The sequence below is a fragment of the Herbaspirillum camelliae genome (assembly GCF_001929405.1).
Classification (GTDB): Bacteria; Pseudomonadota; Gammaproteobacteria; order Burkholderiales; family Burkholderiaceae_D; genus Herbaspirillum; species Herbaspirillum seropedicae.
The window spans coordinates 5,027,063-5,081,885 of record NZ_KV880769.1 but is presented as its reverse complement, the minus strand read 5'-3'; the positions used below and the strand labels follow the sequence as shown (position 1 = coordinate 5,081,885).

General features: G+C 62.5%; 54 protein-coding genes and 5 tRNA genes (2 of these 59 cut by a window edge). 26 read left to right on the top strand and 33 right to left on the bottom strand.

The window, feature by feature from the left end:
• A protein-coding gene (locus BGK68_RS22715) for a CysB family HTH-type transcriptional regulator (RefSeq protein ID WP_075258928.1) crosses the window boundary here: on the top strand, positions 1-277 show its end. 665 nt of this gene lie to the left of the window's left edge; only the last 277 of its 942 coding nucleotides appear in the window; its start codon lies beyond the left edge, outside the window; its stop codon occupies positions 275-277.
• 84 nt (positions 278-361) lie between these two features.
• Here BGK68_RS22715 and BGK68_RS22710 read toward each other — a convergent pair whose 3' ends face one another.
• A complete protein-coding gene (locus BGK68_RS22710; protein WP_075258927.1) occupies positions 362-2,260 on the bottom strand; it encodes a chemotaxis protein CheA in 1,899 nt (632 codons plus the stop codon).
• Positions 2,260-2,997, bottom strand: a complete 738-nt coding sequence (locus BGK68_RS22705; RefSeq protein ID WP_075258926.1) for a protein phosphatase CheZ — start codon at positions 2,995-2,997, stop codon at positions 2,260-2,262. The genes BGK68_RS22710 and BGK68_RS22705 overlap by 1 nt, the downstream gene beginning before the upstream one ends.
• An 861-nt stretch (positions 2,998-3,858) precedes the next feature.
• Between BGK68_RS22705 and BGK68_RS22700 the strand changes: the two genes are divergently transcribed.
• Positions 3,859-4,470 (top strand): porin family protein, encoded by a 612-nt coding sequence (locus BGK68_RS22700; RefSeq protein ID WP_075258925.1) that lies wholly within the window; start codon positions 3,859-3,861, stop codon positions 4,468-4,470.
• Positions 4,471-4,621: 151 nt separating this feature from the next.
• On the opposite strand, the gene panC is transcribed toward BGK68_RS22700, so the two are convergent.
• The 3 genes from panC to BGK68_RS22685 all read right to left on the bottom strand — a co-directional run bounded on the left by panC (position 4,622) and on the right by BGK68_RS22685 (position 6,653).
• Positions 4,622-5,461, bottom strand: coding sequence for a pantoate--beta-alanine ligase (panC, locus tag BGK68_RS22695; protein WP_075258924.1), 840 nt, complete (start codon positions 5,459-5,461; stop codon positions 4,622-4,624).
• A gap of 82 nt (positions 5,462-5,543) precedes the next feature.
• The gene (locus BGK68_RS22690) at positions 5,544-6,440 is read right to left on the bottom strand and encodes a segregation and condensation protein A (RefSeq protein ID WP_075258923.1); all 897 of its coding nucleotides are present in this window, start codon (positions 6,438-6,440) and stop codon (positions 5,544-5,546) included.
• Between the two features lie 9 nt (positions 6,441-6,449).
• Positions 6,450-6,653, bottom strand: coding sequence for a DUF3460 family protein (locus BGK68_RS22685; protein ID WP_008330239.1), 204 nt, complete (start codon positions 6,651-6,653; stop codon positions 6,450-6,452).
• Between the two features lie 80 nt (positions 6,654-6,733).
• Between BGK68_RS22685 and bamE the strand changes: the two genes are divergently transcribed.
• Positions 6,734-7,261 (top strand): outer membrane protein assembly factor BamE domain-containing protein, encoded by a 528-nt coding sequence (gene bamE / locus BGK68_RS22680; protein WP_075258922.1) that lies wholly within the window; start codon positions 6,734-6,736, stop codon positions 7,259-7,261.
• A 121-nt stretch (positions 7,262-7,382) separates the two neighbouring features.
• Entirely contained in the window at positions 7,383-7,667 is a 285-nt protein-coding gene (locus BGK68_RS22675; RefSeq protein WP_075259957.1) for a hypothetical protein, read from the top strand.
• A 25-nt stretch (positions 7,668-7,692) separates the two neighbouring features.
• Here the strand turns inward: BGK68_RS22675 and BGK68_RS22670 are convergent, their stop codons facing one another.
• The 7 genes from BGK68_RS22670 to metG form a co-directional block, all read right to left on the bottom strand.
• Positions 7,693-8,523, bottom strand: coding sequence for a carbohydrate ABC transporter permease (locus BGK68_RS22670; RefSeq protein ID WP_075258921.1), 831 nt, complete (start codon positions 8,521-8,523; stop codon positions 7,693-7,695).
• On the bottom strand, positions 8,520-9,395 hold the full coding sequence (locus BGK68_RS22665; protein ID WP_075258920.1) for a carbohydrate ABC transporter permease: 876 nt from the start codon (positions 9,393-9,395) through the stop codon (positions 8,520-8,522). The genes BGK68_RS22670 and BGK68_RS22665 overlap by 4 nt, the downstream gene beginning before the upstream one ends.
• Positions 9,396-9,422: 27 nt before the next feature.
• Positions 9,423-10,724, bottom strand: a complete 1,302-nt coding sequence (locus BGK68_RS22660; protein ID WP_075258919.1) for an ABC transporter substrate-binding protein — start codon at positions 10,722-10,724, stop codon at positions 9,423-9,425.
• Between the two features lie 61 nt (positions 10,725-10,785).
• On the bottom strand, positions 10,786-11,835 hold the full coding sequence (locus BGK68_RS22655) for an ABC transporter ATP-binding protein (protein ID WP_075258918.1): 1,050 nt from the start codon (positions 11,833-11,835) through the stop codon (positions 10,786-10,788).
• Positions 11,836-11,859: 24 nt separating this feature from the next.
• Complete coding sequence (locus BGK68_RS22650; RefSeq protein WP_075258917.1) at positions 11,860-12,840, bottom strand: sugar-binding transcriptional regulator; 981 nt, start codon at positions 12,838-12,840, stop codon at positions 11,860-11,862.
• A 222-nt stretch (positions 12,841-13,062) separates the two neighbouring features.
• Positions 13,063-13,542 (bottom strand): GNAT family N-acetyltransferase, encoded by a 480-nt coding sequence (locus BGK68_RS22645; protein ID WP_075258916.1) that lies wholly within the window; start codon positions 13,540-13,542, stop codon positions 13,063-13,065.
• A 41-nt stretch (positions 13,543-13,583) separates the two neighbouring features.
• The gene (gene metG, locus BGK68_RS22640; protein WP_075258915.1) at positions 13,584-15,647 is read right to left on the bottom strand and encodes a methionine--tRNA ligase; all 2,064 of its coding nucleotides are present in this window, start codon (positions 15,645-15,647) and stop codon (positions 13,584-13,586) included.
• A 230-nt stretch (positions 15,648-15,877) separates the two neighbouring features.
• Here metG and apbC point away from each other — a divergent pair, with 230 nt between their 5' ends.
• The 7 genes from apbC (at position 15,878) to BGK68_RS22605 (ending at position 19,381) form a co-directional block, all read left to right on the top strand.
• Positions 15,878-16,966: an iron-sulfur cluster carrier protein ApbC gene (gene apbC, locus BGK68_RS22635; RefSeq protein ID WP_075258914.1), complete on the top strand. Its 1,089-nt coding sequence runs from the start codon at positions 15,878-15,880 to the stop codon at positions 16,964-16,966.
• 134 nt (positions 16,967-17,100) lie between these two features.
• The gene (gene gltX / locus BGK68_RS22630) at positions 17,101-18,501 is read left to right on the top strand and encodes a glutamate--tRNA ligase (protein ID WP_075258913.1); all 1,401 of its coding nucleotides are present in this window, start codon (positions 17,101-17,103) and stop codon (positions 18,499-18,501) included.
• A 73-nt stretch (positions 18,502-18,574) separates the two neighbouring features.
• A tRNA-Ala gene (locus BGK68_RS22625) sits at positions 18,575-18,650 on the top strand.
• An 80-nt stretch (positions 18,651-18,730) separates the two neighbouring features.
• A tRNA-Glu gene (locus tag BGK68_RS22620) sits at positions 18,731-18,806 on the top strand.
• 56 nt (positions 18,807-18,862) lie between these two features.
• Positions 18,863-18,938 (top strand) — tRNA-Glu (locus BGK68_RS22615).
• A 218-nt stretch (positions 18,939-19,156) separates the two neighbouring features.
• Positions 19,157-19,232: transfer RNA gene (locus BGK68_RS22610), tRNA-Ala, on the top strand.
• A 73-nt stretch (positions 19,233-19,305) separates the two neighbouring features.
• Positions 19,306-19,381: transfer RNA gene (locus BGK68_RS22605), tRNA-Glu, on the top strand.
• A gap of 314 nt (positions 19,382-19,695) precedes the next feature.
• On the opposite strand, the gene arsH is transcribed toward BGK68_RS22605, so the two are convergent.
• The 5 genes from arsH to BGK68_RS22580 form a co-directional block, all read right to left on the bottom strand.
• Positions 19,696-20,433: an arsenical resistance protein ArsH gene (gene arsH / locus BGK68_RS22600; RefSeq protein WP_143433218.1), complete on the bottom strand. Its 738-nt coding sequence runs from the start codon at positions 20,431-20,433 to the stop codon at positions 19,696-19,698.
• Positions 20,399-20,827: an arsenate reductase (glutaredoxin) gene (gene arsC / locus BGK68_RS22595; RefSeq protein ID WP_083657956.1), complete on the bottom strand. Its 429-nt coding sequence runs from the start codon at positions 20,825-20,827 to the stop codon at positions 20,399-20,401. Before arsC ends, arsH begins: the two co-directional genes overlap by 35 nt.
• A 47-nt stretch (positions 20,828-20,874) precedes the next feature.
• Positions 20,875-22,158, bottom strand: coding sequence for an arsenic transporter (locus BGK68_RS22590; RefSeq protein WP_075258910.1), 1,284 nt, complete (start codon positions 22,156-22,158; stop codon positions 20,875-20,877).
• A 64-nt stretch (positions 22,159-22,222) separates the two neighbouring features.
• Positions 22,223-22,732: an arsenate reductase ArsC gene (locus BGK68_RS22585; RefSeq protein ID WP_075258909.1), complete on the bottom strand. Its 510-nt coding sequence runs from the start codon at positions 22,730-22,732 to the stop codon at positions 22,223-22,225.
• A 42-nt stretch (positions 22,733-22,774) separates the two neighbouring features.
• Entirely contained in the window at positions 22,775-23,110 is a 336-nt protein-coding gene (locus BGK68_RS22580; protein WP_075258908.1) for an ArsR/SmtB family transcription factor, read from the bottom strand.
• A gap of 334 nt (positions 23,111-23,444) precedes the next feature.
• Between BGK68_RS22580 and BGK68_RS22575 the strand changes: the two genes are divergently transcribed.
• Positions 23,445-24,254 (top strand): enoyl-CoA hydratase-related protein, encoded by an 810-nt coding sequence (locus tag BGK68_RS22575; RefSeq protein ID WP_075258907.1) that lies wholly within the window; start codon positions 23,445-23,447, stop codon positions 24,252-24,254.
• On the top strand, positions 24,251-25,510 hold the full coding sequence (locus BGK68_RS22570; RefSeq protein WP_233149387.1) for an FAD-dependent oxidoreductase: 1,260 nt from the start codon (positions 24,251-24,253) through the stop codon (positions 25,508-25,510). Before BGK68_RS22575 ends, BGK68_RS22570 begins: the two co-directional genes overlap by 4 nt.
• A gap of 28 nt (positions 25,511-25,538) precedes the next feature.
• Here the strand turns inward: BGK68_RS22570 and BGK68_RS22565 are convergent, their stop codons facing one another.
• From BGK68_RS22565 to BGK68_RS22545, 5 genes are all read right to left on the bottom strand, one after another.
• The gene (locus BGK68_RS22565) at positions 25,539-25,940 is read right to left on the bottom strand and encodes a hypothetical protein (protein ID WP_075258905.1); all 402 of its coding nucleotides are present in this window, start codon (positions 25,938-25,940) and stop codon (positions 25,539-25,541) included.
• A complete protein-coding gene (locus BGK68_RS22560) occupies positions 25,940-26,527 on the bottom strand; it encodes an RNA polymerase sigma factor (RefSeq protein WP_013235029.1) in 588 nt (195 codons plus the stop codon). The genes BGK68_RS22565 and BGK68_RS22560 overlap by 1 nt, the downstream gene beginning before the upstream one ends.
• A gap of 115 nt (positions 26,528-26,642) precedes the next feature.
• Positions 26,643-28,286, bottom strand: coding sequence for a methyl-accepting chemotaxis protein (locus tag BGK68_RS22555; RefSeq protein WP_233149386.1), 1,644 nt, complete (start codon positions 28,284-28,286; stop codon positions 26,643-26,645).
• A 516-nt stretch (positions 28,287-28,802) separates the two neighbouring features.
• On the bottom strand, positions 28,803-29,384 hold the full coding sequence (locus tag BGK68_RS22550; RefSeq protein ID WP_041310961.1) for a DJ-1/PfpI family protein: 582 nt from the start codon (positions 29,382-29,384) through the stop codon (positions 28,803-28,805).
• Between the two features lie 91 nt (positions 29,385-29,475).
• Entirely contained in the window at positions 29,476-30,393 is a 918-nt protein-coding gene (locus BGK68_RS22545; RefSeq protein WP_075258904.1) for a LysR family transcriptional regulator, read from the bottom strand.
• A gap of 208 nt (positions 30,394-30,601) precedes the next feature.
• Between BGK68_RS22545 and BGK68_RS22540 the strand changes: the two genes are divergently transcribed.
• From BGK68_RS22540 to mmsB, 3 genes are all read left to right on the top strand, one after another.
• On the top strand, positions 30,602-31,834 hold the full coding sequence (locus BGK68_RS22540; protein WP_075258903.1) for an ABC transporter substrate-binding protein: 1,233 nt from the start codon (positions 30,602-30,604) through the stop codon (positions 31,832-31,834).
• A gap of 75 nt (positions 31,835-31,909) precedes the next feature.
• On the top strand, positions 31,910-33,418 hold the full coding sequence (locus tag BGK68_RS22535; protein WP_075258902.1) for a CoA-acylating methylmalonate-semialdehyde dehydrogenase: 1,509 nt from the start codon (positions 31,910-31,912) through the stop codon (positions 33,416-33,418).
• Between the two features lie 10 nt (positions 33,419-33,428).
• Positions 33,429-34,322: a 3-hydroxyisobutyrate dehydrogenase gene (mmsB, locus tag BGK68_RS22530; protein ID WP_075258901.1), complete on the top strand. Its 894-nt coding sequence runs from the start codon at positions 33,429-33,431 to the stop codon at positions 34,320-34,322.
• A 77-nt stretch (positions 34,323-34,399) separates the two neighbouring features.
• On the opposite strand, the gene denD is transcribed toward mmsB, so the two are convergent.
• On the bottom strand, positions 34,400-35,374 hold the full coding sequence (denD, locus tag BGK68_RS22525) for a D-erythronate dehydrogenase (protein WP_075258900.1): 975 nt from the start codon (positions 35,372-35,374) through the stop codon (positions 34,400-34,402).
• A 137-nt stretch (positions 35,375-35,511) separates the two neighbouring features.
• Here denD and BGK68_RS22520 point away from each other — a divergent pair, with 137 nt between their 5' ends.
• Complete coding sequence (locus BGK68_RS22520; protein WP_083657872.1) at positions 35,512-36,348, top strand: FadR/GntR family transcriptional regulator; 837 nt, start codon at positions 35,512-35,514, stop codon at positions 36,346-36,348.
• A gap of 265 nt (positions 36,349-36,613) precedes the next feature.
• On the opposite strand, the gene BGK68_RS22515 is transcribed toward BGK68_RS22520, so the two are convergent.
• Entirely contained in the window at positions 36,614-37,189 is a 576-nt protein-coding gene (locus tag BGK68_RS22515) for an elongation factor P (protein WP_017451702.1), read from the bottom strand.
• Positions 37,190-37,326: 137 nt separating this feature from the next.
• Positions 37,327-38,496 (bottom strand): elongation factor P maturation arginine rhamnosyltransferase EarP, encoded by a 1,170-nt coding sequence (earP, locus tag BGK68_RS22510; protein ID WP_075258899.1) that lies wholly within the window; start codon positions 38,494-38,496, stop codon positions 37,327-37,329.
• A gap of 133 nt (positions 38,497-38,629) precedes the next feature.
• Between earP and BGK68_RS22505 the strand changes: the two genes are divergently transcribed.
• Together BGK68_RS22505 and BGK68_RS22500 are read left to right on the top strand one after the other, a co-directional pair.
• Positions 38,630-39,115, top strand: a complete 486-nt coding sequence (locus BGK68_RS22505) for a MarR family winged helix-turn-helix transcriptional regulator (RefSeq protein ID WP_075258898.1) — start codon at positions 38,630-38,632, stop codon at positions 39,113-39,115.
• A 191-nt stretch (positions 39,116-39,306) separates the two neighbouring features.
• Positions 39,307-39,741, top strand: a complete 435-nt coding sequence (locus tag BGK68_RS22500) for an organic hydroperoxide resistance protein (RefSeq protein ID WP_075258897.1) — start codon at positions 39,307-39,309, stop codon at positions 39,739-39,741.
• 106 nt (positions 39,742-39,847) lie between these two features.
• On the opposite strand, the gene BGK68_RS22495 is transcribed toward BGK68_RS22500, so the two are convergent.
• The 6 genes from BGK68_RS22495 to BGK68_RS22470 form a co-directional block, all read right to left on the bottom strand.
• Positions 39,848-40,360, bottom strand: coding sequence for a DUF2867 domain-containing protein (locus tag BGK68_RS22495; RefSeq protein WP_075258896.1), 513 nt, complete (start codon positions 40,358-40,360; stop codon positions 39,848-39,850).
• A gap of 64 nt (positions 40,361-40,424) precedes the next feature.
• Positions 40,425-40,595, bottom strand: coding sequence for a cytochrome bd-I oxidase subunit CydX (gene cydX, locus BGK68_RS22490; protein WP_041310957.1), 171 nt, complete (start codon positions 40,593-40,595; stop codon positions 40,425-40,427).
• A 36-nt stretch (positions 40,596-40,631) separates the two neighbouring features.
• Positions 40,632-41,771, bottom strand: a complete 1,140-nt coding sequence (gene cydB / locus BGK68_RS22485) for a cytochrome d ubiquinol oxidase subunit II (protein ID WP_075258895.1) — start codon at positions 41,769-41,771, stop codon at positions 40,632-40,634.
• 27 nt (positions 41,772-41,798) lie between these two features.
• Positions 41,799-43,424: a cytochrome ubiquinol oxidase subunit I gene (locus tag BGK68_RS22480; protein ID WP_075258894.1), complete on the bottom strand. Its 1,626-nt coding sequence runs from the start codon at positions 43,422-43,424 to the stop codon at positions 41,799-41,801.
• A gap of 6 nt (positions 43,425-43,430) precedes the next feature.
• The gene (gene cydP, locus BGK68_RS22475) at positions 43,431-43,685 is read right to left on the bottom strand and encodes a cytochrome oxidase putative small subunit CydP (protein ID WP_075258893.1); all 255 of its coding nucleotides are present in this window, start codon (positions 43,683-43,685) and stop codon (positions 43,431-43,433) included.
• Positions 43,686-43,688: 3 nt separating this feature from the next.
• Complete coding sequence (locus BGK68_RS22470; protein WP_075258892.1) at positions 43,689-44,258, bottom strand: GbsR/MarR family transcriptional regulator; 570 nt, start codon at positions 44,256-44,258, stop codon at positions 43,689-43,691.
• Positions 44,259-44,696: 438 nt separating this feature from the next.
• Here BGK68_RS22470 and BGK68_RS22465 point away from each other — a divergent pair, with 438 nt between their 5' ends.
• A complete protein-coding gene (locus BGK68_RS22465; protein ID WP_075258891.1) occupies positions 44,697-45,833 on the top strand; it encodes an AI-2E family transporter in 1,137 nt (378 codons plus the stop codon).
• Here the strand turns inward: BGK68_RS22465 and BGK68_RS22460 are convergent.
• A complete protein-coding gene (locus tag BGK68_RS22460; RefSeq protein ID WP_075258890.1) occupies positions 45,781-47,220 on the bottom strand; it encodes a heavy metal sensor histidine kinase in 1,440 nt (479 codons plus the stop codon). The genes BGK68_RS22465 and BGK68_RS22460 overlap by 53 nt on opposite strands.
• Positions 47,217-47,888, bottom strand: a complete 672-nt coding sequence (locus tag BGK68_RS22455) for a heavy metal response regulator transcription factor (protein ID WP_075258889.1) — start codon at positions 47,886-47,888, stop codon at positions 47,217-47,219. The genes BGK68_RS22460 and BGK68_RS22455 overlap by 4 nt, the downstream gene beginning before the upstream one ends.
• A gap of 197 nt (positions 47,889-48,085) precedes the next feature.
• Here BGK68_RS22455 and msrP point away from each other — a divergent pair, with 197 nt between their 5' ends.
• The 6 genes from msrP to BGK68_RS22425 all read left to right on the top strand — a co-directional run.
• Entirely contained in the window at positions 48,086-49,054 is a 969-nt protein-coding gene (gene msrP, locus BGK68_RS22450; RefSeq protein ID WP_075259954.1) for a protein-methionine-sulfoxide reductase catalytic subunit MsrP, read from the top strand.
• Positions 49,055-49,066: 12 nt separating this feature from the next.
• A complete protein-coding gene (locus BGK68_RS22445; protein WP_075258888.1) occupies positions 49,067-49,705 on the top strand; it encodes a protein-methionine-sulfoxide reductase heme-binding subunit MsrQ in 639 nt (212 codons plus the stop codon).
• 40 nt (positions 49,706-49,745) lie between these two features.
• On the top strand, positions 49,746-50,435 hold the full coding sequence (gene msrA / locus BGK68_RS22440; protein WP_075258887.1) for a peptide-methionine (S)-S-oxide reductase MsrA: 690 nt from the start codon (positions 49,746-49,748) through the stop codon (positions 50,433-50,435).
• 69 nt (positions 50,436-50,504) lie between these two features.
• Positions 50,505-52,217: a tetratricopeptide repeat protein gene (locus tag BGK68_RS22435; protein ID WP_075258886.1), complete on the top strand. Its 1,713-nt coding sequence runs from the start codon at positions 50,505-50,507 to the stop codon at positions 52,215-52,217.
• A 324-nt stretch (positions 52,218-52,541) separates the two neighbouring features.
• Positions 52,542-53,876: a TolC family protein gene (locus BGK68_RS22430; protein ID WP_198937242.1), complete on the top strand. Its 1,335-nt coding sequence runs from the start codon at positions 52,542-52,544 to the stop codon at positions 53,874-53,876.
• Positions 53,877-54,817: 941 nt separating this feature from the next.
• On the top strand, positions 54,818-54,823 hold the beginning of the coding sequence (locus BGK68_RS22425; protein ID WP_233149385.1) for an ABC transporter transmembrane domain-containing protein. Its footprint extends 1,344 nt past the window's final position; 6 of the gene's 1,350 nt are visible here — the first part of the coding sequence; it begins with the start codon at positions 54,818-54,820; its stop codon lies beyond the right edge, outside the window.

Below are 54,823 nucleotides of genomic sequence, written 5' to 3'. Positions count from 1 at the left end.
GGAAGCCATCGACGCCGACGTCATCAAGACCTATGTGGAGCTGGGCATGGGGGTGGGCATCATCGCCGGCATCGCCTTCGATGCCGAGCGTGATCGCGGGCTGCGGGCCATTCCGGCCGGCCATCTGTTCGGCACGAATGTGTCGCGCGTTGCCCTCAAGCAAGGGGCTTATCTGCGTGGATATGTCTATACCTTCATCGAATTGCTGGCGCCCACGCTCAACCGCAAGCTGATCGCCCAGGTGATGGAGGGCGAGAAGGACATGTACGAGCTCTGACAAGCGCATGGGCTGAGTAGAAGCAAAACGGCCGGATCGTGGAAGATCCGGCCGTTTTGCTTTCTTGCCAATACCGCTTGCAGCTTAGGCCACTGCCGTACGCTCCATGTCGCGACAGCCATCGAGCAGGAAGGACAAGCCCACCACCAGCACCAGCTCACCCTCGGCCGAACGGGCCGTACCGGTGATGCCGGCGGTATGGATGGCGGTCAGCGGTTTGATCACCAGATCGGCCGTGCCTTCCACCGATTCCACGCCCAGAATGTAGGGGTGGGGGACCGCCATGACGATGCCTACGCGCTCATTGCCCGGCTCGTAACCCAGCACGCCGGCCAGCGAATTGACCGGCAGCGGGCGGCCCTGGTCGCGCAGCACCGGCGCACCACCCACTTCGTCGAAGTTTTCCGGCAGCTCGACCACGCGTTCGACCACCGCCATCGGCAGGGCCAGCGGCGCGCCGGCGCAACGCACCAGCATGGTCGGGATGATCGACAGTTCAATGGGCAGGCGGATCGAGAACTTGGTGCCCTTGCCAATGGTGGATTCGATGCGGATGGTGCCGCGATGCTTTTCCACTGCGGTCTTGACCACGTCCATGCCCACGCCGCGTCCGGAAACGCTGGAGGCCACTTCCTTGGTCGAGAAGCCAGGCAGGAACACCAGCTGCAGTGCCTCGTCGGCGGTCAGCGCCTGGTGTTCGTTGATCAGACCCTTGGCCAGCGCCTTGCTGCGCAGCATGTCCGGGTCCATGCCCTTGCCGTCGTCGAAGACTTCGATCATGACACTGCTACCAGCCTGCCAGGCGTTGAGCGAGATGGTGGCCTTGGTCGGCTTGCCCGCGGCGACACGGTCCACTTCGATGCCGTGGTCCAGCGAGTTGCGCAGCATGTGCACCAGCGGGTCGTAGAGGCTGTCCACCACCACGCGGTCCACTTCGGTTTCGGCGCCGGTGATGACCAGATCGACGTCCTTGCCCAGGTCCTTGGCCAGTTCGCGCACCAGTCGGGGGAATTTCTGGAACAGGCGGCCGACCGGCTGCATGCGCGTGGACAGCGTGGCGCGTTGCAGCTCGCTGGAATAGCGCGAGGCGCGTCCCAGGGTCTCGGCCAGGGTCGACATCAGCGCCGCAGCGGTGCCTTCGAACTTGAACTGTTGCAGCTTTTCCAGCAGCACGGCGGCCTGGTTGGCGGCCTGCACCGATTCGCCGGCCACTTCCAGCAGGGCGTCGAGCTTGCCGGCATCGATACGGATGCTTTCTTCCTTGGCGCTGCCAGACGAATCGGTGGCGCGGCGGTTGTGCTGGGCCGGTGCTGCCGCCTTGGTATCGCCGTCGGCAGCCGGTGCAGCGGCCGCGACAGCCGCCGCAGGGGCAGATGCGGCAGCCACGGGCGCGGCTTCGGCCGCGGCGCTGGCAACCGGCGCTGCTGCGGCGGCGCCTGGCACCAGCGCCTGGTACAGCGCAGGCCAGTTCAGCTCGCCATTTTGCATCACGTTGGCGCTGCCATCCACGGCAGCCGCCGCAGGCGCGGCGCTGGCAACAGGGGCAGTGCTGGCCGCGGGCGCGGGCGCGGCAGCAGGCGCAGCCGCTGCCTCGCTCTTGCCTTCGATGGCTTGCGTGAGGATGTCCTTGAGCTCGCCCGGCATCGACGCCAGGCTGTCGGGGGCCGCGCCATTGGACAATTCATTCAACTGGTCGGCCACGAAGCCGCTGGCTTGCAGCGCCGCTTCGATCGCCAGCGGAGTGACCGGTGCTTTGCCGGTGCGCAGGGCGTCGAACAGGTTTTCGGTCAGGTGGCAGGCCGACACCATGGCCGGCAGGTTCACGAACCCGGCGCCGCCCTTGATGGTGTGGAATGCGCGGAAGACCGCATTGAGGATTTCAAGATCATCAGGATGTCGTTCCAGCGTCAGCAGATGCTCTTCCACGTTGGTGGCGAGCTCCAACGCTTCAACGACAAAATCCTTGAGCATTTCGTCATCCATTAGAACCCCAGGCTATCGAGTAAGTCATCCACATCGGTCTGGCCCATGGCGGTGCCAGGCGCGGCAGGACCATTGAGCAGGGTGACCGGCTTTTCGGCTTCGATCTGCGCGCGCACCTCGGGCGGTGCATTGTCGCGCAGCAACTGCGCCAGTTCGCGCTCGGCGGTGGTGGTGATGCCCACGATCTTCTTGATCAGCTGGCCAGTGATGTCCTGGAAATCCTGAGCCATCATGATTTCCAGCATGCGGGCTTTTTCGGCTTCGGTCGATTCGACCACGGCGGCCGAAAACTTCTGCGAATCGCCGGCCAGTTGCTTGAATTCGTCGATGCTCATCTGGCCCGCATACAGGCGGCTCCAGCGGTCATTGATGTCCTTGGCCTGTTCCTGCAGGCGGTCCTGGGCGGGCATGCCCGAGTCCAGGGCGTTGAGCACCTTGTTGGCGGCCTGCTCGGTGAGCGTGGCGATGTGCTCAAGACGGCTCTGGGCATCGCCGATCTGGGAGGCCACGTCATTGAGCGAGCGGTCATAGCCCAGCTCGCGCATGGAGTCGTGCAGCAGCCGGACGATGCCGCCCAGGCGCGCATACATGGGCTTGTCGCTCTGGTCTTCGGGCGCCGCCTCGGCCGCGCCCTCGGTTGCAGGGGCGCCAGCTTCTTCGCCGGTGGCGGTCATGGCCGGCAGTGTCTGCGCGGAAATTTCGTCAAACAGTGCTTCCAGATCAACGTCGTCGCTCATGATTACTGATTCTCCCAACAAATTTAGTGCGCTTTTATGTGCACATCTATGCAAAGTTGCCCGTTCAGGCGGATCAAAAACGAGTCGTTACGGAAGGCGCACAAGTGCGTTGCTTGCCATATCGGCAGGCAGACGCAGACTCTGAAGGCCCGCAGAGCACGACAACGATTCAGGGATGACAGGTGAGGCCGATGGACAGGACAGTCCACGGGTCGACGATGCCATGGCGCCGAGTATAGGACTTCCCCTTCCCATCTCATCGGCTAAACAGCGAGTGAAATCCCCCATTTGTTCCATTTTTTCTTCACATTGCCAAAAACGGACTGGCTGCAATGCGAAGCATTATTCGAAATATTTCTATATGTCGTCTATATAAGACCGGATTCTAACGCTCTTTTTCTCTAAAGCAATACGCATGCCCGACTTGTGCTGATTTACATCATCGATTGCAGTCCTGCCTGTGGCGCCGATGCTGCATGTCAGTAACTGTGATTTTGCTGCTGGGACAAAGTCGGCGTAACGCATCTGTGTTCTGCGAGACGCAGCGTTTCGCTGTTGTTGATCTCCGACCTGGTTTTGCGGGCCCGGCGGCTGCAACCTCAGCCGCGCAAGTTCGAGCTGAAGATACGGGTGAAGCGCGGTAAGTACATAAAAAATACAGAAGTTAGTAACGCTTCGATTCCACTCTAGTAAATCAGGGAATTACGCGACCGAACTTGGTCTTGCTGCCGCTGGCACGCCAGCTCCAACTTTACTATCCCTGCGGCTTTCGATCCGGGATGTTCGCCGGTAGAAGCTTGCCCGTCCGTCGCATTGGGCGCGGCGGGTGGTGTTTCGTCAAATCAATTTCGGAGGACGTTCATGAAGAAAAGCTATCTATGCGTGGCAGGAGCGATGCTGCTTGCCTCAACTGCTGCATCGGCGCAGGCAGTGAAGGCGGAGAGAGGATTCTATGTTGGCCTGGAAGGCGGTGCGGCTAGGTACGATATCGATGTCGTACGCTCTAGGAATGTGACCGAAAAGAACGACGCCGGCATGTTGCGGCTAGGGGGCGGTTATCAGCTGAGTCCCAACTTTTCGCTGGAAGCAGCTTACTTTCGGATAGGTGATACCACCCTCGACTATGCCGACGCGCACACCCGCGAACATGCCAAGGCAAATGTTAGCGGCTTTGATCTCACAGCGGCTTACCGTTTTTCCGAGGGCTTGCCCGGTGTTTATGTGAAGGGGGGATTCATTCAGTCCACTGTGAAAGAAACCGCCAGGTCGGAGACTCGTGATCTGAACAATATTTCCATCGATACCGTCCAGGTCAGCGCCTCGGGTACCGGTTATCTGCTGGGCGTGGGCTACGAATACGATCTGGCCAGGAGCGTCAGCATCGGTGGTGGCTATACGCGATTGGAGAACCTGGGGGGCAGATCCAATATCGCCGTCAATCTGTGGAGTGCAACACTGAAGTATCGCTTCTGAGGCGCGGCTGCGTGCCGACGAGCACCATCTTACCCACGAGGAGAGATGGTGTCGTTCTCAGGAGCTGCTTTGAAGTACTTTGAAGTGCTTTGAAGTCCTTTAAAGTCGTTTGAAGACTTTTAAAGTATTTTTTGCAGCACTACTACACGCATCAGATCTCGAGGTTATCGATCAGGCGAGTCGCCCCCAGCTTGGCGGCCGACAGCACCACCAGCGGCGCGCCTTGTTCCATGTCGGCGGCCGAAGGCGGCTGCAGGTCGATGCGCTTGCGCACGGCCACGTAGTCCGGCTTCCAGCCACGTCCAGCCAAACGGTCCATGGCCAGTTGCTCGACCTGCGCGACCTTGTGCTGGCCGCCGCGTACTTCATTGGCGACATCATTGAGCACCTGGTAGAGCAGCGGCGCTTCGGCGCGTTCTTCAGCGGACAGGTAGCCATTGCGCGAGGACAGCGCCAGGCCGTCTTCGGCGCGATAGGTCTCGGCGCCGACGATTTCGGTCGGCAAGGCGAACTGGCGCGCCATGTTACGCACGATCATCAACTGCTGGTAATCCTTCTTGCCGAACACCGCCACGCGCGGCTGCACGCAAGAGAACAGCTTCATCACCACGGTGGAGACGCCGGTGAAGAAACCGGGACGGAATTCACCTTCGAGGATGTTGCCCAGGTCATTGGGCGGCTGCACGCGGTATTCCTGCGGTTCCGGGTACATGTCCTTTTCGGTCGGGGCGAAGAGCACGTAGACGCCTTCCTTCTCCAGCTTCTCGACGTCGGCCTGGAAGGTGCGCGGATATTTGTCGAAGTCCTCGTTGGGGCCGAATTGCAGGCGGTTCACGAAGATCGATGCCACCACCGGATCGCCGTGGGTGCGCGCCAGGCGCATCAGCGAGAGGTGGCCTTCGTGCAGGTTGCCCATGGTCGCCACGAAGGCGGTGCGCAACTGGCCGCGCAGATGGTCGCGAAGTTCTTCGATCGAGGAAATGATTTTCATGCGGATTCTCTGGTTGCGGGCTGGCCGGCGTTGTTCTCATGCATGCGCGGCGCGGCCCCGGTTGTCGCTAGGCTGCGCCGGTTCAGCTGGGCGAGTACGACAGTCTGACATAGATGGGGGCGAAGGCTTCGGCCTGGGTGATCTCGATGAGCGTTTCCTTGGCCAGTTCAAGCAGGGCGATGAAGTTGACCACCACCACCGGCACTCCCCGCGAGGGATCGAAGAGGTCGGAGAACTCCACGAAACGCGCCGACTGCAGCCGTCGCAGGATGCCCGTCATGTGCTCGCGCACCGAGAGCTCTTCGCGGCTGATATGGTGGTGCTGGGTCAGCTTGGCGCGCCGGAGGATGTCGGCCCAGACCGCTTTGAGGTCATCCATGTTGACCTCGGGCCAGCGGGTGACCACGGTCTGCTCGATATGGACCTGGGTGCGCACGTAGTCGCGCCCGACCTGCGGCAACTGGTCCAGTTCCTGGGCGGCCAGCTTGATCTGTTCGTACTCCAGCAGCCGGCGCACCAGCTCGGCGCGCGGGTCTTCGGGTTCTTCGCCGCTTTCCGCCTTCTTGGCCGGCAGCAGCATGCGCGACTTGATCTCGATGAGCATGGCCGCCATCAGCAGGTATTCGGCGGCCAGTTCCAGGTTCTGCTTGCGGATCTGCTCGACGTATTCCAGGTACTGGGCGGTGACCTGCGCCAGCGGGATGTCGAGGATGTTGAAGTTCTGCTTGCGGATCAGGTAGAGCAGCAGGTCCAGCGGCCCCTGGAAGGCTTCCAGGAAGACTTCCAGCGCATCCGGCGGGATGTAGAGGTCATTGGGCAGCTGGAACAGCGGCTCCCCGTACAGGCGCGCCAATGCCACGCCGTCGATCACGTCGGGCGTGCTGTCCTGTTGTCCGGCGGGGGTGATGTCGATGGCGTCGGCGCTGGGTTCCGCGCCGGGCTGGCCGGCCAGATCGGCGCCACCTGCTTGGGCCGTCATGCGGAACGCTTAGTGGCTCTGGTAGACGTAGGGCTGTTGCGCCACGCGCGAGGCCTTGTCACGGGCGGTCTTGTCCAGGTCCAGCGGTTCCTTGTCCCACAGCAGGGCGCGACCGGCGCGCTGAGATTCTTCCAGCTTCGGGTTCTTCGTCTTCAGTTCATCGATGAACTGGGTGATTTCAGATACGTAGGTGGTTTTTTTTCCGAAGAGCATGATAATTTCAGGCCAAATGTTACACAGAGGGCGTATTTTACCTTGTCTTCATCAGGGATAATCAATTACCTACAGGCTCCATGACTGATCCTTTCTTCACCCGACTGCACCGCCACGCCGGCAAATTCGGCGCTTTTCTTATTGCTCTGGCAATGTTTGGCTGCGACCGCAATGGCAATCCCATCGAGGAGTTCGGTTTGGACAAGTTGCAAAAAGGCGTTTCCAGCGAAGCCGACGTGCGTAACGTGATGGGCCAGCCCGACACCGTCTGGGACGACGGCCAGGGCGCGCGCACGCTGGAATACCCCAAGGGCCCGCAGGGCATCCGCACCTGGATGTTCAGCATCGGCGCTTCCGGCACCCTGATCGACTACCAGCAGGTGCTGACCCAGGAACATTTCGACACCATCCGCCCCGGCATGACCGCCGAGCAAATTCGCCGCCAGTTCGGCCGTCCGCGCAGTGTGGTGCAGTTTGGCCGCAAGAACGAGGAAGTGTGGGACTGGAAATACCATTACGTGCACGAGGACCGGCTCTTCAACGTGCATTTCGACATGAATACCAAGCAGGTGGTGCGGACCTCTATTTCTGAGATTTCTGGACACTAGACGCTATGTAAGTGCCTGGGTTTTCCTCGTAGTTATTTGGAAATTGGCCAATGCTTTGGCTCTTCAGGCCACCTCGGGCTTAATGAAGCCTAAGGTTCGCGCTGACCACCAAGGAGCGGATATGTCATCACCACATCGTGCAGTTTTATCTCATCTCAGCTGGTCGGTTTTGCTCAGTTTCCTGATCAGCGGCTGTGCAGTGCCGGATTTCAATTTCCGCGATTCCGCCGCAGGGTTTTCGGGGATTGCGCAAAGCAGCGCGCGGGATCGCTGCGACAACAAGATCGGCTATTCCGACTATCGTGACTGTACCAATACAGTGAATAGCCAATATGACGCCTGGCGTTCGCAGCAGAAGAAGTCAGGTGAGCTGGACATGTTCAAGAAGCCCGCGGCAAGCCCATGAGGCAGGGCCGCGCCTGGTCTGATGATCAGCGTATCCCCGCCCGCATGAACGACTGCACAAACTGCCGCTGGAACAGCAGGAACGCCAGCAGCAAAGGCGCCGAAGTCATCAGCGTAGCCGCCGTGATGATGGACCAGTCCACCCCCTGATCGGTGGAGGAAAACACCTGCAGCCCCACCGTCAGCGGACGCGATTCCACCGAATTGGTCACGATCAGCGGCCATAGGAAGTTGTTCCAGTGCGTGCTTACCGAGACCAGCCCGAAGGCGATATAGATCGGCCTGGCCAGCGGCACGTAGACCTGCATCAGGATCTGCCAGGCCGAGGCCCCTTCCACGGTTGCGGCTTCGTCCAGCTCGCGTGGTACCGTCTTGAAGGTCTGGCGCAGCAGGAAGATGCCGAAGGCCGAGGCGAAGTAGGGCAGGCCAATCGAGAGGATGGTATCGCGCAGGCCCAGCAGGTTCATGGTCTGGTAGTTCTCCACGATCAGGATGTCGGGCATCACCATCAATTGCAGCAGCACCAGCATGAACATCACATTGCTGCCCCGGAAGGTGAAGCGGGCAAAGGCATAGGCGGCCAGCGTGGCCAGCACCAGTTGCGCGGCCAGGATCATCGTTACCAGTAAAAACGTATTGAGGAAATAGCGCGGAAACGGTGCGGCCTGCCAGGCGTTGACGAAGTTCTGCAGCGTCGGCGGGGCGTCCAGCGTGAAGCGGGTGGCGAAGGCGGCCGGATGGAATGCGGTCCACAGGGCGTACAGCAGCGGCAGCAGCCACAGCAGCGCCAGCACCCAGGCAGAGACGGTCTCCAGCATGCGATGGCGTTCGGCGAAAGGCGAGGTGGGCGCGATCATTGGTAGTGGGTCCTACGATCAAGTACACGAAACTTCACCAGCGCAATCAATCCCAGCAGGGCCAGCAGCACTACCGTCAGGGCTGCCGCATAGGAAGAATCCCAGAACGCGAAGCCCACTTCATAGATGTAATAGAGCAGCAGGGAACTGGCATTGTCCGGCCCACCCTTGGTCATCACCACGATGTGATCGACCAGGCGGAAGGCGTTGATCAGGGCATTGATGAGCACGAACAGCGTGGTGGGCATGAGCAAGGGAAACTGCACGCGCCAGAAATATTGCCAGCGCGACGCACCCTCCAGCGCGGCAGCTTCGGCCAGCACGGGCGAGATTTGCTGCAGCGCGGCCAGGTAGAAGATCATGAAGAAACCCGCCTCCTTCCACACCGCCACCACCATCAGCGCACCCAGTACGGTCTGCGGATTGCCCAGCCAGTTGTGCGAGGGCAGGCCAAGCGCGCCGGTGATCTGCTCCAGCAGGCCATATTGCGGCGTATAGAAGAACAGCCAGATATTGGCCACTGCGATCATCGGCAGCACGGTCGGGGTGAAATAAGCCAGGCGCAGCACGCCGCGCCCGGCCAGTTTCTCATTGACCCACAGCGCCATCAGGATGGCCAGCGCAATGGCCAGCGGGATGGTGCCGAGGGCAAACCAGAGGTTGTTGCACAGGGCCTGCCAGAAGACCGGATCGTCCACCATGAGGCGGTAGTTTTCCAGACCGACGAAGACCGCAGGACGGGCTCCCTTGGGCGTGGAAAAGAAGCTGTGCCAGAGCGTCGCCAGCGCCGGGTAGTGCGTGAAGGCGATCAGCAGCACCATGGCCGGCGACAGCAGCAGCCACGGCAGCACGGAGGAGGGCAGGCGTTTCATCGGCAGGCCTTGTGCAACGTGCAGGGCTTAGCGACCGTAGGCGCGCAGGATGCGCTCGGCTTCGCGCTGGGCGTCCTTCAGGGCGGCTTCCGGCGTCTTGGTGCCGGAGAGGGCGGCCTGCAGGTTATCGTTCAGGGCCTTGGTCACGCGCTGGTTCTCGTGGGTCGAGAGTTCGGCCACGCCGTATTTCATCTGCTCGCGCGCCACGTCGGCAGCCGGCACCTCTTGCAGGTATTTCTTCATTTCCGGGGTATCCCAGGCATCCTGGCGCGGGGCCACATAGCCGGTGGCAATGGACCACTGCGCCGCGCGCGCAGGTTCGGTGGCGAAGCGGATGAACTTCATGGCGGCCTGCTGCTCGGCCGGCGAGGTCTTGTTGAAGACGTAGAAGTTGCCGCCACCGGTGGGGCTGCCCGGATGCTTGATGCCCGGCAGCATGGCTACGCCGAAGGGGAAGCTGGCGTTGGTACGGATGTTGGTCAGGTTGCCGGTGGTGGTCCAGACCATGGCGGCCTTCTGCTCCAGGAAGTCCTTGGGGGTGGTGCCCCATTCGATGGAGCCGGCCGGCATGACCTTGTCCTTGGTGGTCAGGTCGACCCAGTGTTGCAGGGCCTGCACCGCGCCGGGCTTGTCGAAGTAGGTCTTGGTGCCGGCGCTGTTCATGAGGATCGTGTCATTGGAAGCGGTCATGGCCTGGAACATCCAGTAGCCGAAGCCGGTGGAAGGAATCTTCACCCCCCACTGGCTGACGTTGCCGGCGGCGTCGCGCTTGGTCAGCTTCTTGGCGGCTTCCACCATCTCGTTCCAGTTGGCGGGGGCCTTGTCGGGGTTCAGGCCGGCTTCCTTGAACAGGGCCTTGTTGTAGTACATCACGATGGTTGAACGCTGGAAGGGAATGCCCCAGGTCTTGCCTTCGGTCTGGCTGTTTTCCATGAAGCCCTTGTAGAAGCCGGCGATCCACTTCTTGTCCTCAGCGCTGCTGGCCAGGCTGTCGATAGGGACGATGGCGTTCTCGTCGATCAGGGTGAAGAGATCGGTGGAAAGCAGCACGGCCAGGGTCGGCGGGGTGCCGCCCTTGAAGGCGGTCAGCGCCTTGACGATGCTTTCCTGGTAGGTGCCGGCATAGATGGCCTTGACCTTGATGTCGGGATTGGCCTTTTCGAAGTCGGCCACCATGCTGTCGATGGTCTTGGTGACCGCGCCGCCCACGGCGACCGGATAATAGAAGCTGATCTCGACCGGATTGGCGGCCAGTACCGGCGTACCGAAGGCGGCTGTAGTTGCTGCTGCGGCCAGTGCGGCCAGGGACTTGAGGAAGGTTCTACGCATGATGCATCTCCATGAGGTGGAAGGTTGGCTTGCTGCGGAAATCGTGGTGCGGTGATGTGGATCAGGGCCGGCGCAGGCCGCTGGCGGGGTCGAAGAAGTATTGGTCGCGGGTGTCCCAGGCCAGGCGCACCCGGTCGCCGGCCGCCAGCCTGTGCTGGCCGGGCGCGCGCACCAGCAGCGAGGCTGCGCCGATGCGGGCGCCGATGATGGTGTCGGCGCCAAAGTACTCGACCGTCTCGACCACGGCGGGGACCGACGAATCGCTGGCCTCTGCCAGCCGGACGTGTTCCGGTCGCAGGCCCAGTTGCAATGGCGCCTGGCCGAGGTCGCGCAGTACCACGTCGCTGCCGCTGATGGCCAATCCTTCGGCGTGGGACTCCAGCGGCAGCAGGTTCATCGGCGGCGTGCCGATGAAGCGGGCGGCGAAGGCGGTCGCTGGCTGGGCATACAGATCCGCAGGGGCGGCATCCTGTTCGATGCGGCCCTCGCGCAGCAGAATCACCTGGTCGGCCATGCTCATGGCTTCGGTCTGGTCGTGGGTGACGTAGACCATGGTCATGTTCAATTGCTGCTGCAGGGCGCGGATTTCGCGGCGCATTTCCTGGCGCAACTGGGCGTCGAGGTTGGACAACGGTTCATCCATCAGGCACACCGGCGCATCGGCGATGATGGCGCGGCCCAGCGCCACGCGCTGCTGCTGGCCGCCGGAGAGCTGCGCGGGGCGGCGCTCCAGCAGATGCGTCAGGCCGAGAATGTCGGCCACACGCTTCAAGCGCGCTTCGTAACCCGCACGCGGCTCCTTGCGTACGCGCACGCCGAAGAGGATGTTGTCGCGCACGTTCAGGTGCGGGAACAGCGCGTACGACTGGAACACCATGGAGATCTTGCGCTGCGCCGGCGGCAGCAGCGTCACGTCGCGTCCGCCGATGTGGATGCTGCCCGAACTGGGTCTGTCCAGCCCGGCGATGAGGCGCAGGGTGGTCGACTTGCCGCAGCCGGAAGGGCCCAGCAAGACGGTGAATTGCCCTGCCTTCACCTCGAAATCGATGTTCCTGACGGCCTGGGCTTCACCCCAGTGCTTGCAGACGCCCTGCAAGGAGATGGCTGCCATGCTGGTTTCTCCGTGATGATGCGATCACGCCGCCGCGCCGCTGCGGATCTGCTCCACCAGCAGGCGCGCGCTCGGTTCGTCGATGATCAGTTCGTTGATGAAGCCGCCGCGCAGTGCGGCTTTCAGGCCCGGCAGCTTGCCGGCGCCGGAGACCACGCACAGCGAATGCGTGGCGCGGGTGAAGCAATCCATGTCGGGGCCGCTGTTGCGGGCGTTGAAGGCGACATCGCGCCAACTGCCGTCGGCGCGGAAGAAGACGGTGGCGATGTCGCCCACTAGCCCTTCGTCGCGCAGGATTTGGCGTTCTTCTTCACCCAGGTAGCCAGCGGTATGGATATAGCTGCCGGTAGCCTCGGCCCCGATGGAGAACAGCAGGATGGAGGCGCGTTCCTGCAGGTCGCGGATGGCCTTGATGCTCTTTTCGCGCCACAGCGCCGTGCGCGTTTCGGGATAGTCGAAGAAGGCCGGCACCGGCAGGTGATGGGCGCGCGCGCCATAGTTCTGGGCGAAACGCGAGACGATGGATTCGCTGAAGCTGTTGATGAAGCTGGCGCCGCTGCCGGACCCATTGAGCGCCACCACATCGACGTCATGCACATGGCGCGGCAGCAGCTGGTCGGCGATCTGCGCCACCGTGGTGCCCCAGGCCAGGCCGATGATGGTGCCGGGCGTGACCAGCGAATTGACGTAGGCGGCAGCGTGGCAGGTGACACGTTGCAGGGTTTCCTTGTCGGTGGCGGCAGCGGCCACTGGCACCACCTGGATCGAACGCAGGCGGTAGTGATTGGCAATGGCGGCTTCCAGGCTGCCGGAGACCTGCTGAGGATCGTGTACGCGGATTTCCACCAGCCCGCGTTCCAGCGCAAAGGACAGCAGCCGCGAGACGGTCGCGCGCGAGGTGCCGATTTCATCGGCGATGGCGGCGGTGGTCATGTTCTGGAAGTAGTAGAGCCGCGCCACGCGCACCGCCAGGTAGGCGGTTTCCTGTCTATCCCCTTGGGCCATTGTTCTTGTGCTTACCTGTGAATGTGAATCAACGGCGCATGCCACTGGACTGCCCCCCGGCAGGCCAGGCGGGCAAGGCCTCCTGACAACGTTTTCACGATGGTAGCGAGCGATTGTTACGGCTTCATGAACGAATGTTCTCAGCGGGTGATCAGGGGGCGGTGCAAAAGAAAAGCGACGCACCAGGCGTCGCTTTTCAGGCAGAGGGCAGGGGAAAGGGGATCAGTGCCGCATGACCCGTCGCATCACGATGGGCGGCGCTTCCTGCGGATTGGCGCGGGTGTATTCCAGTTCCGGCGCGATCTCGAAGCCGAAGGCGGCATACAGGTCCACCAACTGCACTTGATCGGTGCGTACTGCCAGCCGCAATTCGCGCACATCGGCCGACTGGGCGCGGTGGATCAGGGCTTCCATCAGGTGCTGGGACAGGCGTTCACCCCGGAACGCCGGGGCGATACCCATGCGGCGGATTTCCCAGACATCGCTTTCGGTGTCCAAAGGCAGCCAGCGCACCGAACCGGCAGGCGTCTCGCCGCTGAGCAGGATGAAGGCGCCGCCATGCTGCAGGTCTTCCTGCACATGGTCGGTCGCCTCGCGGTGGCCCGAGGAACTGGGCGCAACCTTGTTGGCCCAGCTGTGACGGGTCAGTTCGGCGATCAGACTGGCGTCTTCCGAGGTGGCTTCACGTATCACCAGGTTCATGACGATCTTTTCTCCTGCACAGGCAAACGGCGGCGAATACTTTAGCGCACGCGCATGCCCGGCTCGGCGCCCGGCCAGGGGTTGAGCACGTAGATGCCCGGATTGGCCTTCTCATCCTTGGCGGAGGCGGCCAGCACCATGCCCTCGGAGACACCGAACTTCATCTTGCGCGGCGCCAGGTTGGCCACCATCACGGTCAGCTTGCCGACCAGTTCTTCCGGCTTGTAGGCCGAGGCGATGCCCGAGAAGACATTGCGGGTACGGCCTTCGCCGGCATCCAGGGTCAGGCGCAGCAGCTTGGTGGAGCCTTCCACGGCTTCGCAATTGACGATCTTGGCGATGCGCAGGTCGACCTTGGCGAAGTCATCGATGGAGATTTCCGGTGCCAGTTCTTCGATGGCGCTTTCTGCCGCTGCAGGTGCGGCAGCAGGCGCTTCCGGCGCTTCAAACAGGGCATCCAGCATCTTGGGATCGACCCGCTGCATCAGGTGCGAATAGGCATTGATGACGTGGCCATCGGCCAGCGGCACGGCGACGTCGCTCCACTGGAAGGGCTGGACCTGCAGGAAGGCTTCCACCTGGGCGGCCAGTTGCGGCAGCACCGGCTTGAGGTAGACGGTCAGGATGCGGAAGGCTTCCAGCAGGCGGCTGCAGACTTCGTGCAGTTGGGCGTCCTTGCTGCTGTCCTTGGCCAGTTCCCAGGGCTTGTTGGCGTCCACGTAGGCGTTGATGGCGTCGGCTTGCTCCATCACCAGGCGCAGGGCCTTGCCGTATTCGCGCTGCTCGTAGAGGCTGCGGATCTCGTCGGCCACGCCGCGCAGCTTGGCCAGGAAGGCATCGTCAGCGGTGGCCCACTGGGTGGACACGCGGCCCTCGAAGCGCTTGGCGATGAAACCGGCAGCGCGGCTGGCGATGTTGACGTACTTGCCGATCAGGTCGGCATTGACGCGGGCGACGAAGTCGTCCGGGTTGAAGTCCACGTCTTCGACCTTGGCGTTCAACTTGGCGGCGATGTAGTAGCGCAGCCATTCCGGGTTCATGCCGATGTCCAGGTAGCGCAGCGGCGAGATGCCGGTGCCGCGCGACTTGGACATCTTCTCGCCGCTGACCGTGATGAAGCCGTGGGCGAAGACGTTGTTGGGCGTCTTGCGGCCGGCGAACTTGAGCATGGCGGGCCAGAACAAGGTATGGAAATAGGTGATGTCCTTGCCGATGAAGTGGTACTGCTCGGTCTTGTCATCGGCCATGAAGGCGTCGAAGTCGCGGCCGGTCTTGGCGAAGTAGTTCTTCAGCGAGGCCAGGTAGCCGATGGGCGCATCCAGCCAGACGTAGAAGTACTTGCCCGGTGCGTCCGGAATCTCGATGCCGAAGTAGGGCGCATCGCGGCTGATGTCCCAGTCGCCCAGGCCGCCTTCGCCGTCCAGCCACTCCTTGGCCTTGTTGGCCACTTCCGGTTGCAGGCGGTTGCTGTCCAGCGCCCATTCGCGCAGGAAGGCCACGCACTTCGGGTCCGACAGCTTGAAGAAGAAATGTTCAGACGACTTCATCACGGGCGTTGCGCCCGAGAGGGTCGAGTAAGGATTCTTCAGGTCGGTCGGCGAATAGACCGCGCTGCAGTTCTCGCAGGAGTCGCCGTACTGGTCCTTGGTACCGCACTTGGGGCATTCGCCCTTGATGTAGCGGTCCGGCAGGAACATGTTCTTCACCGGATCGTAGAACTGGTCGATGGTCTTGGTGGAGATCAGCTTGGCTTCGTCGCGCAGGGCGCGGTAGATCTCCTGCGACAGTTCGTGGTTTTCCGGGCTGTCGGTGGAGCTCCAGTTGTCGAAGGCGATGTGGAAGCCATCCAGGTACTGCTTGCGGCCGGCGGCGATGTTGGCCACGAACTGCTGCGGCGTGATGCCGGCCTTTTCGGCGGCGATCATGATGGGCGCGCCGTGGGCATCGTCTGCGCCCACGAAATGCACCTCATTGCCCTGCATTCGCTGGAACCGGACCCAGATATCGGCCTGGATGTATTCCATGATGTGGCCGATGTGGAAAGCGCCGTTGGCGTAGGGGAGTGCGGTCGTGACGAAGAGTTGGCGAGGTGCTGAAGTGCTCATTGGCGATACGGACGATGCAAGTAGGTTAAGGCGCATACGCGCCGAAATAGCAAGAAAGCTGCAAGAAAACTGCCATGAAAAAGGGGCATTCTATCAGCCAGCGGGCCTTGGGCGCAGTAGTTGCTCCATTGCAATGAAACTGGCCGGTGATGCGAGGGGGCTTTGATCCGCGCACAGGGCGGCCCGGGCGCGATTGGTTTAGACTTGCGGGTTCTGAGCAAGGAGAACCAATGAGCATTACCGTGGAAGAGATCAAGGCGGCCCTGTTGCAGGTGATCGACCCCAATACCGGCAAGGACATGATCCGTGGCAAGGAAGCCCGCAATATCCGCGTCGAGGGTTCGCGCGTGCTGCTGGACGTGGAACTGGGCTATCCGGCAGTCAGCCAGATCGCACCGATCCGCCAACTGGTCGAAGAGGCGCTGGGCAAGCTGCCGGGCGTGACCGCCGTGGAAGCCAACGTCTACTTCAAGATCGTGGCGCATGCGGTGCAGCGCGGCATCAAGCTCAAGAGCAACGTCAAGAACATCATCGCCGTGGCCTCGGGCAAGGGCGGCGTGGGCAAGTCCACCACCGCCGTGAACCTGGCGCTGGCGCTGTCGGCCGAGGGTGCGCGGGTGGGCATCCTGGATGCCGATATCTATGGTCCCTCGCAGCCCATGATGATGGGCATCTCCGGCCAGCCCGAGACCAAGGATGGCAAGACCATGGAACCGCTGGAAAACCACGGCCTGCAGGTCTCTTCCATCGGTTTCATGATCGATCCGGACGAACCCATGGTCTGGCGCGGCCCCATCGTCACGCAAGCCCTGCAGCAATTGCTGGACCAGACCAACTGGCGCGACCTGGATTACCTGATCGTCGACATGCCGCCGGGCACTGGCGACGTACAGTTGACCCTGTCGCAGAAGGTCCCGGTGACCGGTGCGGTCATCGTCACTACCCCGCAGGATATTGCCCTGCTGGATGCGCGCAAGGGTTTGCGCATGTTCGAGAAGGTCGGCATTCCCATCCTGGGCATCGTGGAAAACATGAGCATGCACGTCTGCTCCCACTGCGGCCATGCCGAACCCATCTTTGGCGTGGGCGGCGGCGAGAAGATGTGCGCCGACTTTGGCGTGGACTTCCTGGGCGCCTTGCCGCTGACCATGGAAATCCGCCAGCAGACCGATTCCGGCAAGCCCACCGTGGTGGCCGATCCTGATGGCAAGGTGGCCGAGATCTACAAGGCCATCGCCCGCAAGGTCGCCGTCAAGGTGGCCGAAAAGGCGCGTGACATGTCCAGCAAGTTCCCCAGCATCGTGGTGCAGAACGACTGATGTCACCCCGGGGCGGGCCGCCAGCATGGCGTGCCTGCCTGCAAAGGCGTTAAAATGACGCCTTTCCGAATTCTTTTGCTCCACCGATGGCCGGCCCTGGCAACCCAGGGCCGGCCTGGTGTTTACTCGCTATCATGACTGCCACTCAAGTTCGCACCCGTTTCGCTCCCAGTCCCACCGGCTACCTGCACCTGGGCGGCGCCCGCACGGCGCTGTTCTCCTGGGCCTACGCCCGCCGCTTCGGCGGCACCTTCGTGCTGCGCATCGAAGATACCGACGTCGAGCGTTCCACCCCGGAAGCGGTGCAGGCCATCATCGAGGGCATGCAGTGGTTGGGGTTGGAGCATGACGAAGGTCCGTTCTACCAGATGAAGCGCATGGATCGCTATCGCGAAGTGATCGCGCAGATGCTGGAGCAGGGCACGGCCTATTACTGCTACTGCACCCCGGAAGAAGTGGAAGCCATGCGCGAGCGCCAGCGCGCGGCCGGCGAGAAGCCGCGCTACGACGGCACCTGGCGTCCGGAACCGGGCAAGACCCTGCCGGCCATTCCGGAAGGTCGCAAGCCAGTGGTGCGTTTCAAGAATCCGCAGGATGGCGAGGTGAGCTGGAACGATGTGGTCAAAGGCCCCATCACGATTTCCAACCGCGAGCTGGACGACCTGGTGATTGCCCGTCCGGACGGCACCCCCACCTACAACTTCTGCGTGGTGGTGGATGACTGGGACATGAAGATCACCCACGTCATCCGTGGCGACGACCATGTGAACAATACCCCGCGCCAGATCAACATCCTCAAGGCCCTGGGCGGCACGCTGCCCGAGTATGGCCATGTGCCGATGATCCTGGGCGCTGATGGCGAGAAGCTGTCCAAGCGCCATGGCGCCGTGAGCGTGATGGATTACCCGGCCCAGGGCTACCTGCCCGAAGCCATGCTGAACTACCTGGCGCGCCTGGGCTGGAGCCATGGCGACGACGAGATCTTCTCGATGCAGCAGTTCTGCGAATGGTTCGACCTGGATCACCTGACCAAGGCCCCGGCGCAATTCAACCCGGAAAAGCTGAACTGGCTCAACAACCACTACATCAAGCTGGCCGACAACGTCCGCCTGGCTGATCTGGTCCGCCCGTTGCTGCAAGCACAGGGTGCGGTGTTCGAGGGCGCGCCTGATCTGGCGGCCGTGATTGCACTGCTGAAGGATCGCGCCAATACCGTCAACGAGATTGCGGCTGCGGCGCTGATGTTCTATCGCCAGCCGGCCCCGGATGCGGCTCTGGTGGCGCAGCACATTACAGAGGCGATCAAGCCGGCCCTGGCTGACTTTGCCCAGCGCGTGGCGACGGTGGAGTGGAGCAAGGAAGCGATTGCGCCGATGATCAAGGAAGTTCTGGCTACGCACGGCATCAAGATGCCGCAGCTGGCCATGCCCCTGCGCCTGATCGTGGCGGGCCAATTGCAGACGCCGGCGATTGACGCCGTGCTGCAATTGTTCGGTCGTGAGGCTGTACAGGTACGTTTGTCTGGCTATCTTTAAAAAATAGAAATTATTTTTGAAAAAGCTGTTGTCTTTTGAAAAGAGGTATTGCATAATCTCGCTTCTTCGCAACGGGGGTATAGCTCAGCTGGGAGAGCGCTTGCATGGCATGCAAGAGGTCAGCGGTTCGATCCCGCTTACCTCCACCAGCGACCCGCAGATGTTTGGCGGTGATATTTCAGGCGAAGCTTGAAGTGTAGAAACAAGAAGTAATGTGAAGTACCTGCTTGTCCCCTTCGTCTAGAGGCCTAGGACATCACCCTTTCACGGTGAGTACGGGGGTTCGAATCCCCCAGGGGACGCCAGATTTCGATATCTGCGCTGTCACCCAGCAGGCAGCGCAGGTATGTAGCGGTATAGTGTCCCCTTCGTCTAGAGGCCTAGGACATCACCCTTTCACGGTGAGTACGGGGGTTCGAATCCCCCAGGGGACGCCAGGTAGCAAAATAGTCCGACTAATGTTGGATTATAGAAGTCCAGCGATGTGCTTGAGCACATCGCGTGGGGATTCGAAGGGAATCGCTTGCAAGCGATTCCGCGGCCCGCAGAATGTGGGCGAATCCCCCAGGGGACGCCAGGTAGTAAGTAGTCTGATCTGACCGGTCAGGCTACCTTGAGGTTGGATAGTCCGGAGTTTGGGACTTTTCCTTTCGCAGGGGGTATAGCTCAGCTGGGAGAGCGCTTGCATGGCATGCAAGAGGTCAGCGGTTCGATCCCGCTTACCTCCACCAGCGACCCGCATGGATATGTGGGGTGAATTGGCGGAAGAGCTGATTCGAGGAATATTGTAGTTGTGACCGTTTTGTCCCCTTCGTCTAGAGGCCTAGGACATCACCCTTTCACGGTGAGTACGGGGGTTCGAATCCCCCAGGGGACGCCAAATAAAAAAGCCCGCGCAAGCGGGCTTTTTTGTTTGGTGGCCCCTAGCGATGTGCTTGAGCACATCGCGGGGGGGATTCGAAAGGTTTCGCTTGCAAGCGAAACCGGGCCCGCGGAACGTGGGCGAATCCCTCGCTCGCGCAGCGAGCGTTAGAGGGCTGTTGAGCGCGCACCTGACGCAATCCAAGCCAACCCAGCCAACCGAAAGCCCGCGCAAGCGGGCTTTTTTGTTTGGTGGCCCCTAGCGATGTGCTTGAGCACATCGCGGGGGATTCGTCCCGAGGAGCGGCCTTTCCGCATGGCAGCATGTCGCCGCTAGATGGCACGCTGATTCATGCGTCTGGATAGGTCCTCGGCGGTTTCCCTGCGTTCGCTGTACCGGTCGGTCAGATACGACGACACATCTCGGGTCAAAAGGGTGAACTTGAACAGTTCTTCCATCACGTCGACCACGCGTTCGTAGTACGGAGAAGCCTTCATGCGGCCGACGTCGTCAAACTCCTGGTACGCCTTGGCCACCGACGACTGGTTCGGAATGGTCAGCATCCGCATCCAGCGTCCGAGAACGCGCATCTGATTGACTGCATTGAAGGACTGGGAGCCGCCGGAAACCTCCATGACTGCCAGTGTCTTGCCTTGAGTCGGCCTGACCGCTCCCTGCGACAAGGGAATCCAGTCGATCTGCGCCTTCATGATCCCCGTCATGGCACCATGGCGCTCGGGCGAGCACCACACCATCCCCTCAGCCCAGTTGGCCAGCTCCCGTAGTTCAGTCACCTTCGGATGTGTTTCAGGCTCGCTGTCCGGAAGCGGCAGGCCGCAGGGATCAAAGATATTGACTTCGCCGCCCATGGCCTCCAGCAAGCGGGCCGCTTCCATGGTCAGCAATCGGCTGTAGGAACGTTCACGCAGAGATCCGTACAGAAGGAGAAAGCGCGGCCGATGGGTCGAGGCGCCGATCTTGGCGAAATCGCCGAGTCCCGGAACCTTGAACTGGGCAGGATCGATGTTGGGCAAATCATTTATTCGCTGCGACACGTTGCCCCTCCTCATTGATAACGACTTCGCCATCTTCCTTGGTAAACGCGCCTTGTTGCGGATTAGGGAGGATATCCAATACCAACTCGGAGGGACGGCAAAGTCTGGTCCCCTTGGTGGTCAGAACGAATGGACGGTTGATCAGGATGGGGTTGGCCAGCATGGCGTCCAGCAGCTGGTCGTCGCTCAGAGAGAGATTGCCCAGGCCCAGCTCGGCGTAGGGCGTACCTTTTTGCCGAATGGCTTCGCGTACCGTCAGACCAGCATCCTGGATCATTTTGGTCAGTTGCTCGCGGCTGGGCGGGTGCTGCAGATATTCGATGATGGTCGGCTCTTCACCGCTGTTGCGGATCATCGCCAGGGTGTTGCGGGAGGTTCCACATGCGGGATTGTGGTAGATCGTGGTCATCATGAGCGTCTATGTTGAAGTTGAGAGAGAGGGCATGACAGTCATGCTCACCCACCTAATCTGATTGCAAGAGCAGACAGCGTTATCAGCAGGACCGGCAGCGTCAGCATCGCGCCCACCCGGAAGTAATAGCCCCATGAGATGTGGATACTCTTCTTGTCCAGCACATGCAACCAGAGCAAGGTCGCCAGGCTACCGATGGGAGTGATCTTGGGGCCAAGGTCGCTGCCAATGACATTGGCGTAGACCATTGCTTCCTTCACCACGCCTTGGGCTGTGGTGGCATCGATCGATAGTGCGCCCACCAGAACCGTTGGCATGTTGTTCATGATCGACGACAGGAAGGCGGTCAAGAAGCCGGTGCCGAGGGCTGCGCCCCAGACGCCGTGCTCTGCAAAGCCGTTCAGCACGCTTGTCAGGTAGTCCGTCAGCCCGGCATTGCGCAGCCCGTACACCACCAGGTACATCCCCAGCGAGAAGAACACGACCTGCCAGGGCGCTCCCTTGATGACCTCGCGCGTGGAAATGACATGGCCTTTGCCTGCAACTGCCAGGAGGATCAGTGCACCGACCGCCGCCACGGCGCTGATGGGCACACCGAGGCGCTCCAGCCAGAAGAAGCCCACCAGCAGCAGTGCAAGCACCCACCAGCCGGCAACGAACGTTGCTCGATCATGGATGGCTGCAGTAGGGGGCTGCAGCTGTGTAAGGTCATAGTTTTCGGGGATATCGCGACGAAAGTAGAGGAAGAGCACGATGAGCGTCGCCACGACTGACACGATGTCGACGGGGATCATGACCGAGGCATATTCCGCAAAGCCGATCTTGAAGAAGTCTGCCGAGACAATATTCACCAGGTTGGATACCACCAGTGGCAGACTGGCTGTGTCGGCGATGAAGCCGGCTGCCATGACAAAGGCCAGCGTCGCCTGGGGCGAGAATCGCAGCGCCAGGAGCATCGCGATGACAATCGGCGTCAGGATCAGCGCGGCGCCATCGTTGGCGAACAGCGCGGATACTGCTGCACCCAACAAGATCAGCAGGACGAATAGCATGCGGCCGCGGCCAGCGCCCCAGCGGGCTACGTGCAAGGCGGCCCACTCGAAGAAGCCGGCCTTGTCGAGCAAGAGGCTGATGATAATGATGGCGATGAAGGTCCCGGTGGCGTTCCAGACGATGTGCCAGACCACCGGAATATCGGAAAGATGAATGACGCCGGCCGCTAGTGCGACGGCAGCGCCAGCGCACGCACTCCAGCCAATGCCTAGCCCCTTGGGCTGCCAGATGACAAAAATCAGTGTGAGCAGGAAGATGACAAAAGCAGCCAGCACTTTCTATCCTTGGACGAAAAAAAGGGGGGGCTCGGCCGGATTCAATAAACTCCAGCCGAAGGGCTTAAACCGAAGTGATGCCGATGGCGTCCATTTCGCGCTTGATCGCGGTCTTTTCGAGTGTGTGGAGCGGCAAGCTGGCAAAGAGATTCACCCGGGTCATGATTTGCCGGGCGACTTTCGAGAATACGGCGCGCTTCTGCTCCTCGGTGCCGATAGCCGCAGCAGGATCTTCAAATCCCCAGTGCGCTGAAATCGGCTGACCTGGCCAAACGGGGCAGACTTCACCAGCAGCGTTGTCGCAAACTGTGATGATGAAATCCATCTTGGGGGCATCCGGTGTGGCAAATTCATCCCAGCTCTTGCTGCGCAAATCATTCAGCGCATAGCCGGTGGCTTGGATCTGCTCTAGTGCCAGCGGGTTGACGGCCCCGGCGGGATGACTTCCGGCGCTGTAGGCATGGAAGCGGCCTTTGCCCATGGTGTTCAGTAGTGCTTCGGCCATGATGCTGCGCGCCGAGTTGCCTGTGCAGAGGAAGAGGACGTTGTAGAACTTTTGTTGGCTAGTGGACATGTGAACTCCTTGGCGTGAAGGCCTGATCGTTCCAGGCGATGGTTACTTGGTGGCAGTGGACGGCACGCAGCAGGTGCTGACGGGAGAGCAAGGGTTGCCGCCACAGCAGTTTTCCGTGAGGAAACTCAAAACATCATTCATCGCGCCATAGTTGGCAGCGTAGATGACGAAGCGCCCCTCCTGGCGGGAGCTCACCAAACCGGCGTGCGATAGCTCTTTCATGTGAAACGATACTGACGAAGGCGCAATGGCCAAGGTTTCTCCGATCTTGCTGGCGGCACAGCCTTCTGGACCGACCTGGACCAGATGCCGGAAGATGGCTAAGCGCGACTCCTGGGCTAATGCAGCCAGTGCAGTGATAACGGTCTTGGTCTCCATGGCTCTCTCTAAAAGTACAATAATTCAATTATTATTGAATTATTTAATTAAAACAAGGGCCGCGTCGGATGTTGTCACTACATGTGCTTGAGCACATCGCAGGGGGATTCGAAAGGTATCGCTTGCAAACGAAACCGGGCCCGCGGCACGTGGGCGAATCCCTCGTTGGTGCAGCGACCCGTTAGAGGACGGTGGAGCACACACTGCACGCAATCTAATCCAACCCAGCCAAGCGGGCATTTTTAGTTCGCCCGAAAGCAGCGATTGTCAGCCCTCCAACATTATCCCTGCCGATTTTGCGCTATCCTCCCGCCCAGATCCCAAAGGAGAGCAAATGAGCAGCGCAGCCCACCTCGACATCACCCCCCGTGGCCTGGCCACGATCACCCTGGACCGCCCCGAGATCCACAACGCCTTCGACGACCAACTGATCGCCCACCTGATCGACCTGCTCACCCAGGCGCGCGACGATACCCGTACTTGCCTCCTGCTGCTGGCCTCGACCGGCAAATCCTTCTCTGCCGGAGCCGACCTGGCCTGGATGCGCCGCATGGCCGATGCCTCGCGTGAAGACAACCTGCGCGACGCCCGCAAGCTGGCGCTGCTGATGGAAACGCTCAACAGCTTCCCGACCCCCACCCTGGCCAAGGTCCAGGGGGCAGTGATGGGCGGCGGCGTGGGCCTGGTGTCCTGCTGCGATATCGTGGTGGCGTCGGACGCGGCCTTCTTCGCGCTCTCCGAAGTCAAGTTGGGCCTGGCGCCCGCAGCCATCAGCCCGTATGTGATCGCCAAGATGGGTGTGTCGCAGGCGCGCCGCTACTTCGTCTCGGCAGAACGCTTCCCGGCCGCGCGCGCGGCTGCCATGGGTCTGGTGCATGAACTGGTGTCGCCCGACGAGCTCGATGCCAGGACGGCGCAACTGATCGATACCTTGCTGGCCAACGGACCGCAGGCCATGCGCGCGGCCAAGCAACTGGTGCAGGTGGCCAATCCCTTGCAGGTCACGCCTGAATTGTCCGAATACACGGCCGGCGTCATCGCCGACCTGCGCGCCTCTGCCGAAGGACGTGAAGGCCTGCGCGCCTTCCTGGACAAGGATGCGCCGGCCTGGACGCGCCAGCAGCCGACGTCGGGGGCGGCATGATGAAGCCCTTGCACGTCGCCATTGCCGGCGCCGGTCCGGCCGGGCTGGCCATGGCCCTCTATCTCAGGCGCGCCGGACATCGGGTCAGCTTGCTGGAGCGCTTCGTGCAGGCCGCACCGGTCGGTTCCGGGCTGATCCTGCAGCCAACCGGGCTGACCGTGCTGCAAGACCTGGGATTGTTCACCCGCATCGCCGCGCTGGGCCAACGCATCGACCGCCTCTACGGCGCTGACGCGCTCTCGGGCAAGACGGTGCTGGACGTGCGCTACGACGCCATTGCCGGTGGCCGCTACGGCATTGCCGTGCATCGGGCCGCCTTGTTCGGCGTGTTGCTGGAGGCTGTGCGGCAGGAGGGCATCGAGGTGGAGACCGGCCACGATATCAGCGACCTGGAGCATACCGGCGCACAGGCCTGCCTGACGGCCGCTGATGGCCGTCGCATCGGCGGTTTCGACCTGGTCATCGATGCCAGTGGCGCACGCTCGCCCCTGCGCCGCCATGCGTTGCGCAGCTGCGAACCGCGGCCCTTGCCCTATGGCGCTTTCTGGGTCTCGTTGCGGGCCCAGCCGGGCTTGTCCTTCGGCCACAATTCACTGGTGCAGCGCTATCGCCGCGCCAGCACCATGATCGGTGTGCTGCCCATCGGTCGGCCTACCCCGCAGGATGAGCCCATGGTGGCGTTCTTCTGGAGTACGCGGCCGGATCGGGTGGAGTCGCTCAAGCAGGCGGGGCTGTCGGCCTGGAAGGATGGGGTGCATGCACTCTGGCCGGAGTGCGCGCCTTATCTGGCGCAGATCGATGGCTTCGAGCAGATGACGCTGGCGCGGTATGGCCATCACACCTTGCCCCTGCCTTACGGTGAGCGGCTGGCCATCATCGGCGATGCGGCCCATTCCACCAGTCCGCAGTTGGGGCAGGGCGCCAACATGGCCTTGCTCGATGCACGGGCCTTGAGCCACGCCTTGCAGCAGTCAGAGACGCTGGAGCAGGCCCTGCCGCGCTATGCTGCCTCGCGGCGACGCCATGTGCGGACCTTCCAGGCCATGTCGGCCATGTTCACGCCGTTCTACCAGTCCGATTCGGTGTGGCTGCCCTGGGTGCGTGATCAGTTGGCGGCGCGCTTGTCAGTGGTGCCGCCGGCACCGCAACTGTTGGCCAGGATGGTGGCGGGCACCCTGGTCGATCCCTTCACCTCCATCGGTCTGCGCGAGCATGACTGGCATGCGGCGCCGCCCCAGCCGTCTGCCCTGGGCTGAGCAGTTCAGGGGCAGCGGGCCGCGTTGTTCATTTGCGTTCGTCGCGGCAGAACATGCGGCTGCGCAGTTGGCAGCGTTCGCGTTCCTCTGGCGTCATGGCTTCCCAGCGGGCGCGCATGAAGCGGCGCTTGTCGCGCCAGCCACCATGACGCCCGCGAAAGCCGCCGAACAGGATCCGGCATAGCACCAGCAAGCCCAGGGCGCGCCAGAAACCGATCTCGGCCACGCCGGGGAAGATGGGCGGCATCACCCAGTTCCACAGCAGCATCACCACCACGCCCAGCAGCGGCACGCACAACAGGCACAGCGCCAGCTTGAATCCCCAGCGGCCACGGTGACCACGGTGGCCGTGGCGGCGTCCGGGGTTGCGCTCAGGGCTGGGTGGGGAGCCGGGTTGAGGGTCGGGCTGGGGGATTGCGTTCTGATCCATTACATCTCCAATTCGTCATAAACCGCCTGCAGCCGCTCGCGCAGGTGCAGCACTGCATAGCGCTTGCGCGCCAGCAGGGTATTCAAGCTGGTGCCGCTGGCAGCCGCCATTTCCTTGAAACTGAGCCCGTCGAGTTCATGCGCGATGAAGACCTCGCGCTGCGCCTCGGGCAATTCTCCCAGCGCCTCTTGCAAGGCGTCGATCAGGGCGGCGCGGGCATAGGCCGCTTCGGGGCCGTCAGCGCTGGCGGGCAGCGCCAGGTCGAGCCGCCAGGCGTCGTCTGCGCCATCGACCTGTTCGATGTCGTGCGCCTCCGGCAAGGGCTCTTCCTTCTTCTTGCGGAAGCGGTCGATGATGCGGTTGCGCGCCACCCGGAACAGCCAGGCGCTGACCTGTTCGATCGGTTCGGGCAGGCGATAGGCCTGGACGAACTCGTAGAACACTTCCTGCAGGATGTCTTCGGCCTCGCCGGCGTCGGCCACCCGGCGCCGGATGAAGCCGCCCAGCCGGCTGCGCTCGCGCATGACGGTAGCGGTGATCTCGCGGTCCTGGTCGCTCATCGGGGAGGAAAGGGAAATGGGCTGCATGCCCTGAAGACGGGGCAGCGTCGCCGATATTGTGCCAGCGGCGAAAAACCGCGGCCGAACCGCAATTCTAGCGGTTCGGCCGCAGCTGGCAAGCACGGGCGGCGCGGATCAGGAATCAGTCGTGCTCGAATACGGCCACTGCCTGTTGCAGCGTCTGCATGCGCTGCTGCATGGCTGCCACGGCGGCGGCCGAATGTTCGACCATCTCGGCGTTCTGCTGGGTCATGCCATCGAGCATCAGCGCCGACTGGCTGACCTGGCTCACCCCCTGGCTCTGCTCGACCGCGCTGGTGGAGATGGCGCCGATGAGCGTACTCATGTCCTGGGCTTGCGCAACGATGCTCTCGATGGCCGCTGCAGCCTGTTCGGCGCGTTGCGCCCCGGCCTGGCTCTGGCCCACGCTGTGGGCGATCAGGGCCTTGATCTCGCGGGCCGCGCTGGCGCTGCGCTGGGCCAGGGTGCGCACTTCCGCCGCCACCACCGCGAAGCCGCGTCCGGCTTCGCCCGCCCGGGCCGCTTCCACGGCGGCGTTCAGGGCCAGGATGTTGGTCTGGAAGGCAATGCTGTCGATGAGGCCGTTGATTTCGCCAATGCGGCCGGAGGCGTCGGCGATCTGGTGCATGGTCTGCACGACCTGGGTGACGATGTCGCGCCCTTGCGCGGCGGCTTGGCTGGTCTGGCGCGCCTGGGCATGGGCGGCCTGGGCGCTGTCGGCGCTGTGGCGCACGGCGGTGGCCATCTGCTCGGCAGCGCTGGCGGTCTGCTGCAATTGGGCGTGGGTGTCGGCGGTGCGCTGGCGCAGATCGGCATTGTCGCTGGCGATCTGGCGGCTGGCCTGTTCCAGCCCCTGGACTTGCGCGGCGACATCGTCGATGAGCGCACGCAGGTTGAGGCCGGATTGATTGACGGCGCGCAGCAGCAGGCCGATTTCATCGATGCGGTCCAGGCCCTGGGTCTGGGCCGGCTGGCCGCAGGCGACGGCCTTGGCCTGTTGCAGGACCAATTCCAGCGGTGCAGCCAGGCGGCGTTCCAGCCAGAGGCAGGCCAGCGCCAGCGGCGGCAGCACACTGGCGGCCATCGGCGCTAGCGGCGCACCGGCGAGGATGCCGCCAGCCAGCGCGGTGAGGCCGCCTGCGGCCAGCGCCAGGCGTAGCCGCCAGCGCACCGGCAGCACCTGTTCCAGGCGCGTCCAGCCGAGCGGGCCGCTGCGCACCACCAGCCCGTGGCAGAAGCGCAATCCACGCGCCCGGCCCTCGCGAAAGCGCCGGTACAGTGCTGCGGCAGCGCGGATTTCATGTGGGGCAGGCTGGGTGCGCACCGACAGGAAGCCGGTGATGCCGCCGGCCCGCCGGATCGGGGTGACATTGGCGCGCACCCAGTAGTGGCGGCCATCGGCGCGGCGGTTCTTGACCACGGCAGTCCAGGCGTCGCCGCGCCGCAGCGTGGCCCACATGTCGGCAAAAGCTTCGCGCGGCATATCGGGATGGCGCACGATGTTGTGGGGTTGGCCGATCAGTTGCTCCCGCTGGAAACCGCTGACTTCGACGAAGCTGGAGTTGGCGTAGGTGAGCACGCTGCTGGTGTCGGTGCTGGACATGAGGGTGGCCTGCGCCGGGTAGGGGTAGCCGTGTTCGTCCTCGCCGCTCGCAAGCAGGGGTTGCGGCTGTGGCTGCGCCGGCGTGGGTTGTTGGACTGGGGCGGGCAGGACGGCAGCGTCGGTGGGCGCTAGCAGGTCCTGGGGCAAATCGTTGATCTTCATGGGTTCAAGGCGATGGCAAAGCGATGCCCTGTCCGCTTGCCGGATGGGCAAGAGGACGGCATGGGTTTCAATGGAATTGGTTGTCCGCTGCTGCGGACCGGCAAGGACTAGCCTGACTGGCCTGGCTGGATCAGCCGTCCAGGATGTGTACTACGATCATTCATTCCTCCAGCTACTGGTGTGCCGTCTCTTTTCGGACGAGGTTTTCTCGTTGCAATCGTTGTGCAACGAGAATTGCTAGCTTTATAACGCGAATGCGGGGAAGGCCAGCCGGAGATGCTTGCGATATGTCAATACGTGAGCAAAATTCATTTCGGCAATCTTGCCATGGGGGAATGTAGTGAGGTAGTACGGGAGTTCACTTCCTCTTGCTTCATCACGGAAAATGCGAATGAAGGCGGGAAGGACGGCGGCGCTGACTGCTCATCATGCTGAGCGGCCAAAAAAATGCCGCCCGGGACGTGACCGGACGGCATGCTGCCTCACTGGGCAGATACGGGTGAGCGCGCGTGGGGCTTATAGCTCGATGCGGGTCCCCAGCACCTGCAGGAACTGCGCCAGCCAGGCCGGATGCGCTGGCCATGCGGGGGCGGTGACCAGCTTGCCGTCGGTGATGGCGGCATCCACCGCGATGTCGGCGAACTGGCCGCCGGCCAGCTTCACTTCCGGCGCGCAGGCCGGATAGGCCGATACCTTCTTGCCTTCCAGCACGCCGGCCGCCGCCAGCACCTGCGGACCGTGGCAGACCGCGGCGATGGGCTTGTCGGCCTTGGCGAAGGCTTGCACCAGCTCGATCACCTTGGGATTCAGGCGCAGGTATTCGGGCGCGCGGCCCCCGGCCACCACCAGGGCGTCATAGCCGGCGGCGCTGACGTCGTCGAAGCTGGCGTTGAGCGCGAACTGGTGGCCCGGCTTTTCGGTATAGGTCTGGTCGCCTTCGAAGTCGTGGATGGCGGTCTTGACCTTGTCGCCGGCTTTCTTGCCGGGGCAGACCGCGTGGACGGTGTGGCCGACCATCTGCAGCGCCTGGAAGGGCACCATGGTTTCATAATCCTCGGCGAAATCACCGGTCAACAGCAGGATCTTCTTTGCAGCCATCATTATCTCCTTGGGGTAAGGCCGCCGGCGCGGGGAGGGACCGGGCGGCCGGGTTGAAACACATCTCGTTGCGCAGGCGCGGGCCGGCGCATCATTGCAGCCAGCGCATCCGGCGCGACTGGCCCATCAGGAAGTCGCGGTTGAGCTCCACGCACTCGCGCAGGTAACTCCACAGCGCCGACACCCGCGCCACATGGCGCTGCTCGCTGGAGGCCACCAGCCAGAAGCTGCGCGTAATGGCGATCTCCTGCGGCAGCACTGGCGCCAGTTCTTCGGATTGCTGCGCCAGGAAGCAGGGCAGGATGGCCAGCGCGCGGCCGGCGCAGGCCGCCGTGTATTGCGCCACCACGCTGGTGCTGCGGAAGGCCCGGAAGGCGTCGGGCGCTACCGTATCCTTGTAGCGCAATTCTTCACTGAAGACCAGGTCATCGATATAGCCGATGAAGTGATGTTGCGCCAGGTCATCCAGGGTGTGAATGGGCGGGTGCTGGGCCAGGTAGTCCCGTGAAGCATAAAGCTTCAGGACATAGTCGGACAGTTTTGTGACCACGTAATTACCCGACAGGGGGCGCTCGATGGAGACGCTGATGTCGGCCTCATGCTTGGACAGGTTCACGAAGCGCGGCATGGGCAGCATGTCCACCATGATATGCGGATTGCGGGCGCAGAAATGCGCAATATGCGGCGCCAGGACGAAGGTGCCGAAGCCTTCGGTGGCGCCCAGCCGCACCTGGCCGGAGAGCTTGCTGTTATGCCCGCCCAGCTCTTCGGTGGCGGCATAGAGGGTGCTTTCGACCTGCTCGGCATATTCCACCAGCCGGTAGCCGTCGGCGGTGAGCTTGTAGCCGTGGTTGTTGCGGTCGAACAGTTGGCTGCCGACCTGTTCCTCGAAGCGCTTCATGCGGCGCGAGACGGTGGAATGGTCGATGCCCAGCTTCTTGGCCGCATCCACCAGGCCCTGGCTGCGCGTGAGTTCGAGGAAGATCCTCAGGTTGTCCCAGTCCAGCATGTGATCTCCGTAGCTTCCTTTTGCATTCATGCAAAAGCGTTTTGTCTTTGTGGTTATTGTATCGATAAATACGCACATGCAGAATAGCGAGGCCGTGACGGCGCCCCGCGTAGAGAGGAGCGGTGCCGCACGGCAGGAGACAACGGCAAGACCCAGCGTCCATGAACGCGGGCAGGTCCGACAACAATCACAAGATGAAGGAGACAAGATGCGCAAGAACGCTTTGGGCCGTTCGCTCACGGCTGCCGCCGTGGCCTGTACCGTGTCACTGGCCGCTACGGCCATCCCGGCATTGGCGCAGGACGCCAACACGGTCAAGATCGGCGTGCTCACCGACATGTCCGGCCCGTATTCGGCCATGGGCGGTCAGGGCTCGGTGGTCGCCGCCAAGATGGCGGTGGAAGACTGCCTCAAGAATGAATGCAAGGGGATGAAGATCGAGATCCTCTCGGCGGACAACCAGAACAAGCCCGACGTCGGCGTCACCCGTGCCCGCGAATGGCTGGACCGCGACAAGGTCGAAGCCATTGCCGACCTCACCAATTCCTCGGTGGCGCTGGCGGTGCAGAAGCTCATCAAGGACAAGGGCGGCATCGCCATGTACAGCGGCCCGGCCACCGGTGCGCTGACCACCGCCGAGTGCGCGCCCAATGGCTTCCACTGGATGTTCGACACCTACTCGCAGGCCGCCGGCGCGGCAGCGGCGCTGACCAAGCTGGGCAACAAGTCCTGGTACTTCGTGACGGTGGACTACGCCTTCGGCCATTCGCTGGAGAAGGATGCCTCCGACGTGGTCAAGGCCAATGGCGGCACCGTGGTGGGGTCGGTGCGCCATCCGCTGAATGCGTCGGACTTCTCTTCCTTCCTGCTGCAGGCGCAGGCGTCCAAGGCCCAGGTGATCGGGCTGGCCGATGGCGGCACCGATGTGGTCAATGCGATCAAGCAGGCGCGTTCCTTTGCGGTGGGCGGCAAGGACCAGCGCCTGGTGGCCTTGCTGGTGTTCCTCTCCGATGTGCACGCGTTGGGATTGGAGGCGGCGCAGGGCCTGGTCTACACCGATGGCTTCTATTGGGACTATGACGAGCAGACCCGCGCCTTCTCCAAGCGCTTCGAGTCGCAGTTCAAGAACATCAAGCCGACCATGGTGCAGGCCGGCGTCTATTCCAGCGTCTACCAGTTCCTGAAGGCGCGCGCGGCAGCCAAGACTTCAGACTGGAAGGTAGTGGCGCAAAAGATGCGCGAGATCCCGATCTCCGACGCCGTCATGCGCAACGCCTCCATCCGCCCTGATGGCCGTGTAATCCACGACATGTACCTGTACCAGGTCAAGACCCTGGCGGAATCCAAGGGGCCCTGGGATTACCTGAAGCTGCTGTCGGTGATTCCGGCCCAGCAAGCCTTCCGTCCCATGGACGCGGCCTGCCCGCTGGTCAAGCAGTAATGGCCAGGTAATGCCTGTGGCCGGGAGCGCTGCTCCCGGCCTTGCTCTCCCCACCTCTTCACTATGGAAATTGCAATGAGCCAAGCCAACATCCCCAACGTTCCCCTGTACCTCAACGGTGAAAAGGTGCAGTCCACTTCCAAGGAGTGGCGCGACGTACTGAACCCGGCCACCCAGGAAGTGGTGGCCCGCGTGCCCTTCGCCACCAAGGAAGAAGTCGACCGGGCCGTGGCCAACGCCAAGGAAACCTTCAAGACCTGGCGCAATACTTCATTGGCCCAGCGCATGCGCATCATGCTCAAGTTCCAGCAACTGCTGCGCGAGAACATCGCCCCGCTGGCCGAACTGATCACCCGCGAACACGGCAAGACCCTGCCGGACGCCGAAGGTGAAGTCATGCGCGGCCTGGAGGTGGTGGAGCACGCCTGCTCGATCACCTCGCTGCAACTGGGCGAGCTGGCCGAGAACGTGGCCGGCGGCGTGGACGTCTATACGCTCTACCAGCCGCTGGGCGTAGGGGCGGGCATTACTGCCTTCAACTTCCCGGTGATGCTGCCTTGCTTCATGTTCCCCATTGCGGTGGCCTGCGGCAATACCTTCGTGTTGAAGCCCTCCGAGCAGGACCCGACTTCGTCCCTCTTCCTGGTCGAACTGGCCAACCAGGCTGGTCTGCCGCCAGGCGTGTTGAACGTAGTGCATGGCGGCCCGGATGTAGCCAACATGATTTGCGACCATCCCGACATCAAGGCAGTGTCCTTCATCGGTTCCACCCATGTCGGCACTCACATCTATCGCCGCGCCAGCGAAGCCGGCAAGCGCGCCCAGTGCATGATGGGGGCCAAGAACCACTGCATCGTCTTGCCCGACGCCCCCAAGGACCAGGCCATCAACAACCTGCTGGGCGCGGCCTTCGGTGCGGCTGGTCAGCGCTGCATGGCCAATTCGGTGGTGGTGCTGGTGGGCCAGACGCGCGAATGGATTCCCGAGATCGTCGAACGCTCCAAGGCCATGAAGGTCGGCCCCGGCACGGATCGCAAGGCCGATGTCGGCCCGCTGGTCTCCAAAGCGGCCAAGGAACGTGTCGAACGCCTGATCGCCAGCGGCGTCGAGCAGGGCGCCCAGCTGCTGCTGGATGGCCGTAACTGCAAGGTGGCCGGCAGCGAGAACGGCAACTTCGTGGGGCCGACCGTCTTCACGGGCGTCAAGCCCGAGATGGATATCTACACCCAGGAAATCTTCGGCCCGGCCATGTGCATCGTCGAACTGGACACGCTGGATGAAGCGATTGCCTTCATCAACGCCAACCCGAACGGTAACGGTACGTCCATCTTCACCAGCTCGGGCTATGCGGCGCGCAAGTTCCAGAACGAGATCGACGTCGGCCAGGTCGGCATCAACGTGCCGATTCCGGTGCCGGTGGCCTACTTCAGCTTCACCGGTTCGCGTGCTTCCAAGCTGGGCGACCTCGGCCCCAACGGCAAGCAGGCCGTGACCTTCTGGACGCAGACCAAGACCGTCACCGCACGCTGGTATGCGCCCGATGAAGAAGCCGGCCAGGTCAACACCACCATCACCCTGAAGTAAGGAGAGCAGCATGAGCGCCAACATCGTCTTCATCGGCCTGGGCAACATGGGTTTGCCGATGGCGCAGAACCTGGTCAAGGCCGGCTTTTCCGTCAGCGGCCACGATCTGGTCAAGGCCAGCGTAGACAAGCTGGTGGAGGTCGGCGGCAAGACCGAAGCCGATTCCATGGCAGCGGTGGCCAAGGCCGACGTGGTCATCACCATGCTGCCGGCCAGCCGGCATGTGGAGTCGCTCTACCTGGGCGATGCCGGCGTGCTGGCTTCGGCCAAGCCAGGCGCGCTCTTGATCGACTGCTCCACCATCGCTCCGGAAGCGGCGCGCAAGGTGGCGGCAGCGGCCAAGGCGCGCGGCTTCGAGATGCTGGATGCGCCGGTCTCCGGTGGCACCAATGGCGCTACTGCGGGCACGCTGACCTTCATGGTGGGCGGCAGCAAGGAGGCGTTCGAGGCGGCCCAGCCGTATCTGCAGAAGATGGGCAAGGCCATCTATCACGCGGGCCAGAGCGGCAGCGGGCAGACCGTCAAGGTCTGCAACAACATGCTGCTGGGCATCCTGATGATCGGCACCTCGGAAGCCATCCGCCTGGGCATGGCCAATGGCATGGATCCCAAGGTGCTGTCGGAGATCATGTCCAAGAGTTCGGGCCGCAACTGGACGCTGGAAGTCTATAACCCCTGTCCTGGCGTGATGGAAACCGCCCCGGCTTCCAAGGGCTATGCCGGCGGCTTTGGCGTGGACCTGATGCTCAAGGATCTGGGGCTGGCCGTCGAGAATGCGTTGGCGACCAACTGCGCCATTCCGCTGGGCGCCACTGCGCGCAACCTCTACGACATCCACAGCATGAACGGCGCTGGCAAGCTGGACTTCTCCAGCATCTTCAACATGCTGGGCAAGGCGCAGTAACCGCGGTCCGGAAGTGCAGCAAAAAGGGACAGCCGCTTGCGGGGCTGTCCCTTTCTGTTTTCATGCTGATGTGAAGCTTATTTCTTCACTTCGTCTTCGATATGCGCCCGGATGATGTCGGCGAAGTTGGCGTCCGCCGTGAAACCCAGCGCCTTGGCGCGCTTGGCTTCGAAGGCGCCGGGCCAGGAATTGACGATGCGCTTGATGGCTTCGTCTTCCTTCCATTCGATCAACTGGACCACTTCCTTGCCGGCGACTTGTTCCAGTGCCTCCACCATGTCCTTGACCGTCACGCACAGGCCGTCGATGGACAGGAAGCGCGCCAGGCCCAGATCAGCGCCATTGATTTCATGGCCGTGGATCAGGTTGGCGATGGCCTGGCGCGGCGACATCAGCCACATGCGGGTGTCCGGCGTGACCGGGCAGACCGAGGGCTGGCCATTGAGCGGTTCGCGGATGATGCCGGAAGCGAAGCTGGACGCCGCCTTGTTCGGTGCGCCCGGACGCACCGAGATGGTCGGCATGCGCAGCGCACGGCCATCGATGAAACCCTTGCGTGAATAATCCTGCACCAGCAATTCGCCCATCACCTTCTGCGCGCCGTAGGAGCTTTGCGGCATCAGCAGGGTGTTGTCCGGCACCACCGCCGGCAGTTCGCCGCCGAACACCGCCACCGAGCTGGTGAAGACTACGCGTGGCTTGCTGCCCAGGGCGCGGGCACGCTCCAGGATGACGCGGGTGGCGTCGAAGTTGATCTTCATGCCGAGATCGAAATCAGCCTCGGCGTGGCCGCTGACGATGGCGGCCAGGTGGAAGATGGATTGCGTCTCGGCTGTGATGACACGCTCGATCACGGCGGCGTCGGCGATGTCGCCAGTGACCGCTTCGATGCGCGGATCATCGAAGCCCTGCGCCGGCGCCACGTCCAGCAGGGTGATGCGCTTGATCTCTTGCGGCTGGCCGTCGCGACCGGTCAGGGTGCCGCGCTGCAGCAACTGGCGCGCCAGACGGCTGCCCAGGAAACCGGCGCCGCCGGTGATGACGATATGCATGTGTGCTCCTCTTGGTCTGTGCTCCGGATAGCAGGGAAGGGCGCTCCGGCGCTTGCGGGAGCGATTATAGCAGAAGTTGTCATACAACTTTATTGCTGCTTCAAACGATTTACTCAAGTGGGAGGGGGCGCTGTATCATGCGCGCCATGAAGACATCCCCTTCCTCAAGCGCTGCTGCGCAGGCAGTGTCACCGGCGTCGGGATCGGCTCGCGGCAAGGCGACACTGGCCGATCATGTCACCAGCGTGCTGGCGCGGCAGATCCGTGCTGGCGAATTTGCCCCCGAGACGCGCCTGCCCTCGGAGATGGAGCTGACCGAGCGCTTTTCGGTGAGCCGTACGGTGATCCGGGAAGCCATCTCCCGGCTCAAGTCGGAGGGGCTGGTGGGATCGCGCCGGGGGAGCGGCACGGTGGTGCTGCCGGTCAATCCGGCCACCCCGTTCCGGCTGGATCTGGATGTGGATGACGGACGTGACTCCATCCAGGCGGTGTTGCGGGTGATCGAACTGCGGCGCGGGGTGGAAGGCGAGATGGCGGCGCTGGCTGCGCAACGTCGTACGAACGCGCAGAACCTGGCGATCCAGCAAGCCTTGCAGGCCATTGATGAGGCTGCGGCGGCGGGCCGCGATGGGGTGCCGGAAGACTTTGCCTTCCATGCCGCCATTTCCAATGCCTCCCACAATCCGCTCTATACCTCGCTGGTACAGTTCCTGAGCCAGTTCTTGCATGCGGCCATTCGCGTAGCGCGGATGAATGAGGCGCGCAGCAATGAGTTCGTGCAGCAGGTGCGCGCTGAACATGCTGCCCTGGCCGAGGCGATCTGTGCCGGGGATGCCGAGGCGGCGCGGGCGGCTGCGTTGCGTCATATGGAGAATTCGGCCCTGCGCCTGCAGGCGGCGGATCGGGCCTTCTGGGCCAGTGCGGAAGGGCAGGCGGCGGCGCGGGATCTGGCGCGGGTGAGGGATGCCGGGTAAGCCGGATAGGCCGGATAGGCCGGATAAGCCGAATGAAAGATCGAAGACACGCGCACTGACTACCCGTTCGCCCTGAGTAGACGCGCAGCGTCGTATCGAAGGGTTCACTGGCCGTGAAACTGCGGTGCGCCTTCGATACGCGGCGATGCCGCTACTCAGGACGAACGGGCAGTGGAGCGCCCGGCGAACAGCCATCAAACGATCATCCAACAGGCATAAAAAAACGCTGCACCAGGCAGCGTTTTTTATTGGCATCGGCAGACGATCAGCCGCGCACGACCTTCTTGTACTCGTTGGTGCGGGTGTCGATTTCGATGTCGTCATCCTGGCTCACGAACAGCGGCACCATCACGGTGATCTGGTTGGCTTCGATGGCGTTCTCGATCTTGGCTTCCTTCAGGACGTTGCCCGAAGTGTTGCCCTTGACGGCCGGTTCCGAGTAGGCAACCTTGCGCACGATGGTGGTCGGCATTTCGACCGAGATGGCCTTGCCGTCGTAGAAGACAGCTTCGCACTGCATGCCGTCCTTCAGGTAGCCGATGGCGTCGCCCATGTTCTCGCCTTCGATTTCGTACTGGTTGTACTCTTCGTCCATGAAGACGAACAGCGGGTCAGCGAAGTACGAATAGGTCACCGGCTTCTTGTCCAGCACCACGACGTCGAACTTGTCGTCGCCACGGAAGACGCTTTCCTGGGGGCTGTTGGTCAGCAGGTTCTTCATCTTCCACTTGTAGGTGAAGCCGGTACGGGAAGAACCGTTGACGTCCGAACGCAGGACGATCATGGGCTTGCTGTCGACCATAATGATGTTGCCGACGCGGATTTCTTTTGCAAATTTCATAGCGATGTGTCGTGAAAAGTAGGTTTTTTCAAACTGTCAGTAGCCCACTGGTAAAACTTCTAAAACTTCACCGCAAGCCCACGTACGATTGAATTCCAAAGTGCGTTAAAACGATAGCCCGCTATTTTACCCCATTTTCAGCGCTCTTCCACTAGCAGCCGGGCGGCGAAACGGAGCAAATTGTCCATGAAGTCGCCATTTGCCAACATCTTGTGCAGCCACTGGTCGGCCGCCTGCGTCAATGCGGGCAGTTCGCCCTGCAGAGCCTGCCAGTTGGCGCGCCAGTCGAGCTCGCCCGGATAGGCCCCGTTCCAGGCACGGTTGAGGTCGGCCATGGCGGCGCTGGCCGGATCGTAGATCTTCAGGAAAGCGTTGAGCTTGGTGTGGTGCAGGTTCTTGTCCTGGTGGTAGATATTCCAGACGAAGGGTTTGCCGGCCCACTGGGCGCGCACGAAGGAATCTTCCCCCCGCACGAAGTTCAGGTCGCAGCTCCACAGCAGGCGGTCGTAATCGGTCTGCGGCATGAAGGGCAGCACGCGCACGCTCAATTGCCCACGCGTGGCGGCGGCCCCGGGCACCATGGGCGCGCCCAGGAAAGCCTCGACAGCGGCCCGGCCCACGCCCTCCGGCACCAGACAGGTCACCGGCGCAGGCGCCGCTTGCCAACTGGCAAACAATTCAGCAATGGGCGCGTAGTCGTAGCAGAACAGCGAGACCTTGCAGCCTTGCACTTCCTGCGCCGTGACGCCCAGTCCGGCCAGAAAGACCGTGCCCTGGCCGTTTGCCAAGAAGGCTTGCCGCTGGGCTTCCAGGTCGGCTTCGAAGCTCAACCCACCGGTGCGTTCGTTGAAGCCGGGGAAGAAGAAATACTTGGTCAGCTTCAGCGAGCGGTGCGGCGAGGGCAGGGTATGGCAACCCTCCACCCAGGGCTCGGCCGACAAGCCCTCCAGGTTGAACCAGAGCGGCTTGACCGCACGCTGCGCCATGGCCTCCACATAGGCCGGCGGCAATTCGCAGCCGAAGAATTCGATGACCACGTCGGGGATGTCGCTGGCCTCGTAGTGGTCATCCTGCCCGCGCCAGTGCTGCACGGTCACGCCTTCGCGTTGCTGGGTCAGGGCCTGGGTGTCGACGCTGGGCCAGATGCGGGCAAAGCTGACCAGGTCATCCACCCACAGTCGCACGGCGATCCCATGCTCGCGCGTCAGCTGGCGCGCCAGACGCCAGCAGATGCCGATGTCGCCGTAGTTATCGACGACCTTGCAGAAGAGGTCCAGTGAGCGGAAAGGGGAGGCGGGTGAAGACATGCGCAGGTTCAGGCAAAGAAGGAAAGAGGAAATGCGCGATGATACCGATTTGTTGAAGCATGGACGATCTTGAACGAGGACTTCAAATTTTCTGAAATTAAATCGCTTGCAATTTAATTTTGTGCGGTTTAATATGCGTGCCATGGATACCACGCAACCACCGCTGCTGACGGAAGAGCTGATCGATCAGGCTTTGCTGCTCGATCACCAGCTGTGCTTTGCGATGTACTCGGCCTCGCTGGCCATGACCAAGGCCTACAAGAAGTTGCTGGCGCCGCTGGACATCACCTACCCGCAATACCTGGTGATGATGGTGTTGTGGGAGAAGGACCAGGTCACCGTCTCGGAGCTGGGCGGCAGGTTGTTCCTCGATTCCGGCACGCTCACACCGTTGCTCAAGCGCATGGAAGCCATGGGCCTGCTGCACCGCACGCGTGACGCCGAAGACGAGCGCCGTGTCCTGGTGAGCCTGACCCCGGCCGGCCGCGCCTTGCGCGAGAAGGCCAGGACGGTGCCGCTGCAGATGAGCTGCATGCTGCCGTCGCTGGACCAGGTGAAGGATCTGGTGGTGGAACTGAAGCAGGTACGAAAAGGTCTTCAGGATGCCGAAGACAAGTAACAAAGCGTTATCTTGGTTTGATATTTAGATTGTACGCAATAATATAGTTAATTATTTATATCGTTCATCGCAAACCGTTGCCGCGATGAACAGGCAGGACCGCAAGTGGCAAGTGAAGTGAACCGAAGTCATTGAAGTCAACCCCCGTGCGCCCGTAGGGGCCTTAACCTGAATCCTTGAAAGGAAATACCATGCCCTCCAACAAGATCGAAAAAGCCCTGTACACCGCCACCGCCACCGCCACCGGCGGTCGTGAAGGTGCGGCCAAGTCCTCCGACGGCGTCCTGGACGTCAAGCTGTCCACCCCCAAGGAACTGGGCGGCGCAGGCGGCAACGGCACCAACCCGGAACAACTGTTCGCAGCCGGCTACTCGGCTTGCTTCCTGGGCGCGCTGAAGTTCGTCGCCGGCCAGGCCAAGGTGGCCCTGCCTGCAGACGCCAGCATCACCGGCAAGGTCGGCATCGGCCAGATCCCGGGCGGCTTCGGCATCGAAGCTGAACTGGATATCTCGCTGCCGGGCGTGGACCGTGCCGTGGCGCAAGACCTGGTGAACAAGGCTCACCAAGTCTGCCCGTACTCCAACGCCACCCGCGACAACATCAACGTTACCCTGAACCTGGTGTAATGCATGGTGCGCCTTCCCACCTGATCCAGGTGGGAAGGGGTGAAGAAATCGCCGCTGCGACTTCGGTCCCAGCGGCGATTTTCATTGCTGTATGGATGCGGGTGGTTTATCCGGATGACTGCCGCGCCACGCCTTGCAGCAAGGTGCGGGCGATACGACGATGGAAGGGCATGATGGCGGCCAGGTAGAAGCTGCCCAGCAAGCGCTTGGTGCGTACGACCGTGGTGACCGTGAGCCATCCGGGGCTGGAGTTGCCTTCCTGGTCAGTAGCCTGCAGCTTCTCCACGCAGAGCCTGAAATCAAGATGGCTGTCGTCCAGGCCCATGACCACCCGCGCCGGTTCGGCCAGCAGCAAGGGAAAGCCCGCCGGCGCGCCATGATCGCCAGCGCGCTTGAGGCCCAGCGGCGCCACCACGAGATCGCGCACTCGCATCAGGGCGCTGATCCAGCCGGGCTGCTCGGCCATCATCCGGGCCGCGATTTCGGTAGTGTCGAGCGGCGCCAGCTCGGGCGTGAGCGGGATGCGGAAACTGTCGGCAAAGCGCGCGCCCGGCAGCAAGGCCCAGTGGCGCGCTGCGGGGACGGTCTCTTCGGCTTGCGGTGGGCGTGAAGCGTGCATGCTCGGACTCCGGAAAGGACGAAAAAAAAGCCGACGGCGGCATGCCGTCGGCTCGCGGGCAGCCTTACTTGCCGCCGCGCCGCGCCTTCTCGGCCGCTCGCGCGCTGGCAAAGCGCTCATGGGTTTGCTCAGCATTGCGCCGGCCGAAGGCGTAGTTGGCTTCCAGCCACATGACGTTGATGATGCCAAAGGCCAAGGCCAGGCCGATGCCGAGTATCCAAGCGAAATACCACATGATGTTCTCCTTGTTCCAGATTGCGTTTGCGCGTAATCAATACGCGGTATGTTCGTTCTCGTGAATGTCGCGGGCGGTGACCTTGCCCTTGACCACGCGGTAGACCCAGCCGGTATAGACGATGATCAGCGGCAGGAAGATCAGCACCATCCAGAACATCAGGCCCAGGGTCTTGTGGCTGGAGACCGCATCCCACATCGTCAGGCTGCTCTTGGCGTCCAGCGAGGACGGCATCACGAAGGGGAACAGCGACATGCCGGCGGTCAGGATGATGCCCGTCACCGACAGCCCGCTGGCGATGAAGGCCAGGCGCGCACTGCGCACCAGCGCCAGCAGCGCTGCCAGCACCGCGCCGGCCACGCCCAGCGCCGGGAACAGCTTGGTCACGGGCCACTTGGCGTAGTTGTCGAACCAGGCGCCGGCGACTACTTCCACGGTCTTGGCCAGGGGCGTGAAGGCGCTGTTGGCGTCTGGCATGGAGGTGATGCGATAGCCCGGCATCTGCGCCACCCAGAAACCACCGGCGATGAACAGCAGCACCGTCACCAGGGCTGCGCCGACGATGGTCTTGCGCGAACGTTCGGCCACGGCGGCCTCGGTCTTGACGAAGGCGAAGGCGGCGCCGTGCATCAGCAGCATGGCCACCGACAGCAGGCCGGCCAGCAGACCGAAGGGATTCAACAGGGCGAAGAAGCTGCCGGTGTATTCCACCCGCATGGTGTCGTCATAGTGGAAGGGCACGCCCAGGAGCAGGTTGCCGAAGGCCACGCCGCAGATCAGGGGCGGCACGAAACCACCGATGAACAGGCCCCAGTCCCAGGCATTGCGCCAGCGTGGATCAGCCACCTTGCTGCGGTAGTCGAAGCCCACCGGACGGAAGAACAGCGAGAACAGCAACACCATCAGGGCAATGTAGAAGCCCGAGAAGGCCGTCGCATACACCAGCGGCCAGGCCGCGAAGGTGGCGCCGCCGGCGGTGATGAACCAGGTCTGGTTGCCTTCCCAGGTGGGGCCGATGGCATTGATCAGGATGCGCCGCTCGGTATCGTTCTTGCCGGCGAAGGGCAGCATCATGCCCACGCCGAAGTCGAAGCCATCGGTGAGTGCGAAGCCGATGATGAGTACGCCCACGAAGGCCCACCAGATCAGCTTGAGTGTTTCGTAATCGAAGATCATTCTGCTTTCCTCATTTCTTCTGGTGGCTTAGGGATGGTTGCCGGCATTGGCCGACGGGTTCAGGGGTGGCGGCAGGACATCGCCAGGGCCGCTTTCCTTGCCCTTGTTTTCCCAGTAGTACTGGCCGGTATGCAGGCTGCTGGGTCCCAGGCGGGCGTACTTGACCATCAGGATCATCTCCACCACCAGCAGGAAGGTGTAGAAGAGGATGAAGCCGGCCAGGCTGAAGTAGAGGCTGCCCGGCTGCAGCGAGGACGCCGACAGGTGGGTCGGCAGGATGCCAGCGATGGTCCAGGGCTGGCGGCCGTATTCAGCCACGATCCAGCCGAGTTCAGCGGCGATCCACGGCAGCGGGATCGAGATCACGGCCAGGCGCAGCAGCCAGCGTTGCGGGGCCAGCTGCTTCCTGGCCAGGAACCAGAACGACGCCGAGAAGATGAACAGGAACAGGAAGCCCAGCGCCACCATGCCACGGAAGGACCAGAACAGCGGCGCCACCTTGGGGATGGTGTCGTTGACGGCCATGCTGATCTGCTCCGGTGTGGCGTCGACCACCTTGTTGGTGTACTTCTTCAACAGCAGGCCATAGCCCAGGTCCTTCTTGAGCTTGTCGAACTCGGCGCGGGCTTCGGGCGACTTGTCGCCGGACTTCAGCTTGGTCAGCGCGGCATAGGCCAGCATGCCGTTGCGGATGCGGGCTTCATGTTCCTTCTTCAGGTCCTTGATGCCCAGCACTTGCATGTCGGCGGAGCGGGTGGCGATCAGGCCCAGCACGTAGGGAATCTTGACGGCGTAGTCGGTGCGCTCTTCCTTGTCATTGGGCAGGCCGAACAGGGTCAGGCCGGCCGGGGCAGGGTGGGTGTCCCACTCGGCTTCGATGGCGGCCAGCTTGACCTTGTTGACCTCACCGGCGGTATAGCCCGATTCATCGCCCAGCACGATCACCGACAGCGTGGCGGCCAGGCCGAAACCGGCGGCGACCGCAAAGGAGCGCAGTGCGAAAGCGGTATCGCGCGCCTTCAGCAGATACCAGGCCGACACGCCCAGCACGAACATGGAGGCCGTGACGTAACCGGCGGCCACGGTGTGGACGAACTTGACCTGCGCCACCGGGTTGAAGATGACGTCGGTCATGCTCACCAGTTCCATACGCATGGTCTCGAAGTTGAATTCCGCGCCCACGGGATTGTTCATCCAGCCATTGGCGATCAGGATCCACAGCGCCGACAGGTTCGAGCCCAGTGCCACCAGCACGGTGACGATCAGGTGCTGCTTGCGGGAGAGCTTGTCCCAGCCGAAGAAGAACAGGCCCACGAAGGTCGATTCGAGGAAGAAGGCCATCAGCCCTTCGATGGCCAGTGGGGTGCCGAAGATATCGCCCACGTAGTGCGAGTAGTAGGACCAGTTGGTGCCGAACTGGAATTCGAGCGTGATGCCGGTGGCCACGCCCATGGCGAAGTTGATGCCGAAGAGCTTGCCCCAGAAGCGGGTCATGTCCTTGTAGATCTGGTTGCCGGTCATGACATAGACCGATTCCATGATGACCAGGATCCAGGACAAGCCTAGGGTGAGTGGGACGAACAGGAAGTGATAGAGCGCCGTGACGGCAAACTGCAGCCGTGACAGCGAGACGACTTCATCGATGGGAACCATGTTGTGTTACTCCGGTTGTTGTTTGGCGGATAGGTCTTGGTGTTGATACTGCTGTTGTGGGGTGGCCGCAGGCGGCGCGGCGAAGGACAGCATGCGTTGCTCTACGCCTTGCACCGGCATCTGCATGTGCTTGGCCTGGGGATGCGCGAAGAAGGTCTTGGCCAGCACCGTGATGAGGGCGATCTTGATCACCAGCAGCAGGGTGATCTCCACCCCCAGCGGCAGCTGGGTCAGGCGCGGCAGTTTCCTGGGCAGTCGCATGGCTTACTCCTTGTCGGGATGGCTGCCGAGACGGAATTTCTCGCGCACATCCAGCAGTTTCTTGACCTTGGCGCCCATCTTCATCAACGACACCAGGGTTTCCGGGGAGAGGCGCTGCACGTCGTCGAACCAGGAACTGGAGAGCTCGATGAGTTCATACATCTCGCGCATGCGCTCCTGCACCTGCTTGTCATCCTTGCTGCCGGCCGGCTCCAGCAGGGCGTCGCGCAGCATCGACAGGGTCGGTTCAATCTCGCGCCGACGGCGCTCTTCCAGCAGCACCTTGAAGATGTCCCAGATGTCGCCGGGCGGCTCGAAGTACTCGCGCCTGTCGTTGGGCTTGTGCAGCAGCTTGACCAGTCGCCAGGACTGCAGCTCCTTCAAGCCCATGCTCACGTTGGAGCGCGAAAAGCTGAGGTAGTCGGCGATCTCGTCGGCATTGAGCGCGCGCCCGCAGATATAGAGCAGGGCGTAGATCTGCCCCACCGTGCGATTGATGCCCCAGCGGCTGCCCATCTCGCCGAAGTGGCCGATGAAGCGCTGCATCAGGGGGCTGAGAACCTGGTTTTCCATGTTTGAATCTTTTGAAATTTCAGTAATTACTGAAATTTAAAACAGTTGCTTGCCGCATCGCAATGTCATGCACCCGCGTTTTTGCTGATAACAGTCATCACTGATGAGAATGACCCAGGCCTGGCGCGCGTGCGCGGGGCGAGGTCCTCTGCAGAGCACTGGCAGGGTGCGACGAAATGTCGCGCAAGCATTGCATCTGGTGGACTTCCCGGTTCCACAAGATGCAGCCCTGTGTTGCGCTGCATGAAGACATTTTCACGCTTTCCTACACATCCAGAAGAGCTTGGCTGATACGAAACATGATGCGGATCAATTAAGGTGCAACTATCAGCTCAGCCGTAGCCCGCTGTCGTCGGTGTGGCGCAGGCAGGCCGTCGCTCTTGGGGAGCAAGCGCAGGGTGCGGCCAGCAGCCCTCTCAATCTGCAAGGAAATCTTTTATGCTGGGTTTCGATCTGCGCGTGGCCAGGATCGTCTGGACCGTCTTCCTGGTGGCGCTGCTGCTCTACGTCACCTACACCATTTCGGCCACCGTGCTGGTGCTGGTGTTCGCCGTCTTCTTCAGCTATCTGGTCTACCCCCTGGTGGAACTGATCGAGCGCGTACGACCGCCACGGGTGCCGCGTACCGTGTCCATCGCGCTGGTGTTCGTGCTGGCCATCGCCATCGTGGCTACCGTGGCCACCATCTTCGGTGCGCGCATCCAGGAAGAAGCGCTGCGCCTGTCCGAGCAATTGCCGGCGCTGCTGCGCTCCAATGATGCGGTGTCCCGGCTGCCCTTACCGGGCTTTGCCGAACCCTTGCGGGCGCGCATCCTCGGCTTCGTGCGCGACCAGCTCGCCGCCGGCACCGACCAGGCCATGCCGCTGGCCAAGCAGTTCGGCGTGGGCGTCATGCATGCGGCCAGCAATCTCATCTATCTGGTGCTGGTGCCGGTGATCAGTTTCCTGCTCATCAAGGAAGCGCCGGCCATGCGCGAGGAAATGCTGTCCTGGATGAACCGCGCCAACCGCAAGCTCTGGGATGGCATCGTCACCGACCTGGATGTGCTGCTGTCCCGCTATGTCCGCGCCTTGCTGTTCCTGTCCGTGGCCACCTTCATCGCCTACAGCATCGCCTTTTCCCTCATGGGTGTGCCCTATGCCATGCTGCTGGCCGGGCTGGCGGCGGTGCTGGAATTCATCCCCTTCGCCGGGCCCTTGGCCGCCAGCGCTGCTGCGCTGGTGGTGGCCGGTTTCAGCGGCTACGACCACTTGCTGTGGCTGGTGGGTTTCATCGTGGCCTATCGCGTCTTCCAGGACTATGTGCTCAATCCCTACCTGATGAGCGAAGGTGTCGAGGTCAGTCCCTTGATGGTGATCCTGGGCTTGCTGGCCGGTGATCAGTTGGGCGGGGTGGCCGGCATCTTCCTGTCGGTGCCGGTGATGGCGGCCTTGAAGATCATCTTTACCCGCGCTTCGGCCGCGCAGAAGGCACGGCGGGCGGCGGAAGCGCGCCAGGCCGAGCTGGCGGCGCAGGAAGCGCTCAGGTCGGGACTGCCGCTGCCGCCGCAGCCGCCGACGGGAAGCGCAAGCTGAAGCGTATCCAGCCCGGAGCAGGACATTCCGCCGTGGCCGTGCCGCCATGCAGGGCCATGATGGCCTTGACGATGGCCAGGCCCAGCCCGTTGGATTCGGTGAAGGCGCTGCGCGAGCGGTCACCGCGATAGAAGCGGTCGAACATGCGCGCCATGGCCTGGGCCGTGACATCCTCGCTGCGGTTCTCGACCATGATGCGGCTGCCTTGGCCGTCGCTCTCGACCAGGATGCGGATCGTGCTCCCAGCCTGTCCATAGCGCACCGCATTGATGACCAGATTGCTGACCGCCCGCCGCCACATGATCAGGTTGGCCTGGCATTGGCCGGCCGCCTGTACTTCGAAACGCATGCCGCGCTCGTCGGCGATGCCTTCGAAATAGTCGGTGATGCGGCCCAGTTCTTCCTGCAGGTCCAGGGCGCTGCGCTCCACCGCCAGGGCGGCATGATCGGCCTGGGCCAGGAAGAGGATGTTCTCCACGATGCGCGAGAGCCGCTGCAGTTCTTCCACATTCGATTCCAGCACCTGTTCATATTCTTCCGGACTGCGGCGCTGCCCCAGGGCGACCTGGCTCTGTCCCATCAGCACATTGATGGGGGTGCGGATCTCGTGGGCCAGGTCGCCGGAAAACTGCGCCAGATGCTCATAGCCAGCCTCCAGCCGGTCCAGCATGGCATTGAAGGACAGCGCCACGCGCCGCAGTTCGGCCGGCATGCCCTCCTGGTCCAGCCGCGCCGAAAGATGATCCGGCGTGATCTGGGCGGCGCGCAGGCTCATCGCCTCCAGCGGTTGCAGGCCACGTCGCAGCAGCAGGAATCCCAGCAGCGCCGTCAGCACGACCGCTGCTGCCGCTGCCCCGGCGATACGCCAGCGGTAGCTGCGCATCATGCGCGCTTCCTGGACCATGACGTAGGCGGCGATGATCTCGACCGTGTCACCGCCCTTGCCGACATCGGCCAGCGCCGAGACCCAGCGCACCCGTACGCCATCGGCGCGCTGGCTGGTCCGCAGGCTGGCCGAACTGACCGGACTGCCCACCGGTAGCGGCGTCATGGCCGGCGGTACCAGGTGGTCGGGGTTGCTCTGGATGAACGGGGCTTCGCCCTGGCGGCGGAAGATGCGCACGTCCTGCTCATTGCCCATCATGCTTTCGAACAGCGCCGGGCGCTGCTCCATCTGCTCGACGTTGTAGAGGTCGTGCATCAGGTTGCGGAAGTGCTCCACGCGCCCGATCAACGCCTGGTCGGCGCGCTGCGACAGGGCCTGGCCGGCGGAGCGATCCAGATAGAAGCCCAGTCCGGTCACCACCAGGCTGGTCATGAGGGCGAACAGGGCGGTGACGCGGGTGGTCAGGGTCCAGCCGCCAACGGCCGGGGCAGGGTGGTTCATGGGTCTTCCGAGAACATGTAGCCCACGCTGCGCACGGTGTGGATCAGTTTCTTGTCGAACGGCGCATCGATCTTGGCGCGCAGGCGCTTGATGGCCACATCGACGACGTTGGTGTCGCTGTCGAAGTTCATGTCCCAGATCTGCGAGGCGATCACGCTGCGCGACAGCGCTTCGCCCTGGCGCTTGATGAGCAGGTGCAGCAGCATGAATTCCTTGTTGGTCAGGGCGATGTTGACGCCCTGGCGGGTGACCTTGTGGCGCACATGGTCCAGCTGCAGGTCGGCGATCTCGTAGACCTCGGCCTCGCGCGTGACGCCCCGGCGCAGCAGGGTGCGGATGCGCAGCACCAGCTCGGTGAAGGAAAAGGGCTTGACCAGGTAATCGTCCGCACCCAGCTGCAGCCCACGGATGCGGTCGTCCACATGGTCTCGGGCAGTCAAAAACAACACCGGCAGGTCGCGCTTGCTGCGCAGTGCGCTCATGACTTGCCAGCCATCCAGCCCGGGCAGCATCACGTCCAGCACCACCAGGTCATAGTCCTGTTCCAGCGCCATGTGCAGGCCATCGGCGCCATTGCGGGCCAGGTCCACGGCATAGCCGGATTCGCGCAAGCCTTTGCGCAGGTAGTCCCCGGTCTTGGGGTCGTCTTCGATTACCAGGATGGCCATGCTGTATCGGGAAAAGGCGCGCTGCAAAAGCGGCGCGGATGCAGGAAAATGCGCTTGATTCTAGCAATCGCAGGACTTTTCTTCATGACAAAATTGTCATCAAATTGCCACCCGGACGTCACCGCCCGGCTTTTACCATGCTGTTCACTCGCCAAGGTCTTGCCTTGGCCACCCACTTTCATTTTCCGGAGCGCACCATGCTGATCAAGATTCGTCCCGACCAGATCGAGATTCCGACCGCATCCGAGATCACCCCCAAGGATGTCTACCTGTCCCGCCGCAGCTTCATGGCGCAGGTGGCGGCGGGTGCGGCGCTGGCCGGCGGCATGGGCGCGCTGCCCCAGGCGTTTGCGCAGCAGGGCCGCAAGCTGCCGGCCAAGCTCAATAACGCCTACGCGGTCATGGACAAGCAGACCGCCTACAAGGACGCCACCAGCTACAACAACTTCTATGAATTCGGCACCGACAAGGCCGATCCGGCCAAGAACGCCGGCAGCCTCAAGACCAGCCCCTGGACCATCGACATCGAAGGCGAAGTCAAGAAGCCCTTCACCCTGGACCTCGACGCCCTGACCAAGCTGGCCCCGCTGGAAGAACGCATCTACCGGCTGCGCTGCGTGGAAGGCTGGTCGATGGTGATTCCCTGGATCGGCTATTCGCTGTCGGCCCTGATCAAGAAGGCCGAGCCCACCGGCAACGCCAAGTACGTGGAATTCGTCACCCTGGCCGACAAGAAGCAGATGCCGGGCCTGTCCGACCCCATCCTGAACTGGCCCTACCGCGAAGGCCTGCGCATGGACGAGGCCAATCATCCGCTCACCTTGCTGACCCTGGGCATGTACGGCGAAGTGCTGCTCAACCAGAACGGCGCGCCGGTGCGCATCATCGTGCCGTGGAAGTATGGCTTCAAGTCGGCCAAGTCCATCGTCAAGATCCGCTTCGTCAAGGACGAGCCCAAGACCGCCTGGAATCTGTACGCGCCGCAGGAGTACGGTTTCTATTCCAACGTCAATCCCGGCGTCGATCATCCGCGCTGGTCACAGGCGACCGAGCGCCGCATCGGCGAGGACGGCTTCTTCGCGCCCAAGCGCAAGACCCTGATGTTCAATGGCTATAACGAGGTCGCAGGGTTGTACACCGGCATGGACCTGCGCAAGTTCTTCTGACCCGGACCGCCCATGCAGCTCGCTCCCGCCGCCCTTCGCAACCTCAAGCCACGCACCGTCACGGTGGTGTGGTGGCTGTTCCTGGCGCTGGCCTGCCTGCCCTTGCTGCGGCTGGTGGTACTGGGCTTCACCGGCGGGCTGGGCGCCAATCCGCTGGAATTCATCACCCATAGCACCGGTGACTGGACGCTCTACCTGTTCAGCCTCACCCTGGCCGTCACACCGCTGCGTAAGCTCACCGGCCTGAACTGGCTGGTGCGCATGCGCCGCATGCTGGGCCTCATGGCCTTCTTCTACCTGTGCCTGCACTTCACCACCTTTGTCTGGTTCGACCACTTCTTCGACCTGGGCAAGATCTGGAAGGACATCCTCAAGCGCCCCTTCATCACCGTCGGCGTGATCGCCTTGTTGCTGTCCATTCCGCTGGCGCTCACCAGCACCAACGGCATGGTGCGTCGCCTCGGTGGCAAGCGCTGGCAAGCCCTGCATCGCCTGGTCTACCTGATCGTGCCGCTGGGCGTGCTGCACTACTGGTGGGACAAGGCGGGCAAGAACCTGATCGCCCAGCCGCTGCTCTTTGCCGTGCTGGTGGGCCTCATGCTGGTATTGCGCCTGGTGTGGCGCAAGGGCAGGGCGGCGCGGCCGTCCTGAGTCGATCCATCCTTCCATCCTGACCATTCCGGAGCCTTCCATGTCCCGCTTCAAACCTGCCGTCCTGGCGCTTTGCCTGGCCCTGTCTTCCTTTGCCGCCGCCCATGCCGCCGAACGCGCCGTGGCCGTCCCTGCGCCGGTAGGCAAGGCGTTGCTGGCCGCCAGCGCGCCGACGGAAACGCTGGTGTTGGCCGGTGGTTGCTTCTGGGGTGTGCAGGGCGTGTTCCAGCATACCCAGGGCGTGCTCAAGGCTGTCTCCGGCTATGCCGGCGGGAAGGCTGATACCGCCACCTACGCCATGGTCAGCTCGGGCAGTACTGGCCATGCCGAAGCGGTGCAGGTGACCTATGATCCGCGCAAGATTTCCTTCGGCCAGCTCCTGCAGATCTATTTCTCGGTGGCGCATGATCCCACCCAGCTCAACCGCCAGGGACCGGACCAGGGCACCCAGTACCGCTCGGCCATCTTCACCGCCACTGAGCAGCAGAAGGAGGCGGCCCAGGCCTATATCGCGCAGCTCAATGCGGCCAAGGTCTATGGTGCGCCCATCGTCACCCAGGTCACGCCGCTGCAGGGCTTCTACGCTGCCGAGGATTACCACCAGGACTACGCCACCCTGCATCCCAACCAGCCCTATATCGCCTACAACGACCTGCCCAAGATCGGCAACCTGCAAAAGATGTATCCGGCGCTCTATCGCGCTGATCCCGTGCTGGTCTTCAAGCGCTAGGCGCAGGCGCCCGGCACAGGCGCGGGCAGGGATGAGACAATACGCCCCGTTTGCGTCCAAGCCTGCCCCATGAATCCCACCGATACGCTCAAACTGGTCCTGTCCCATTTCGACCAGGAAGACTACGCCCAGGCTGAAGCCTTGCTCTTCGCCCTGCTCGACGCCCATCCCCGCGACAAGGACGCCCTGCACCTGCTGGGCAGCGTGGCCGCGGCCCAGGGCAGGTTTGCCGAGGCCGCGCTGGCCTGGCAGCAGGCCTTGCGGCTGCTGCCGCAGGACAGCGAGGAAGCGCTCGCGCTGCGCTACCGCTTGGGGCGCGCCTTCTACGAAGAAGGGCGTTTCGAGGACGCCTTCCTGCTCTATCGCGAGCTCATCGAATCCGGCTGGCAGTTGCCCGAACTGTTCGTGGCCGCCGCCGCTGCCTTGCAGGGCATGTCGCCCTCGGGCAAGAACGACCCACAGGCGCTGGCGCTGCTCGAAGAAGCCCTGCAACGCGATCCCGGCCAGGCCGACACCTGGCACCGCAAGGCCGTGCTGCATGAACGCGCGCGCCAATGGGACGACGCCCGCCAGTGCATCCACCAGGCCTTGCGCCTGAATGACCAGCGTGCGCAATACTGGCTGGCCGCAGGCCTGGTGGAACATGCGCAAGGGCAGTTCGAAGAAGCGCTGCGCTATTACGACCAGGCCCTCATTCTCGATCCCGAGCTGGTGGACGCCCACGTCAGTCGCGGTGCCACTCTGGCGCGCCTGCGCGAGCACGAGGAAGCCATCGACAGCTATCGGTGCGCCCTGCGCATCGACGACAAGGACCCCGACGCCCATCTCAACCTGGCCCTTTCGCTGCTGGCGCTGGGCCGACTGGAACAGGCCTGGCCCCTCTATGAATGGCGCTGGGAAGGGCGCAGCGCCGATCCCTATCGGCATGCCACGATCCCGGCCTGGAATGGCGGCAGTTCCTTGTCAGGCAAGCGCATCCTGCTGTGGGCTGAACAGGGGCAGGGCGATACCATCCAGTTCAGCCGCTATGTCGCCCTCATCCTGCAAGCTGGCGCACAAGTCGTCCTGGAAGTGCCGGCCAGCCTGCTGGCGCTGATGCATAGCCTCGCAGTGCCAGCCCCATTGACACTGGTGGCCATGGGCGATCCCTTGCCGCAAGTGGACTTCCAGTTGCCGCTGATGAGCCTGCCGCTGGTCTGCAATACCCGCGCCGATGACATTCCTGCGCCCGTACCTTATCTCTTCGCTGATCCCGCCCGCCGCGTCGAGTGGGAGGCGCGCCTGGCCGCCCTGGCTCCGCGCAGTCCCGCACGGCTGCGCATCGGCCTGATCTGTTCCGGCAATGCCGGCAATGTCAATGACGCCCGCCGTTCCATCGAGCTGTCGCGTTTTGCGCCGCTGGCCCTGGCGCGCCCACAGCTGGATTTCTTCCTCATCCAGCCCGACCTGCGCCAGGCCGACCGCCAATGGTGCGAGCAACAACCCGGCTGGCACTGGGTGGGTGCAGCGATCCATGACTTCGCCGATACCGCTGCCGCGCTGGCGGCCATGGACCTCGTCATCAGCGTCGATACGGCCGCCGCGCACCTGGCCGGAGCCATGGCTCGCCCGGTGTGGATCGCACTGCCTCATGCGCCCGACTGGCGCTGGTTCCTCAATGCCGCCGACTCACCCTGGTATCCCACGGCCCGCCTGTTCCGCCAGCAGCAGCCCGGCGCCTGGGACGACGTCATCCTCACCCTGCGCGCCGCACTGGCGGTGTATGGTGCGCCACCCGGCTGACTTGGCTGGGGGGGAAAGAACGACGCGTGCGCAGCCTGACTGTGCCACGCGTTTTTTTATTCATAACTCGAAATACTTCGATGTCGCCGGGCGGTTTCCGCACCAAGAGACAATTCGCCAGCCTGACTGATTCAACGATCATCAAGTCCACAAATTCTTGTACCGCCCCTTCCTCTTTTTTGCTGTGTGCGCATGAGCCGGCACGCGCAGTGACCTCCACGGTCACGCTTGCCGCCCATTGTCGTCATGTTGCCGCCTTCGCAGGGAGGGCGGCCGCGCCGCGCCACGGCAAAAGCGGACAAGATCAACAGGGAGTGATCGAAAATGAAATCCAGAGCAGTTCAGCAGGAACCGGCACGGCGCGACAGCGCCTCCGATACAGGCGGCCAAGGCGGCGTGTCGCGCAAGCTCATGTCTGCCTTGGCGCTTTGTCTCACGCTGGCGCTGACCGGTGAGGACGCGGCGGCGGTCACGCTGGGCGAGCTGGTCAAGCAGGCCGCCTTCAACAACCCCGCTGCGCTGTCCCGGCAGCGTGCGGTGGAAGCGGCGGGCGAGAGCGTGTCCTCGGCCCGCTGGCAGTTCTTCCCCAACCCGTCGGTCTCGCTCGAACGCGCCAGCAGCAGGAATTCCCGTGACGTTTCCTATGGCGGCGACTCCAGCGTCATGACCGCGCGCCTGCAACAGACCCTGTGGGCGGGCGGCCGCCTGACGGCGCAGCTGGAACAGGCCGAACACAACCAGCTCTCGGCCGAAGAAGCCCTGCGCGAGCAACGCGTGCGCCTGGCCGAACAGGTGATCTCGCAATACAGCATGTGGGTGCGCTCCGACCTGGCGGCCAGCGCCAACGACAAGAACCTGCAAGAGCTGGAAAAATTCCTCGAACAAAGCGTGCGCCGCGAGAGAGAGGGCGCCGCCGCCCGGGTCGACGTGACTCTGGTGCGCGGACGCCGCGACCAGGCGCTGACAGACCTGCTGGGCGCCAAGGCCGGTCGCACCTCGGCCCGGCTGCAGCTGGAGCAACTGGTGGGCATGCCGCTGACCGATGAGGAAATTCGCGCCGATGTCGCCAGCATGGAAGTGAGCGACGATCTGCCTACGCTGACCGAAAGCACCCTCAGCAGCAGTCCGCTCATCAAGCGCCTGCGCGCCGACGCCCAGGTGCAGGAGTCGGCCATCAAGATCCGCCAGGCCTCCTACTGGCCCGAGGTCTACGCCCGGCTGGAGCACCAGCGCGGCAACTACAGCGTGCCCCACCAGCCCAGCAACAACCGCGCCTTCATCGGCATGCAGATGCAACTGGGCGCGGGCCTCTCGCTGAGCTCCGAAGTGGCGGCTGCACGCGGCCGCTACGAGTCCGCCCTGCTGGCCGTGGACGCGGCGCGGCTGGAACTGGTTTCCCAGGTCAGCAGCATCTATACCGAATATCAGCAAGCCCTGGTGCGCTCCCGCAACCTGGAAGACGTGGCGTTGTCTGCCGACGAGGTGCTGGCTTCCTACACCCGTCAATACCTCTCGGGAAGGCGCTCCTGGCTGGATGTGATGAACGCGGTGCGTGAAGTGGTGCAGGCCGACCTGCAGCGCGCCGATGTCACGTCCATGATCATCGCCAACGGGCACAAGCTGCGGCTGTGGGCCTACGGTATCGACGAGGTGCGCTAGCCTCCTTCGGAGCAGCTATTGCTGCATCCTCCTTGCAGCGGCGATGACATGCTCATCGCCATCCCTTCATCGGCTTCGTATGGACATGCCAGCCCGTGGGCTGGCGTGTCTATTTTGGGCATCAGTAGATTAACCATGAGTCACAAAATGTCTGCACTAAATAACAATTCAAATCAATATGGGAGACGGATAAAGTGATTGTGCGCCCTCGATTTCGCTGTCGAGGAACGCTGTCATCGAAGACGACTACGCTGTCTGTCAACCCGGTGGCGAATTCCCCCTGGCCCCTCTTTTTCGAAAGAAATTGAGGGGCTTTTTTTGTTCCTAAGGTAGGAGCAGCGAAATCAAATTCTTGTGAAAAAAATTATCAAGAAAATTATTTATCTAAAATTTTGAATGATTACGACGAATGCGTTTGAGGAATGATTTTCATAGAGAAAATCACCTATTAAATTAGGTTATTTATAGGATTTTTTTGACGTAACTTTTCTAATAAAAAAAGACCTTGTTGTAATGCCCAAGAGGACAATTAAATAAAAAAATATTTTAAAAGATCATAACCGTACCAACGATTGGCAATGACGACTTTTCCCGGAATTTTGTCTCTCGATTTCTTCTCTGCATTTGCAATCCTCTACCGGGGATGGAAGAAGAAATTCGCAAGCCGACAAGCGCCAGCGAATCGTTCAGGGGTGGGGTTTCTCTGGTTTTTCGCTTTCCGTGTCGATCAGACGCCTGTCCTGGTGCTACGAGGTCGGGCGAGGTTCCGCAGCAGGAAGATCGTCCGGCCTATTTGATTCACGATATCCATAAATCGCCATGAGAAATAAAACTCCAGCTTGCCGGTGTTCATCCCAGCCCGTCCGTCACGGCGGACCAGGCCGTCACCAGGTCCACCTCTATTGCCGCGCGGGCACTGCCCCGATGCCGGGGGAGGGACAATGAGC

Bases quoted from the DNA above. Each gene is read 5' to 3' on its own strand.
- BGK68_RS22710 (WP_075258927.1), bottom strand. From the start codon at position 2,260: ATGGATGACGAAATGCTCAAGGATTTTGTCGTTGAAGCGTTGGAGCTC.
- BGK68_RS22705 (WP_075258926.1), bottom strand. From the start codon at position 2,997: ATGAGCGACGACGTTGATCTGGAAGCACTGTTTGACGAAATTTCCGCG.
- BGK68_RS22700 (WP_075258925.1), top strand. From the start codon at position 3,859: ATGAAGAAAAGCTATCTATGCGTGGCAGGAGCGATGCTGCTTGCCTCA.
- panC (WP_075258924.1), bottom strand. From the start codon at position 5,461: ATGAAAATCATTTCCTCGATCGAAGAACTTCGCGACCATCTGCGCGGC.
- BGK68_RS22690 (WP_075258923.1), bottom strand. From the start codon at position 6,440: ATGACGGCCCAAGCAGGTGGCGCCGATCTGGCCGGCCAGCCCGGCGCG.
- BGK68_RS22685 (WP_008330239.1), bottom strand. From the start codon at position 6,653: ATGCTCTTCGGAAAAAAAACCACCTACGTATCTGAAATCACCCAGTTC.
- bamE (WP_075258922.1), top strand. From the start codon at position 6,734: ATGACTGATCCTTTCTTCACCCGACTGCACCGCCACGCCGGCAAATTC.
- BGK68_RS22675 (WP_075259957.1), top strand. From the start codon at position 7,383: ATGTCATCACCACATCGTGCAGTTTTATCTCATCTCAGCTGGTCGGTT.
- BGK68_RS22670 (WP_075258921.1), bottom strand. From the start codon at position 8,523: ATGATCGCGCCCACCTCGCCTTTCGCCGAACGCCATCGCATGCTGGAG.
- BGK68_RS22665 (WP_075258920.1), bottom strand. From the start codon at position 9,395: ATGAAACGCCTGCCCTCCTCCGTGCTGCCGTGGCTGCTGCTGTCGCCG.
- BGK68_RS22660 (WP_075258919.1), bottom strand. From the start codon at position 10,724: ATGCGTAGAACCTTCCTCAAGTCCCTGGCCGCACTGGCCGCAGCAGCA.
- BGK68_RS22655 (WP_075258918.1), bottom strand. From the start codon at position 11,835: ATGGCAGCCATCTCCTTGCAGGGCGTCTGCAAGCACTGGGGTGAAGCC.
- BGK68_RS22650 (WP_075258917.1), bottom strand. From the start codon at position 12,840: ATGGCCCAAGGGGATAGACAGGAAACCGCCTACCTGGCGGTGCGCGTG.
- BGK68_RS22645 (WP_075258916.1), bottom strand. From the start codon at position 13,542: ATGAACCTGGTGATACGTGAAGCCACCTCGGAAGACGCCAGTCTGATC.
- metG (WP_075258915.1), bottom strand. From the start codon at position 15,647: ATGAGCACTTCAGCACCTCGCCAACTCTTCGTCACGACCGCACTCCCC.
- apbC (WP_075258914.1), top strand. From the start codon at position 15,878: ATGAGCATTACCGTGGAAGAGATCAAGGCGGCCCTGTTGCAGGTGATC.
- gltX (WP_075258913.1), top strand. From the start codon at position 17,101: ATGACTGCCACTCAAGTTCGCACCCGTTTCGCTCCCAGTCCCACCGGC.
- arsH (WP_143433218.1), bottom strand. From the start codon at position 20,433: ATGAGGAGGGGCAACGTGTCGCAGCGAATAAATGATTTGCCCAACATC.
- arsC (WP_083657956.1), bottom strand. From the start codon at position 20,827: ATGACCACGATCTACCACAATCCCGCATGTGGAACCTCCCGCAACACC.
- BGK68_RS22585 (WP_075258909.1), bottom strand. From the start codon at position 22,732: ATGTCCACTAGCCAACAAAAGTTCTACAACGTCCTCTTCCTCTGCACA.
- BGK68_RS22580 (WP_075258908.1), bottom strand. From the start codon at position 23,110: ATGGAGACCAAGACCGTTATCACTGCACTGGCTGCATTAGCCCAGGAG.
- BGK68_RS22575 (WP_075258907.1), top strand. From the start codon at position 23,445: ATGAGCAGCGCAGCCCACCTCGACATCACCCCCCGTGGCCTGGCCACG.
- BGK68_RS22570 (WP_233149387.1), top strand. From the start codon at position 24,251: ATGATGAAGCCCTTGCACGTCGCCATTGCCGGCGCCGGTCCGGCCGGG.
- BGK68_RS22565 (WP_075258905.1), bottom strand. From the start codon at position 25,940: ATGGATCAGAACGCAATCCCCCAGCCCGACCCTCAACCCGGCTCCCCA.
- BGK68_RS22560 (WP_013235029.1), bottom strand. From the start codon at position 26,527: ATGCAGCCCATTTCCCTTTCCTCCCCGATGAGCGACCAGGACCGCGAG.
- BGK68_RS22555 (WP_233149386.1), bottom strand. From the start codon at position 28,286: ATGAAGATCAACGATTTGCCCCAGGACCTGCTAGCGCCCACCGACGCT.
- BGK68_RS22550 (WP_041310961.1), bottom strand. From the start codon at position 29,384: ATGGCTGCAAAGAAGATCCTGCTGTTGACCGGTGATTTCGCCGAGGAT.
- BGK68_RS22545 (WP_075258904.1), bottom strand. From the start codon at position 30,393: ATGCTGGACTGGGACAACCTGAGGATCTTCCTCGAACTCACGCGCAGC.
- BGK68_RS22540 (WP_075258903.1), top strand. From the start codon at position 30,602: ATGCGCAAGAACGCTTTGGGCCGTTCGCTCACGGCTGCCGCCGTGGCC.
- BGK68_RS22535 (WP_075258902.1), top strand. From the start codon at position 31,910: ATGAGCCAAGCCAACATCCCCAACGTTCCCCTGTACCTCAACGGTGAA.
- mmsB (WP_075258901.1), top strand. From the start codon at position 33,429: ATGAGCGCCAACATCGTCTTCATCGGCCTGGGCAACATGGGTTTGCCG.
- denD (WP_075258900.1), bottom strand. From the start codon at position 35,374: ATGCATATCGTCATCACCGGCGGCGCCGGTTTCCTGGGCAGCCGTCTG.
- BGK68_RS22520 (WP_083657872.1), top strand. From the start codon at position 35,512: ATGCGCGCCATGAAGACATCCCCTTCCTCAAGCGCTGCTGCGCAGGCA.
- BGK68_RS22515 (WP_017451702.1), bottom strand. From the start codon at position 37,189: ATGAAATTTGCAAAAGAAATCCGCGTCGGCAACATCATTATGGTCGAC.
- earP (WP_075258899.1), bottom strand. From the start codon at position 38,496: ATGTCTTCACCCGCCTCCCCTTTCCGCTCACTGGACCTCTTCTGCAAG.
- BGK68_RS22505 (WP_075258898.1), top strand. From the start codon at position 38,630: ATGCGTGCCATGGATACCACGCAACCACCGCTGCTGACGGAAGAGCTG.
- BGK68_RS22500 (WP_075258897.1), top strand. From the start codon at position 39,307: ATGCCCTCCAACAAGATCGAAAAAGCCCTGTACACCGCCACCGCCACC.
- BGK68_RS22495 (WP_075258896.1), bottom strand. From the start codon at position 40,360: ATGCACGCTTCACGCCCACCGCAAGCCGAAGAGACCGTCCCCGCAGCG.
- cydX (WP_041310957.1), bottom strand. From the start codon at position 40,595: ATGTGGTATTTCGCTTGGATACTCGGCATCGGCCTGGCCTTGGCCTTT.
- cydB (WP_075258895.1), bottom strand. From the start codon at position 41,771: ATGATCTTCGATTACGAAACACTCAAGCTGATCTGGTGGGCCTTCGTG.
- BGK68_RS22480 (WP_075258894.1), bottom strand. From the start codon at position 43,424: ATGGTTCCCATCGATGAAGTCGTCTCGCTGTCACGGCTGCAGTTTGCC.
- cydP (WP_075258893.1), bottom strand. From the start codon at position 43,685: ATGCGACTGCCCAGGAAACTGCCGCGCCTGACCCAGCTGCCGCTGGGG.
- BGK68_RS22470 (WP_075258892.1), bottom strand. From the start codon at position 44,258: ATGGAAAACCAGGTTCTCAGCCCCCTGATGCAGCGCTTCATCGGCCAC.
- BGK68_RS22465 (WP_075258891.1), top strand. From the start codon at position 44,697: ATGCTGGGTTTCGATCTGCGCGTGGCCAGGATCGTCTGGACCGTCTTC.
- BGK68_RS22460 (WP_075258890.1), bottom strand. From the start codon at position 47,220: ATGAACCACCCTGCCCCGGCCGTTGGCGGCTGGACCCTGACCACCCGC.
- BGK68_RS22455 (WP_075258889.1), bottom strand. From the start codon at position 47,888: ATGGCCATCCTGGTAATCGAAGACGACCCCAAGACCGGGGACTACCTG.
- msrP (WP_075259954.1), top strand. From the start codon at position 48,086: ATGCTGATCAAGATTCGTCCCGACCAGATCGAGATTCCGACCGCATCC.
- BGK68_RS22445 (WP_075258888.1), top strand. From the start codon at position 49,067: ATGCAGCTCGCTCCCGCCGCCCTTCGCAACCTCAAGCCACGCACCGTC.
- msrA (WP_075258887.1), top strand. From the start codon at position 49,746: ATGTCCCGCTTCAAACCTGCCGTCCTGGCGCTTTGCCTGGCCCTGTCT.
- BGK68_RS22435 (WP_075258886.1), top strand. From the start codon at position 50,505: ATGAATCCCACCGATACGCTCAAACTGGTCCTGTCCCATTTCGACCAG.
- BGK68_RS22430 (WP_198937242.1), top strand. From the start codon at position 52,542: ATGAAATCCAGAGCAGTTCAGCAGGAACCGGCACGGCGCGACAGCGCC.